The following is a 57,671-nucleotide window of genomic DNA, read 5'->3' on the forward strand; positions in this document are numbered from 1 at the left end:
TGTGAGCAATTCTTTGAACTGAGGCTGTTTGGAAATAACGTTGTCTAATATTTTATCTACATTCTGATATCTCCTAACGGTCTCCTGAACCTGTAATCTTTTAGGAACCAAACTTTTAACATCAGAACTATTGATCTGATCCATTTCAGGATCTATTTTTTCAAGGTTTGTTCCCAGTGAAAGACTCATCCAGGCCTTATATTCATTATCAAACCCTTTTTGAGAGACAAGTTTCTGAATAAAATCTTTATGTTCGTTTGGTGTTTCAAAAGAAACTTTATCCGCCTTTACGAATGTACTGTTATAAACAGCTTCTCTCACTTCATCAATCCCAATCTGTTCCTTTGCATTGGTTTGAATAATCTTAATTCCTAATGCCTCAGAAAATTTCTGAACATCTATGGTGATTCCTCTTCTTTCCGCCTGGTCGATCTGGTTAACGATCAGAATCATCGGGATTCCAAGATCCTGAATCTGCTGAAATAGAAGAAGACCTCTCTTTAAGCTTAATGCTTCAAGAATATAAACAACTCCTGCATAGTTCTTTTGTTCATCAATAAGGTATTTTGAAAAAATAGCCTCATCTTCTGAACTTGGATAAACGCTGTAAGAACCTGGAAGGTCAATGACTTCGACGTCCTCATTCTTATGCGTATAATTTCCTGAATGGCTTGCAACGGTAACCCCTGCATAATTTCCGGTTTTCTGCTTTTTGTTACAAAGCGCATTGAAAACCGTTGATTTTCCTACATTAGGATTTCCGACTAAAAGTATCTGTTTTTTCTTGTTTGCCTGCATTAATTCAATTCTTCAACAATGATATAATCTCCTTCTTCCTCACGAAGAGCAATCCGGCTTTTTTCGGCTCCAAATTCCACATACATCGGTCCATTAAACGGAGCCTGGTATAAAATTCTGAAAATGGTCTCCGGAAGAAGTCCCATTTCAATAATTTTATTGGGCATTTTCAGATGGTCATTATCATATCCCAATATCTTTCCCATTTTGTTTTTAGGAAATCCACTTAATTTATGTAATTCTTTCTCTTTCAAAGCCCTATTATTTTGTAGCGCAAATATACGCTATTTAAATTTAATCTAAATAACGTTTTGGCTATAAAAAGAATCAACCCAAATACATTACTGTACCTGGGTTGACTCGGAATATAATTTAGTTGATATGAATGCTTATTTTTTCTTTTTATCAGGAGAATCCTGCTCTTTTTCAATCGGATTATCATTTGAGTTAAAGTAATCCTTAGCCATCTTCTCTTGCTTTTTAAGTGCATCTCCAATGGTAACATCTGATCCCGGCATTTTCATGTTCATCATTTCGGGGCTCACTTTCTGGCGGATTTCAGCCATTGGATCCTGCTTAAAGCTGGCGTATGCTTTGTCAAATTTTTCTTTTGTAGTAGATGTCACTGTATTGGAAACACCATATTTCGCATTGATCTTATCCGAATAGGTTAGTTCCTCATAATTTTCAATCTTCTTATTTCCGCTCAGCATCCATGAATAGTTTTTCTCATCATCTTCAATCTTAACGATGAGCCCCGGAAGGCCATAGAATTTATACGGACCATCCTGAAAAGGAATATCTGAACTGAACCATGCAGTCCATTTTCGACCTCCATATTCTGTAGTTGCTTTCTGGGTATTGTATTCTCCTATTTTCTGTTTTTCCGGCTGGATATTCCAAACAAACTTAACTGGAGCATCATATCCAAATAAATTCATGCTTACTCTATCAAGATACTGTTGTTTCATTTCCGGATAAGTTTTTACAATCTTGTAAGCAAATTTAGGAGTCTTGATAAGTTTAGAAATATCTTTCCATACTTTTGCTTTCTCCATTTCCTCAACAGCAAGCCTGATAATAGAATCCTGAGCGGGCATGGTATAATCCTGATAAATGGACTTTTTGGGCGTAATATCCAAAATTGTAATGAGCTTGTCCAGTTTTGCAGAATCTTTCTTCGGCTTAAAGGTTAATTCATAAAAGAATCGGTTTGCCGTTTCTTTGCTGCCCTGAGCATTAGCAAAGGCAAAAAGTATGATAAGAAATACTGAAAATAGCTTTTTCATTCCTCAATTTTAATAATTAGTAATCACTGTTAAGAATTTGTTACAGTTTTTCTTCAATTTATTTTTTAAAAGATAAAATCAGGAAGGGGGAAATTAATCTGAGAAAACCGTAATTTCCACTATAAAATTAAGGAATGTATAAAAATTATGATTCTCTTAAAACATTTTAAGATATAAAATTTTTACCTTTAAACTTCTCAAAAACAAAATATTATGGATACTCTATCGCAATTTAAAAATGAGCTGGAAGCTGAATATCAGACGACCAGAAAATTCTTTGAAATTTATCCTGAAGAAAAAAATGATTATGCTCCTCATGAGAAAAGCATGAAAATGTTGCCCCTTGCCACTCACATCGCTGAAGTTTTTGAATGGCCCAACACTATGCTTACCACTTCAGAGCTTGATTTTGGCAAAGGAGATTATCAACCTAAACAGCTTTCTACGAAGGCAGACCTTCTTCAAACTCTTGATCAGAATTTTAAATCTGGAAAAGAGGCTCTGGAAAGTGCAAATGAGAATGACCTTACTGCAAGCTGGGCGCTGAAAAACAATGGAGAAGAGCTTGCAAAATGGTCTAAATATGAATCCATCCGTCATGCGCTTAATCAGATTACCCATCACAGGGCACAATTAGGCGTGTATTACAGGATCAATGATATTCCTTTACCGGGAAGCTATGGTCCTTCTGCTGATCACCAGGCTTTTTAAGTCCTTATATATCTCAATAAAAAACCAATCCGCTCGGATTGGTTTTTTTATTTTATTTAAAGTTGAATTTTACAGTAAACATGACCTGGCTAGGGCGGAGCTGCATGGAGGTGGAAGTAATCGCAGCATTGTCAAAATCAATTTTTTCAAATACTTTTCTATTGGCAATATTCATCCATTTCAATTCAAAATCTACTTTCTTCTTAGCCCAGGAAAACTGATAGGAAAGGTCAAAGAATCCGTTATTATACTTTGCATCGCCTGATTTTGAATTGATCTGATCCCAATAAAATCCAATGGTATGGTTTTCTATCGGATAAAAGAAGACATTCAGGTTATGGGTGTACCCTTCGCTTTTTCCTAAATTTCCTGTCATGAAGATGTTAGACTGCTTATTCCATGTTTGAGAGGCGTTAAAGTCTACACTCATCCATGAAAAATAGTTATTATTGAATTTAAAGCCTATTGTGTTTGCAATGGTCTTGTTATCAATAAAAGCAGTATTTCTTATTAACTGTGATTTAGACAGGGTATTGTTAAATGTAAAAGAAGCATTGGTTTTAAATTTTGGAAAATATTTTCCTATTTCTGCATAATAGCTGTTGCTGGTTCTCTTATTTTCTCTTTCCAGATATTCAGTCACTCTGAATCCAAATGGATTGACAAAAATGGAGGAGATAAGATTATTTTTGGTATCCCCTATTCTGCTTCCTACATTGAAGAAAAGGTTATTCAACGGGTTTCTGTATTCTAATCTTGCACCTAAACTTTTTGTAGTGGTCTGAGGAATCGGGTTGTTCGGGTTCATGACGCTGAAACTTCCCGGATTGGTCATAATATATCCGCCGTAAGCAGTCTTTATATCTCCAAAGTTATTACTGATATTTCCATTGACACTTGCTTTAAAGAAAGAAGCAAATGAATACTGCACAAAAATATTAGGAGTGAATGTCGTTTTATTCAATGTTTTTGAAACGTTTCTAATAACATCATCTGCCTTAATGTTATTAAAGTTTACCGGAAAACTGGCAAATAGGCTCCAGGCTTCTGATTTATAATTAACTCCTAAAGATGCTGAAGGGGTAATTTCAGTAAATTTCAGGCTGTTTTCATAAGTCGGGCTGTTAAAATCAGGTTGTCCGGAGGTTGTAATTCCGTCAAAATTAGTATCCAGTTTATCAGTAGAATAATCAAATCCTACCTGTGGAGTAAAGGTCCAGCCTTTCTTTGTAAAGCTTATATTCGCAGAATGTGAGGTATCTAATGTCCTGATTCTGAATCGTTGTAATGCAAAACTTCCCGGAACAAAATCGATCGTTTTCATTGAATCTTTGATTGAATTTCTGTATGGAATCTGCATATAATTAGCAGGAGAGATCTCCAGAGTCTGGTTATCATCCTGATAGCTGATATAGGATTTCAGGTTGATCATCTTTTCTTTCCAGGGAATAATTGTACTTAATGAGTTCTGGAAAGAGGACGTTGGAGATTGTACAGCTTCAAGCCCGTTTCTTTCAGAAACACTGTCTTTTCTGTATGCGTTGGTACGGTCTCCGTTCCAGTACTGTGAAAAGGTAGTTGTATTTTTGAAGAACCCTTTCTTTGCATTTTTAGTAAAAATAACCTCGCCTTTTAGTTTATCTGTATAAAAATTATTTAAAAACCGTGTTCCATATTGAGTCTTTTGCTGGAAATCATTCGTGTTGCTTGATGATTCTCTTTCTACTGCATTATTGGTATAATTGGCATTGACCTTAAGCTCCCATTCTTTTTTCTTATCAATATTGGTAAGGTAATTCGCTGAAAGATAATGTACACTATTGAATAAATATCTTTTCACAGGAAGATCAGGCGTTACCGCATTTTCCACACTCAGCCAGTTATTCTGGGAAATATTGGACCTTCTTCCTTCCCATCCACTTCCGAATGCCAAAATATTCCCCTCATTTTCTACCTGCTCACCCATATTATTGGTCTTATAGTTAACTACCCACTGGCTTTTCTGTCCGAAAAACATAGGAGTCAGTTTCACATTCCATAGCCATGGTTCTCCAAAGCCTGTTCCCACTTCGCCACGACCAGTCATGGTTACTGAGTTTTTAAGCTTAATATTGATCGCCGCCTGATCTGAAGGTACTTTATCCTGAAGAATCTTTACCGGCTGGTGGTTTTCAAGGACTTCCACTTTTTGTACAGCATCTTTGGGCAGCGAGTTGTTGATTGTTCCATAGCCGCCTTCCATAAGGTCTTTTCCGTTGACATAGAATTTATTGATTGCATTTCCCTGATAAAGAATAGTTCCGTCTGTATTCACTTCAATTCCCGGAATTTTCTTCATTACATCGGCAAGGGTTCTGTCGTTTTTACTGTTGAAAGCTTTAAGATCATAGGAAATGGTATCTCCTCTGGCAGTGATCATTTTGGTTTTCAGCTGTACTTCCTTAATTTCTGTAGCTTCAGACTGCATTTTAAAATTCAGGGTTTGCTCGCTATTGCTGATTTGCTTTGTAAGCGGCTTTTGATTGAAGGCCTTTACTTTAAGATCCACATTGGATTCTGAAGAGGTAAAAGTGACTTTGTATTCTCCCTTGGAATTGGTGATTCCATAAGCCAGAATAGCATCTTTACCCGGTTCCTCGATCGTTACACTGGCACTTGGTATGGCTGCTCCTTCATCATCTATAATTTTCCCGGAAATTGTTTTCTGCGCGAAGGTGAATACCATCATAAAAAGCATCAGAAATAAGGAAATATTTTTTTTCATATTCACTATTTGACTAATTAGTTAATCATTGTAGTTTTTCGTTACACTTTCTTTAAAGATATATTTTTGTTTTAAAAGTTAAATCCTTTCACTTTACCTCTTTATATTTTATCTTGTTTGTAAAGGAAAAGTATAGTTACAGAAAAATTCCAGATATTTTCTTATTTATATCAAGAGAAAATACAAATCAATAATATAAAAATTCACCAACAATTGAATAATGACAAATTATAACTACCTTACTTTCAGTAATTTGAAATTATTTATAAAAAAAATACTATTTTTTTATAAATAAAAAATATTCTAGGGGCATCCGTTTTTAAACTTTAAATTTAAAAATATTTCCCGTGCTGTTGAATTAAAATAATGTAACTGCCTTTTATTCTTTAATTTATCCAGTTTCAATAAAAACTGCCTGTGAAATAAAAATAATATCTTCGCATCAGAATGGATTTTTATTCATCTATTTTGTGTTTTTACCCTGTAATTCTGTTACAGGGTATTTTTTATACAAAATGATAAAAAAAATAAGATTTCTATAAACAATTGCTAATATGTTAATTTTTATTTAGACTAAATAATATAATTTAAATTGCATTATATATTAAAAAAAAATTAAACTCTGGTTCATAAATATTTATTTAATAATTTTGTAACATAAAATTTACAAAATGGGAATTATTTTAAAGCCTATAGATGTTGTAGATGATATTTCTAAAGAGGAATTCTACGAAAAATATCTAAAGCCAAGAAGGCCCGTTGTCATCAAAAATATGGCAAAAAAGTGGCCTGCTTACCAAAAATGGACGATGGAATATATGAAGGAGGTTGTAGGAGATGTGGAGGTCCCGTTATATGACAGTTCAAAGGCAGATCCTTCTGCTCCCATCAACTCTTCTGCAGCTAAAATGAAATTCGGAGATTATGTAGATCTCATTAAAAGAGAACCTACTGATCTTAGAATTTTCCTTTTTGACCCCATAAAATACGCCCCGAAACTTCTTGAAGATTATATTTCTCCTAAAGAACTGATGGGAGGCTTCCTTGATAAGTATCCAAACATGTTCTTCGGTGGAAAAGGTTCTGTAACGTTCCTTCATTTCGATATAGACATGGCGCACATTTTCCATACTCACTTCAATGGAAGAAAGCATATTCTTCTTTTTGACTATAAATGGAGAGAAAGGCTGTATCAGATTCCTTATGCTACATATGCTTTGGAGGATTATGATATTGAAAATCCTGATTTCACAAAATTCCCGGCACTGGATGGTGTAGAAGGTATTGAATGCTATCTGGAGCACGGTGATACTTTATTTATGCCTACCGGATGGTGGCATTGGATGAAATATCTTGATGGCTCCTTCTCTATCTCCCTAAGAGCCTGGGATAAATCATGGGCAGTAAAGGCACATTCTTTATGGAATCTTACAGTACAGCGTAAATTTGATGACATTATGAAGTCGAGTTTCAAAAAGAAATACATGGACTGGAAAGAGAAAATGGCTTTTAAAAGAGCTGAAATAGCTTTAAGAAGAGGCTCACCAAGATAAATAAAAAAGACGTTTCAATGAAACGTCTTTTTTATTTTAATAGCTCATTTTCAACAACTTACAAAACTCTATATACAGGATACTGCCTGAAGGTTTTTTCTTCAAAATAAGGAGAATGTCTGTACACCCAATCCAACTGAGCTTCCCCGTTTTCTGATAGTTTTTTGTCTGATTTTTTTGCTGCCTCAAAGTCTTCTTTCAGCTTTTGATCATTTTTCAGCAGCTCAGCGGCTGTATCTTCAAAAATATAGGCTGAATAATATTCTTTCTGGGCCAGAATACCATCGAAGAAATTCCAGTTAAAAAAGGAATCTAAGGATTCAGGCTCAAGGGTTTCTATCATATATTTAACCCCGGACTGATTGGTGGAAACAATATAATCTCCAGCTGTAAACTTCTGATCTTTTTTAGAAGAATCTACTGTAGTTTCAAAATGCAGATAGTGCCCTTCGTAAGGATTTTTTACGGTTTTAAAGTCTTTAATCTTGTAGGATTCTACAGCAATTATACTGTCTTTCAGAATCGCCTTCATCTGAATTCTGTTTCTTTTAAATTCTTCAATAACTCTGTACTGTGATTGTGGGATTATATAGTATTTAGGAATTGTGATATACCCTGTAGGAACGGCGGTGGTAAAAAGCTTTATATTCTTTGTAAAAGGTTTGTTTCTGTCATAATACAGCCTTGGTTTTCCTGAGATTTCACTTGGCTTATAATTCCCTTCATAGCCTTTAAAATCCATGGTTGTATACTTGGTCGAGTCTATTTTCCAGCGAATTCCGTATTGCTTGCCTGCCTGATATTGCTTAAGATTTTCTATACGAAGCTGCTTTATTTTCTGATAATCTTTATCAAGGTTCTGCAAATTCACCAACATATATTTGTAGGTCGCATCTACTCTTTTATCATAAGGCTTCAGCATATGGGTTTCGGGAACGGTTCCTAAAGAATTGAACAAAGTGGTGTATCCTGTAGAATATCTTGGGGAATCTTCGAACGAAGCGAAACCAACCTCCGGAATATCCCCATGAATGTTGACATAAGGGGTGCTTTCATATCCTAATTTCTTCATATCATCAAGGTTTTTAGCCTGATAATCATTGTAAAAATAAGCTCCTAATGTATTTCCCAGACGTTCTTTAAAAGTCGAGATATAAGTAAATGTATATTGATAATCTGCTCCGTTACTGACATGATTATCAATGAAAACATCGGGTTTCAGCCATTGATAGATTTCCTGGAAGCTTCTGGCGTTTTTAGAATCTGCTTTGATAAAATCCCTGTTCAGATCATAATTTCTTGCATTTCCCCTGAATCCATATTGTTCCGGGCCATTCTGGTTGGCTCTGGAATGGGAACCTCTATTCAGCATTCCGCTGATATTATAGGCTGAGATCGCAGCAATGATAAAGTTTTGTGGAGTTTTAATTTTTTGAGTTGCCAGATCTCTCATCAGCATCATCGTGGCATCAATTCCGTCCGGTTCTCCAGGGTGAATTCCGTTGTTGACAAAGAGAATGGCTTTATCTTTTCTCAGTTTTTCAGGATCTTTTTCAGGAAAAGGATTGTAAACGACCACATAAATGGGTTTTCCGTTATCATCTTCTCCTTTTTTAAGATACTGAATGGTATTAAAATTTTTGGCCAGATCCTGGTAATAGGTATTCATTTCATCGTAAGTAACGGTTTGATTTCCATTTCCTTTTTCAAAAGGGGGCTGAAATGTTTTTTGTCCAAAAGCCAGGGAAGAACATGCAACAAGCAGGAGGTATTTCAGTTTCATTGATATATTATTTTCCGGATTTAAAATTAGGTAATATCACTGGGGCTGAAAAGAAAAATGGTAAAAATACACTATCAGAATATGATTTAATAAAAATAAAAAAACCTTACAGGTTTTGGAAGCCTATAAGGTTAGATTGTAGGCATATATACTGCTCATTTCTTTTATTATTATTTAATCTATCCGTTCCGTCCTTTTTCATGAGGGTAAAGGGAAGGAAGCGGATCACTTTGCCAGAATTCGTTTGTATCAATATCCATGATGGATAGGGCTCCGGTAAAGGCAGCTCCGGTATCCATATTCCAGATATTGCCTTTATTTGTAGGAACTCTGCTTCCGATATATAAGGTTGGAGTATGTCCAATAAATATTTCTTTGTACAGGAGCAGCCTTTTAGGGTATAGTAATGAATTCTTTTCCAGTTTTTTATCCATTGCTACTGCGGTTTCCCACAGGGTTCTGTCCCATCGGTAATTGCTGGAATAGACTTCTTTTTCAGGGCCATGCATGGAAGAATATCCGGCATGAATGAATAATCTGTTCTGATCATCTACATAATAATGCTTCATACGCTGGAAAAATTCAAGGTGAAGAACCAACTCTTCTGAAGAATAATCGGTATAGCTGTCTACGGTACTTTTTCCTCCATTAGCAAGCCATATTCCCGGTCCCTGCTCAAAAGCCAGCCAGTCTTCACACCATACATCATGATTTCCTTTGATAAAAATACATTTCTGTTTTTCGGAAAGTTCTATTAAAAATTTTATGATCTGAGAAGATTCGCTCCAGCCATCTACATAATCTCCAAGAAAGATCAGTAGATCATCCGGAGTAACCTCAGCGCGTTCAAGCACCTGTTGTAATGCTCTGAATCCGCCGTGAATATCTCCTATTACTAATGTTCTGCTCATGGTTTAGTTTCGTTGGTGAAAAGATAAACCATTATCTTTAAATAATGGCTCTTTTGGTTCAACCCTGTTGATTTTTATTACTTTGAAATGTATTTTGGATCTATAAACTCTGTGAGCCACACTCCGTTGGCAGATTGGTAGAAAGAAACTCCTTCTTCATACATTTTTCCGGTTCTGATTGTCAGAATTACAGGTTTCCCGTGTCTTATTCCCACCTTTGTAGCCGTCTCTTTATCAGCGCTTAAGTGTACATGCTGACGGGTTCTTTTCTCAATTCCTTTTTCTAAAATGGATGAAATATTGGCTTCGGCGGTTCCGTGATATAAAAATTCAGGTGGCTGTATAGCTTCCAAGGCTAAATTGATGTCAATAGAATGTCCCTGACTGGCTCTGATTTTTGTTTTATCATCATTAAAAGCAAATCTCTTTTTATTATTGGTTTCTACCACCTCATCTAATTCTTCGAAAGAAAAATGCACTCTTTTTTTGGCTGATTTTGCTCTCAGCTCTTCTACATCTGCCCAGCCGTTTTCATCCAGCTTTAATCCGATAGTCTCGGGTTGATGCCTCAAAATGAGGCTTAAAAATTTACTTATTCTTTTTGTTTCTATTTCGTTCATTGTTTGTTTTTTAATTTTTTAATAAGTCTGCTAACCGTAAAATAATCCTGTTTCATTTGATTATAAACAGAAAGCTCATCTCCTGATAATCCTTCCAGTATTTTTTTCTGCTCATACATACAATGCTCAAAATCTTCATCACTTACACAGAGATCCATTTGATCTTCAAGTTCCAAATATTCACTGATGATGGCTTCATCAAGATTATACGAAAGCAGTTTCTCCTTTATATAATTAGACCATGCCAGATCTTCATTATATTTTTCTTTGCGCAATACTTCAATTTTCTTTTTGCTTTCATCCGTTATGTTATAATGATTAAGTCTTCTCCATAATAAATCTTCAATAAGCCCCTCTCCAAACTCTCCTCTGTCCAGAATATATCCCGGATCATAAGTGTTCAGATACTTCAGGAAATTTTCATTTTTATTGGGGTAAATAAATACATTTCGTAGATACATTCCCATTCCAAAAAAAACTGTCAAATCATTAAGCCTTGAAGCTAACGATTCATTCCTGATATTACAGATCGTATTTTCACTCAATCCTTCATGAATCAAAAAATCAACAGCTTCTTCTACTGTGTTTATTTTTAAGGTCTTTTCCTCAAGGTATTTTGCATGAGCTTTCTCTTCTTCAATCAATTTTTCAGCCTCTTCTCCTATAGGAACTGATGGTTTGTAAACCTTTCGAAAAGAATCATAAGATACAATCTCTCTACTGTTTGTTTCCAAATATTTCCTTAACCTCCATGCAAAAAATCTTTTTTCTTCGTCCAAAATCCCAAGGGCCTCTTTCTCAACTTCCTCAGTACGGCCAAAGAAATCAACAGTTTTTATTTTATCAACCATTAAAGTATTGAAGAGTGGTATTTGATTAGTTTCTATCATCAACTCTCCGTCCTTCAATATTTTAAAATTACTGATTGTATTTTCTTCGATCTCGCATTTGATAAGAAACATTCCGTGATCCGGGATATGATCAGGTATAGAACCGGTATAAAAATGTAAAGGAATATCGGAAACAAATTCTTTAAAAAAAGTTCTTTCTATTTCCAGTAATTCTTTTTCTGAAATAAATTTATATAGAGTCATCAAGGGTCTTAATTTTGTTAAAATTTATAATATTCGGGAATTAAATATACTGGTATTATATCACCTGTATTGTTCAACCTACATATTCTTTAAAACTAAATTTTGCTATTCCGTTCATTGGTTTTGGTTTAATTAAGCATTATAAAATTCCGGAGAAAAAGTGACTGCAAACCCTGTTTTTTTATTGATCTCCTCTGCATATTGATCATAATAATAAATCTCTGGTGATATTGAAAGCATTACAAATGATTTTTCGTACAAATAAACCCACAAACAAGCTTCCGCAGGTCCCCTTCCTTTAAGTACATTTTGAATTTCAATTCTACTGATCTTATTCAAAGGAATTAATAAAGTTCTCTTTTGATCCGTAAAACCCAACAGACTATTTTGATTATCCATCCAGAGTAAAGACTGATCCTTTAAAATATTCAATACCTCATCTGGTGTCTGAAATAAATAGTCCGGTGAATAATGAACACGGCAGTTTTCTAATTTTACCACTTTATTGATTTCTATTCTTCCTTTATATTGCTGCAAAGGGGTGTTCAGAAAGATATCCTCAGGGTCGTATTTGGAAAACATGTTGGCAAGGGCTTTTAGGAAAGATTTCATTCGCTTATAGGTATTTATGGTTTAGCTTTTCACATAACGTTTCAATATCATCCTTTCTTACCAGCTCGTTAACCCATTCCTGAGGAATATTTTCAAATCCATAATAGATTCCTGCCAACCCTCCTGTAATGGCTCCGGTTGTATCTGTATCTTCACCCAGATTAACGGCTTTCAATACTGCTTCAGAATAGCTTTCTGAGTTTAGAAAGCACCATAAAGATGCTTCCAGACTATGCAGCACATAGCCGCTTCCTCCTATTTCATCTTCGGGATACCCTGAAATATCATTTTTTAAAATCTTTTGAAAAAGTTCAATCTCATTTAAGCTAAACCATTGCTTTTCTGCATATTCCAGAACCAGATTTTGTATATGTGTATATGCTTCCGTTTTATTTTTTTCTTTAATTAATTGAATTGCAAAAATCACATAGATAAAACAGGCAAAAACAGATCGGAAATGCCCATGAGTGATTGTGGAGACTTCTTTTACCGTTTGATAAATCTTTTCAATATTTTCTTCATTCTCTAAATAAAAAGCTAAGGGAAGAATTCTCATTAAAGAACCATTCCCATTATCTTCTTCAAAAATATTCCCCGAAAACCGGGCACTTTCTCCTTTAATTAACCTTGTAATAGCTTCTCTTGTAGTTCCTCCAATATCGAAAAGTCTTCCGTGGGCGCTCCAGTGACCATATTTCACCCATTTTACAAAACTTTGCCCTATCTTTTCCAAGTTATAGCCCTTTGTAAGTTCTTCTGCCAGACATAATGTTAATGAACTATCATCACTCCAGGTTCCCTTGGGTTGATTATGCGAGCCAAATTCCTGCATTTCTGTAACAGGAAACTGTTTCAAATATTCTCTGTTTTTAAACTCAACCGGAACTCCTAAGGCATCACCGATGCATACACCCATAATTCCTGCCTTTACTTTATTTTCCATCAGGCAAGGTTTACCAGCTTATCAAATAACAGTTTCATTCCCTGTGTGGCGGTTTCTTTCATCACCACCGCTCTTTGCCCATAGCCAAAGTCTGTTTCATTAGGGTTGATAACAATTAAAAGACAGTCATCTTTGATATCATGGATCAGTCCAGCTGCAGGATATACCTGTAGAGAGGTTCCGATTACCAATAAAATATCTGAGTCTTTTACTATTTCTCTAGCATCCTGATATAAAGGAACATCTTCCCCAAACCAAACAATAAATGGTCTTAATTGCCCCCCATCTTCTGCTTTATCTCCTATCTTGATGTCTTCTTTCTGCTCATAGATCAGCTTTTTATTATTGCATGAGCAAGATTTAAACAATTCACCATGGATATGAAGAATTTTTGTGGAACCGGCTCTTTCATGCAGATCATCAATATTTTGGGTAATGATCTGAACATCAAAATATTTTTCCAGTTCTGCCACTAGTTTGTGGGCTTCATTAGCTTCCACTTCATGAAGTTGACGTCTTCTCTGGTTATAGAATTCCAATACCAAAGCTCTGTCTTTTTTCCATCCTTCCGGACTGGCCACATCGGTTACATTATGATTTTCCCAAAGGCCGTCTCCATCTCTGAAGGTTTGTATTCCGCTTTCTGCACTGATTCCTGCTCCGCTTAATATGGTTAGTTTTTTCATTGGTTTTTAATTTTGTTTCGTACACTGAGTTTTTCTGCCACGAATGCACTAATATAATTATTGATGCTTAAAAGGATGCTTTTAAATTTTTTTTATAAATCTCTTCATTCTCTTCATCAAAACAGACAAAAATAACTTTCTCTATGCTATCTGACTGAAATTTTCTTACTTCATTGACTGCAATTTCTCCTGCCAGCTCTTTAGGAAACTTATAAATTCCTGTGCTGATATTGGGAAAAGCAATTATTTTAATTTCAAGATCTTCTGCAAGCTTTAAAGCATTTTTATAGCAAGCTGATAAAAGCTTTGAACTCTTTTCTTTATCATCATTCCAGACTGGTCCTACAGTATGGATAACATATTTTGAAGGAAGATTTCCCGCTGTTGTCACTACTGCTTCTCCTGTGCTGCATTTTCCTTGTCTGTTTCTGATCGCTCTACATTCTTCCAGTATTTTTGGTCCTCCAGCGCGATGAATAGCACCATCTACACCTCCACCGCCCAACAAAGAGGAATTGGCAGCATTGACAATAGCATCTGCATGAATCTTTGTGATATCTCCTTTTATGACTTCAATTTTCATTGTATTTCTTCAAACGGCTTCAGCATCTCTTCTTTCTTTGTAAGGACAGCAAAAACCACTCTTTTAAATTTGTTCTTATATTTTCCCTGGAGATATTTTTTGAACAACCCAGCAATTTCTTTTGGATCATTTTTGAATACTCCGCAGCCCCATGCTCCTAAAATCAAGGTTTCATTTCCCTGGTGTAAGGCCAGTGCAAGCATCTTATCCATTCTGAGATCCATTGCTCCTAATATCTCATTTTCTCTTTGAGGTTCCTGTCTTTTTACCACTCCTGCATTCACAGCTGCTGAAGTAATGAAATTACACATAACAGGTTTGGATAACAATTCTCCTTTATCCTTTCTGAAAACAGGAACTTTTGGGCTGTAAATCATTGTATCTGTATAAAAACAAGAGGTCATACTACGGTGTAATGTGTAATAATCTTCTGCCATTAAAAGGGTTTCATACAATGCGGAAGTTCTTGCCAGGCTTTCTTCCTGCGCTTCTGCTCCATTAATAAATCCGCCGCCTGGATTTTTTGCGGATGCAAAGTTCAGACACATTACTTTATCCTGACCTTCTTCTTTAGTTAATTCCAAAATAGCTTTTAACGAACTGCAACGCAAGGTTTCAAATTGAGTTTCAAAATGAGTTTCCGGCATTGGAGCAACTGTAAGCTCAGAAAGTTGTTCAGGAGTGAAAAGAGCTGTTTCTTTTTTGCTGATTTCCAGCTCGTTTTCTATATCTATCCTTTCGTTTTCTGTATTTATATAATATTTCCTGGCCAGGATATCCAATGTATCTTTTGCCATTCCTTTATTTGTCATGATTCTTTTTTTTGAGCCACGAATGCACGAATGTTTTTACCATCCTATGGATTCGTGGTAGTTATTTTTAAAGTCTTTACCAGACTTTCTATTTCATTATTTGCGGATCCTTTAAAATCATTTCCTACAAATACTTTGATGACTTCTATGTTTCCAATTATGGCATTATTGAAAGTGTCCAGCTCTTCCGATGGAACCCACAATTCATTATGATTTCTGGCTCCTACATTCTGTGCCGGATATTGACTGGCAACATTTTCCAAGACTTCAAAACGGGTTACAAAACCAAGATAATTTCCAAACTCATCTCGGGTATTCCATTTCTCAGCAATTTCTGAAGCATAGTCTTCATCCAGAACCGGGTAAAAGATGGGTTGCCATTCTAGTCGTGGAGGAAATTTTTTATATCCGTTCTCCATAATAAGAACCATTTCCTTTTCTCCTACCGGTCTGTACAATCTTGTTGTTTTCATCTTCTTAATCTTAATTTGATCCTATCCTACGAGTAATTTCATTGGATAAAGGATATATTTTTTCTATGGGTAATAGTTTCTTTGCTTTATCATATTCTCCCTGTTTGGTAAGATTCAATATCTTTTTTACCAGTGGTGAATAATCTTCTATTTTTACGATCCAGTCTTCATTAAACTCTTCTATCAGATACCTACTGATTCCAATCTGTATGGAACGATACTCTAATTTATTTCCTTTAATATTTCTTTCAGGATCCCATTGTACATAGACTTTGGCATTTTGAAACGCTTCTTCCCAGGTTTTGGGATCTGGATATACCCTTTTTTCAGGAGAAGTTAAAACAGCCAGTTCTAATGCTTTCTCCCAGGCTTCTCTTTTAATATGAATAGCAAGAGTACATTCCTGATTGGATTTCTGTCCGTAATTACTTCGCTCCATCATCCAAAGAAAAGAAGGTTTAATCCAAGTCATTCTGCCAAATGAAAAAGGAGCACTAAACTTCTGATTTTCTACTGCAGATTGTGCAATGGCTTTATTATAAGCCTGATATACAACAATGGTATCACGGGTATAGTCTGCTCTTATTTCAAACTCTTTCATCTCATCTTAATCAAAATCATTTATACTTCACGTTTTCCCTCCTTAAATATAAAATTAAAACCCTTATTTTCATTATTAAATCAGCTTTTTAAAATCTTTTGAATAAGGAGAATAAGATCCGAAAATGCCGTCAAATTTTATTTCTAATTTATCAAATTTAAACTCCTCTTCAATCTGATCTATACAGGTTATTACTAAATTCTTTTTTGTTGAATTTACATTGGCCCCATCCAGTTTTAAGGCATAATTCAACAGGTTATAATCCAAATCTCCGAGCCTCAGCTCTTTCTGATATTCATTAAAGGTACAGGTTTCCTCTTCATTGTTTTTCAATATAACTTCCTTTTCATTGCTCATCCAGCCGCTCCCATGACGTGTTGCATAGCTTCTGGTCACATAATACATTTCAATATCTTCAATATGAAGCCTCTTACAGATCTCATAGGCATTTTTTGAAGTGGTATTAGCATAGGTTACGTTCGGAAAAATACCATGATCCATATCTAATAAAATGCCTTGACTGCCTTCAAAAATGAGATTTTCAAATGAATTCAGATAGTTATAATCATTAATCTTCCAATCGATCTGATCAATTGCCTCTAAAAAAGGTTTTATCTGTTCTTCAATTTCCTCCTCTCCCATAACACCGTAGTAATAAGCAATTCCTTTCAGCTTTTCTACCAACATTTCCTTTGGAGCAATAAGATCAATCGCAAATAGCTTATAAGGACTTTCATTTCTTTTCATGGTAGCTCCCACTCCTTTTCCGCAGGTTCCATGTTCCAGATTCTTGGAATTGGTTCTGTTTTGCCAGACGTCAAAAGGCGTAGTTACCTTGGCTAAAGGATGAATGTGAAGCTCTATATTTCCGTTTTTTGCTTTTAATTCCTCCCTTTCATTCAATAGAAACAGAGGATAAATGGTACAATGTTCGGTAAAGTAAGATGGCAATCCGCGAAGAGCTCCACTCGCAAAGCTTGAATGAACATGCTTCCTGTCATCTATCATTACCGTATGAGCAGCCTGCTGTCCTCCTGAAAATCTGATCACCACAGACTCAGGGTTTTGTTGAGCCAGGAAATCCGTAGTAATTCCTTTTCCTTCATCTCCGAAACCTAATCCTATAACTATTTGTGCCTTTTTCATGTCTGGTATTTTTAAAGTTATTGCCCTCCGGCAAGTTGTAATCTAAAGCATCTGTACGTTGTCTAATCCATCCATTGTTGGTGTTCCAGAGGTTCTATCTTTAAATGTATTGCAGATAATTTTTTTAATAACCTCCGGGATTTGTCTATGGTCTTCTATCGATATACAGTTTTGTCCTAACAGATCTTTCCAGCCTCTGTCTGCTCTTATTGCCTGATCAGAATGTAAGACATTGATATGATATACTTCGTATCGTTTTTTAGCTTCTTCCAACAGTTCATAGTGAGTATAAGTCTGCTGACCGGATCCCATAATTTCCCTGATGGCTGATGCCGGAAGTATTTTCAGGCAAGGCTCGTCACCCACTGTAAACAATAGTCCTTTTTGGTTTCTTTTTTCAAAAGCATCTGTTCTGGTATGGAAAGCGGCAAAATACCAGGATAAAAGATAACTTTCACCAGCATTTCCGCCTCCTCCGGATTCAATATAAGTACGGGTAAGCCACATATCCAGTTCTTGATCTCCTGACTCAAACTGACCTACCTGAAGAGGATAGCTATCGCATTCATGATCTCCTATTCCCAGGAAAAGCAATGCCGGATCCGGAACTCCGCCCTGAATAATACCTCCCATCAGTTTTGGTAATCCTTCTTTGATGAGTTCATGAGGAATATGTCCCATACTTCCGGTGACATCCAATCCCAGAATAATAGGAACTGAATTAGGATGTACCTCAGAATCCCTGGATTCTCTGAAGGAAATTCCGTGAGGAATCATTGATGGATGCGCCTGTCTTTTGGCATTCTGTGTGAAGATTTCACCTGCGGATTTTGTTCTGTAACCTGCTTTGCTTGCTCTGTCATAACGAGCGTCTATATCGTATCTTGTACTTCCCATGACTAAAATGTTTTTCCGAATAAATATTCAAATCTCTTTTGACTTACTTCTAGCTGAATATTCAGATTTCTGATTGTTAATGATATTTCCATGTCTTTCTGAACGAATGCTTCTGGATTAAAATCCGCAAAAGTCAGACTGTTTCTGTCCAAAGGGCTGATATCAATTAGTCCTTCCTGCTCACGCTCGAGTCTTTTTATTTTTAACTCGATGTCTTCTACCTTGCGCCTGTAAATCAATTCTGAATCTTCTCCGATCGTTCGCGCACGGTCTTCTCTGATCTGATCATTGTTTCTCTGTAATGACTCGATAAATCTTGGTTTTAATTCATCTTCCATATCTGATCTTTTTTTGTGTTATTATTACGCTAATTAAAAAGAGCATAGCTATGCACTATCCTGCATTCATTTTTAACAGGAATACATTATATCAGTTCTTAAAACATATTTTAATCCGCTAATCAGTGTTTTTCCCTCATGTCTTAAAGGATGATAAAAAACTAAGGCTGTACCCTTCTTGGGAGCTACTGTGAAAAGGTTTTCAAATTCTGTTTCTCCTCCTTCAAAGTCATCATTCAGATAGATTAAAAAGGTATAGAAACTCTTCTCTTTTTCATTTCTGATATAGCTTCCGTCCCGATGCATCTTAAACTGTTGCCCTGGAGAATACTTGTAAATTCTGAACATCTCATTAAAATTCAAAAGCCTGCAATTTTCATGTTCTTTTGGAAGAAATTCTGCTGCTTTTCTGAAAAGATCTTCAGCCAGATTGTTATCAAAAATCATCAGCCTGTCATTATTTCTGATTCCTTTGCTCATCATCTGACGTCCACCAACATTAATCTTTGCTTCTTCAAAATTTTTCTCCTGTGATAAGGCAATGTATTCGTCACATTCTGCTTCTGAAAGAAAGTCCTCAATCAGAAATATCTGCGGATGTAGGTCTGTTTTTTCCATGATTAATATTCTGTGATTGGTTATTGTGTTTTTACCCTCTTAATTCGTCTCTTACTTCCATCAAAGCAAATCCTAAAAGGTTTTCTCCGTTCCATAATAAAGGATTTTCTGCTCTTGAATCTGTTTCCAGCATCCCGATTCCCCAAATGGTATCGTAAGGACTGGCTTCTACCAGTATTTTATCTCCTGTTGACAAAAGAAAGTCTTTATATTTTTTGTTTTGAGAAAATTTTAAAAGATTTCCCTGTCTTACAATCTCATATTTGTGCTCATCCCAAAGCTTCGGATCAAAGTTTTTTACTTTTCTGCCCAGGCTTTTAACCTGATTAGGAGTAGATGCCTGCAATATTTTTTCTAAGTTTTCATGGTCATTGAATAATTTTGCTTTACCAGCCATCATATAATGTTCTGCTGTTTTATAAACAACCCCATTTTCTTCAAAATTCCCTGTAAACCACTGGCTAAAACATGATTTGGTGATTTCATTTTTAACCGTGTGTCCCCAGAAAAATAAAAACTTTATCCTTTGCTTCTTCTGAAATTTCTCTTTAATATTTTGTAAGGTGTATTTCATATTGTGTTATTTCTACGCAAATGTAATACAATATCATTTTACTTACCAAATTTATTTGTGTTATTTTTACACTAATATATATAACTATTTGATTTTCAGATTAAAAATATAATACACTGTAATAGTAAATAAATATATATTTGATTTTTTTAGCCACGAATGCACGAATAATTTATTATAACCATTTGAAAGGTTACATTTTCATTCGTGCATTCGTGGCATTATTTCATCTCAATTCTTTTATACCTTTATCTTGTAAATAATAAAGTGGCCGCCTCAGATTGAGCCGACCACTTCATTGAAATATATTTTGTGATTGAAAATTATTTGATTTCGAAATAAAATCCCTGTTCTTCCAATTCTTTATATTTTTCCTGATTAAAAGTAAAGAGTTTTCCGGGCCTTCCACTTCCCTCTTTTTTAACGTTATTGGTTTCATTAAGCAATCCGTAGCTCATGATTTTCTTGCGGAAGTTTCTGCGGTCAATTTCCTGTCCTACAATAGTTTTGTACAAATTTTCAAGGTCAGAAAAAGGGAATTCTTCATTGAGAAGATTAAAGCCTATGGGCTGATATTGAATTTTTGTACGAAGCCTTTTTAAGGCAATATCAATGATATTTTTGTGGTCAAAAGCCACTGTTGGAAGCCTATTGACACTAAACCATTGTGCATCATCGGCATCTGAGTCTGCAAATAGTTCATGGTAAGAGGGGTTTACCAACCCCAGATAAGCTACAGAAACCACTCTGTTTCTAGGATCTCGCCCTACGTTACCAAATGTATAGAGCTGCTCTAAAAAATCAGGTTTTATACCTGCTTCTTCATGCAGTTCTCTTTTAACAGCATCATCCAGATTTTCACCATCCAGAACAAGGCCTCCAGGAAGCGCCCAACCGCCTTTAAAAGGTTCAATATTTCTTTTGATAAGAAGGATTTGAAGATCTTTCTTATCAAAATATCCGAAAATAACTGCATCTACAGCAACTTTAATATCCTGTAATTTTTTTGGAGACTCCATAAATTAATTTGCGTTACTAATACGCAAATATACAATTTTAAAATTAAATCTAAATGATAATCTTTTATTTTATACGTCAACTTCTGTCGTTATCAGCATCTATTTTTACCATACAAAATTTAATTATTCTGCAGAATAATTAAATCAAATTAATCACCTAATATAAAAAAATGGCAGACTTATTAATTAATGATCCACATACCGGCGAACAATGCGGGTATTTAGAAACACAGGTATGGTATGACAACACAACTCCTATGAGTGATACTCTTTGTGACCATGTAGTATATATAAAACTTGATAATAAGTATTATAAAAGAGTATTAAACGATTACTTAACTGTTAAAATGTTCGGTGCCATTGGAGATGGATTAACCGATGATTCTGGAGCTATCCAAAAAGCAGTTGATTTTTGCGAAACAACCTCTCAAAAAACATTGTTTTTCCCTCCAGGAGATTATCTTTTGAATACTCCTATTCAGAGTTCAAGAGGCGGAGTAAAATTCCTGGGTTCGGGTGCCTTATTAAGAGAAGAAAGCTGGTATTCTAATACACCTGTTTATTCTTCTTTTCCAAAGCCTCCATTTTCAGGATGTTCATTGATAATTCCAAAGAATAGCAGTGCTCTTGTTTTTAAAAACAGTGTTGTTGATCCCATTAACATTGAAGCTATTCAATTTTTAGCAAAAGAAGGAAGAACAGTAGGAGAAACTTATGCTATCAATTTTAAATCAGAGTTTACAGGACCTACATGGCCTTTTGTTATCAAGGATTGTCACTTTAGAGGCTTTAACCGGGCCCTATCTTTTAAGAGCGAAACTGCTTATAATATTGCTTGGGTTCAAATTACGGGTTCCGCTTTTTCTCAAAATGATGAATGTGTATATTTTGATTTTGCAAGTGATAAACAACGTAATTTGTCATGGGGATTTTTATTTGAGAATAATAAATGTCATGATAATACCAGAGTTATTTATGGTTATTTTGCTAAAGATCTGGTAAAAATTGTGAATAATAATTTTGAAGGTTCCATCCCTTACTCCAATGATCCTTATGCTTTTTTGCCAGATCAGACTGAAGAGAAAAACCACTACCATGATTATTATAGTATTGATATAGAAATTGACAATGCTGTTGTCCAGTTTTTTGGAAACCATTTCGAAGCCATGAGTAGTCATGCAGTTTATATTTCTTCATTAAGAAAAGATATTCAGGGGAACTATATGCCTACTTTCGGTACAACATCTCTTTCCAATAAAAACAAAGTTGAAATTATTGGAAATAATATGGATGGGATGACTGATCATAAACAAATAAAATTCAACCTAACTGGTGTTCAAGTCATCAACAAAGATGATGTGCCTTTATCTGTTCACGCATGTGAAATTGTTGAAAATAATGCTACAAGTGCAAATATATTTTTAAATCCTGAAGCTAAGAAAAATGGTACAATCATTAAGTTCTCAGATACCGATGGCTCCTCCTATTTATTCAATGATACTTTAGACAATTATGGTGTTAGAAAAATTCCAGCAACTCCGAAATCTTTACTGATTGATGGTGAACAATATGAAAGTAAAGGGAATAACACTTTAGATAATAATAATCATTATTGGGGAGGCAATACTTTAGCATTTAAGTCGATTCCAAAATATCTTGGAGCTTCCTTTAAAATTAAAAGCAGATTAGATATTTTTGCAGCAAGTGTATTTTTCAATATTTTTCATCTTAATGGATCAAATCCAAGCGAGTCATACAACAAATATATTCCGGGAACATTATTTCAAAAAGGTGGAGATTCGTTAATTGTAGCGATCATTCCTAATGATAATTATTATCCTAATGTAACAAGTAATAATGTATTCTCTGCAGGGCTTTCAATGGGCAATTTGGAACAAAAAAATATATTGGTGGCTGCAGATATTACTTATTTTACTTTTTCTTCAGAAAATCCTAGTATTTTACCTTATTATGCAAAATCTAATCTTGTAGAAAAATTCGGTACTTTCACAGAAGGACAATATTTTGTAGATATAAATCATAAAGTAAATATTGTTACTGAAAGTGGAACCATAAATCAGGAAGGTTTCCTTCAGGAGATAAGGCAACCAGGAGAGCCAGAGAAGACTACTGTTTCAGGAACCATCGGGAAGAATTTTATTGTAGTAAACCATCCGAAAAAGTTGACAACCGGGCAATATATTAAAATACCTAACCCCCAAGCTCCTTTGAAATATAATGAATATAAGATTACAGGATGTGAAAACGGGCAAAAATTTTACTTAGATAAAATTCTCCCTATTACATTTACTAATTCCATTTTTTCTTTCAAGGAACCAACAATTACTATAATTACCTGATTATATCTTATAAAAAGAAACTATCTCCCTTTTTAATATGGGAGATAGCTTCTTCTTATTCATTTGTTCTTTGTTTATACACATATAATAAAAGTTCATACCTTTAAGTTATTATTATAACCAACTTAAAATTAAATATTTATGAAAAATTTACTGGCAATCATCACTATTGGTTTTTTACTTACATCATGTGAAAAGGGAAAAACCACAGCATCTGAGACCCCAGATAAGAAAGACTCTACTGCTAATTCTGAATGGAAGCCTGTAGATTCTGCCGCCGCAACAAAAGCATGGATGGAATTTGCCACCCCTGGCGATATGCATAAAATGCTGGCTAAATTTGACGGAAACTGGACAGGTGCTACCAGCATGTGGATGGATGACAGTGGAAAAGCTGCTACCAGTACTTCTGAGTGTACTAACAAAATGATCTTCGATAGTCGCTATCAGGTAAGCAATTACAAAGGAAATTTCATGGGAATGCCATTTGAAGGAATGAGCATTATGGGCTATGACAATGCCAAGAAGAAGTTTGTAAGTACCTGGATTGATAATATGGGAACAGGATTAATGCATGCCGAAGGAGACTGGAATCCTGGTAAGAGATCAATTGATTTTAAGGGTAAAATGACAGATCCAAGCCGACCTGGAAAAGAATGTGAAGTAAGGGAAGTTTATACCTTTACTGATGACAATAACCATACATTGGAAATGTATGGACCTAATCCGAAAACAGGAAAGGAAATGAAAACCATGGAAATAAAATTCACCCGTAAAAAATAAAATAAACCCCCATTTCAGCTTGAAACGGGGGTTGTTTTTATAATAATATTGAATTACTCATTAAGTTTCAATACAGCCATGAACGCAGACTGTGGAACTTCTACCCTTCCAATCTGTTTCATTTTCTTCTTACCTTCTTTCTGCTTTTCCAATAGTTTACGCTTTCTGGAAATATCTCCTCCGTAACATTTTGCGGTAACGTCTTTTCTTAGAGCTTTAATGGTTTCTCTTGCAATAACTTTTGCTCCCAATGCTGCCTGAACAGCAATATCAAACTGCTGTCTTGGGATCAGTTCACGAAGCTTTTCACACATTCTTTTTCCGATATAGTAAGCATTACTGTCGTGGATCAGAGATGAAAGGGCATCTACCATGTCACCATTGATCAGGATGTCCATTTTTACAAGCTTGGAAGCTCTGAATCCGATTGGGTGGTAATCGAATGATGCATATCCTTTAGAGATTGATTTTAATCTGTCATAGAAATCGAAAACAACTTCAGCCAAAGGCATATTGAAGATCAGTTCTACCCTTTCTGATGTTAAATAACTTTGATTAACGATCTCTCCTCTTTTTTCGATACATAAAGTCATTACTGCTCCAACAAAGTCAGATTTTGTAATGATAGATGCTTTAATGAAAGGTTCTTCTACTCTATCCATTGTAGAAGGATCCATCATTTCAGATGGGTTGTTGATCAGGATTGGAACTTCAGGTTCTTTTTTGGTATATCCAAAATAAGAAACGTTGGGTACCGTAGTAATTACGTTCATATTGAACTCTCTGTCAAGACGCTCCTGAACGATTTCCATGTGAAGCATTCCTAAGAATCCGCAACGGAACCCAAAACCAAGTGCTGCAGAACTTTCCGGTTCGAAAACCAAAGAAGCATCATTTAATCTCAGTTTTTCCAATGAGAATCTCAGTTCTTCAAAATCTTCAGACTCAATAGGATAAATACCCGCAAATACCATTGGTTTTACTTCCTCAAATCCATCGATTGGCCCGTCTGCAGGATTCTCAAATGAAGTAATAGTATCACCTACTTTTACTTCACGGGCATCTTTAATACCAGAAATCAAATATCCTACATCTCCACACTGAATTGTTTTCTTTGGAACCTGTTTTAGCTTTAAGGTACCTACCTCATCAGCTCCATATTCTTTTCCTGTAGCAAAGAATTTAATTTTTTCATTTTTAGAAATACTTCCGTTTACCACTTTAAAGTAAGCTTCAATCCCTCTGAATGGGTTATAAACAGAGTCAAAGACCAATGCCTGAAGTGGTCCGTCGGGATTTCCTACCGGTGCAGGAATTCTTTCAACGATCTGCTCTAATAAATGATGAACTCCTTCTCCTGTTTTTCCTGAAACTCTCAATACATCTTCGTATTCACATCCGATAAGATTCATAATCTCATCTGTTACTTCTTCAGGATTAGCAGACGGAAGGTCAATTTTGTTCAAAATCGGAATGATCGTTAAATCATTTTCCAATGCTAAGTATAAGTTACTAATTGTTTGTGCCTGAATACTCTGAGCAGCATCTACAATAAGAAGGGCTCCTTCACAGGCAGCAATAGAACGGGAAACTTCGTAAGAAAAGTCAACGTGTCCCGGTGTATCAATCAGGTTTAGAATATATTTTTCTCCTTTATACTCATAATCCATCTGGATCGCATGAGATTTAATAGTAATCCCACGTTCCTTTTCCAAATCCATATCATCAAGCGTCTGAGACTGTAATTCTCTTTGGGTAACGGTATTCGTATACTCCAAAAGACGGTCTGCCAAGGTACTTTTACCGTGGTCGATATGAGCGATTATGCAAAAATTTCGTATGTTTTTCATTTAAGAATCTTGTAATTTGCAAAGATAAAAAAAAGCGAGAGATTATTGTCTTTCATTATCTTATTGTATCAATTTATTTAAATTTTCATCAGAAATATCATATTCTCTGTTGTTGGGAATTTCTCTTCAATATAATAATCTTTTTATTTTACTACAAAATTAGATTTAAAGAGAAAATTAAACGGCTCTCACAAAAAAAGATCTGTAAGAGCCGTCCAACATTAAAAAAATAAACTATTATGGGGTCTGTTTAGGTCCCGAAGCATTATTATGTACATGAGGTTTTCTTTCGTTCATTTTATCTCTCATCATACCCTCAGACTGAAACAGCTTAAGGACTTTCTGGCAGGGAATTACCTGCTGCATTTTTTCTGCATATTTTTTTCTGTTATCCAGAAGCTTCTGTCCTATCTCAAAGCTTTGCTGTAATTTAGCTTTAGCTTCATCATCTGATAATGTTTCAGGATTAAAGCCTGGATCAAATTGACTTTTTATCTGCTTCTGACTATCCAGATACTCGTTATAAAGCTGGGTAAATTCTGCCTTATCTCCGGAATCTACATTCAGATTATCCATGATCATATTATTCCTGAATTTCTTAAGGAGTTCCTTCCTTTCCTCAGGAGAAAGATTGTTGATGACTTCCTTTCTTTGTTTAGGATCCATCTTCTTCCAATCATAGTCGGTTCTTTGAGCATTTAAGCCAAGACTAAAACCATAAATAATAAAAAACGTCAATAGTATCTTTTTCATCTTTCTTTATTAATTATATAAATCCAAATAAACATCCTGAGTTGAGTTACTTGCCAGTTCTGCAATCTCAGAATTGGAGAACGAGTCCAGATATTCATTCATCCGGGTTTCTTCTTTTTTAGTTACGGGTTTCACTATTTTTTGTGAAACAGCTTCTTTTTCACTTCCTCCTTGGCTTTTTACAGCTAAAGAAGTATTATTTTTTTGATTTCCAACTGTTTGATTATTATTTTCAACAGAGGTTAAATCTCCTTTCAATGTTTCATAGGCAAGCTCAGATTCCGTTTTAGGCTCTCCTTTATGCATTGCATACGCCTCTTTTGAACTCAATCCCTGATCTGCAGAATTATTACTGGAATTATAAATAAAAGTTACTCCAAAGATTAAAGCCAGTGACGCTGCTACTGCATACATCCAATTTAATTTAAAGACCGGTGCTGGTGCTTTTTGCTCCGGCTTTATATCATTCATAACCCTCTCCTGAATATTTTCAAACAAATTTTCAGGGACTGTGTAAATGTTTTTACGTTCTAGTTTTTCTATGTCGAACTCTTTCATCTTCGTTTTGTCAAAAATTATCTTTCGTAATTTTCCTTAATATAATCTTCTATTTTCTGTTTGGCATAATGATAATTAGTTTTCAATGTCCCTACCGACATATCTACAATTTTAGATATTTCTTCGTAAGGCAAATCATCATAATACCGCATCATAAATACCAGTTTCTGCTTTTCCGGCAGGCTTTGTATAGCGTTCTGTAATAAAGTCTGTATCTCTTCTGCATCACCTTCTACATTGTCTGCCACCAGATTTTGCATATGATACTCCGGGTCTTCATCTGTTTTCTGCATTTTCTTCAGTTTGTTGACCTGCTGCAATGCTTCATTGGTAGCAATTCTATACAGCCATGTATACAGCTGACTATCATTTTTAAACTGATGAAAATTCTGATAAGCTTTGATAAAAGTTTCCTGCAAAGTATCCTGGGCAAGATCTCCGTCCACAATAATTCTTCGTATGTGCCAGTACAATCTGCTTTGATAGGCATCCATCAAAGCACGAACACCTTTATCCTGTGTCCGTGGATTCTGCATCAACGAAATAATTTCCGCGTCCTTAATCTTCATAAGATGCCTTTCACTGTTTTGGATTACAAAAATAACTGAAAGTTAAATTAATTATTCAATTTTCAGTTTAAATATTAAAAATATTATGAGACAGTTACGCAATAAGTGTGCCTCTATTTAAGTTTGGGGTTTCTATGCGGATCTTCCTTTCCCGACTCATCTTAAAATCCTATATTTGTTAGATGCAAATTGTAATTATCGGTTCCGGAAATGTGGCTTATCATATTGCCAAAGCGTTTTCTTTGAAAGGTATTTCCCTTGCTCAGATCTTTGGGCGGAACGAAAAAGAATTGAGTAAAATTTCTGGAGAACTGCATATTCCTTATTCTACAGAAAAGTTGGAAGATGCAGATCTGTACATCATCTGTGTAAGCGATCATTCTGTGGAAGAGGTTTCTAAGATGATTACCAAGAAAAATTGTCTGGTTGCACACACTTCAGGTTCGCTTCCAAAGGAAACTTTAAGCGGTGAATACAGAAAATCCAGCTTTTATCCATTGCAGACCTTTTCAAAATCCAAGGAACTGGAATATGAAAAAATCCCGTTTTTCATTGAAACAGAAAATAAAGAGGATACAAAAATACTCTTTGACCTTGCTTCCAAAGTATCAGAAAATGTGATGGAAAGTAATCATGAAAAAAGAAAATATATTCATTTAACGGCTGTTTTTGCCTGCAACTTTGTGAATCATCTTTTTTCAAGAGCCAAAGAAATTTCAGATTCTCAGGAGATTCCTTTCGATTATTTTTTACCGCTGATTGATGAAACGATTCAGAAGATCCATGAGATAGAACCTAAAATGGCTCAAACGGGGCCGGCTGTAAGAAATGATCTTAGGATTTTAGAATTACATGAACAATTAATACAAGACGAAGAAAGTCTTAGCATTTATAAGACAATGAATCATTCTATTCAAAAAATGTATGAGTTATAAAGAGAAATTAAAGGATATTAAGGCCTTTGTATTTGATGTAGACGGAGTTTTCACAGATGGAAGCGTTTATCTGATGCCTGGAGGAAATATGAGCAGAGTAATGAATGTACTGGATGGCTACGCAGTGGTTAAAGCCTTAAAAAACAATTATTTAATAGGAGTTATTACTGGTGGAAATGATGAAATGGTAAAGCACAGAATCAATTACCTTGGAATCCAGGATTATTATCCGAAATCCCATAATAAAATGGAGGATTTTGAAGATTTTAAAAAGAAATATAATCTTAAGAATGAGGAGATCCTGACTATGGGAGATGATCTTCCTGATATCCATATTATGGAAAGCTCTGCTATTGCAGCATGTCCTGAAAATGCCGTTCCTGAAGTAAAAGGAGTAGCTGATTATATTTCTCCAATAAAAGGAGGAAGTGGTGCTGTGCGTGATGTCATTGAACAGGTCATGAAAGTTCAGGGGAACTGGCATGATGATAACACCCAATCTGTATAACTTTACTTATGAAATTACTTTTAGCATCACAGTCACCAAGAAGAAAAGAACTTCTTTCCAGCCTTGGTTTTGAATTTGAGGTTGTAAAAATCGACTGTGAGGAATTACTTCCTGAAAACATTAAAATAGAACAGGCTGCGGCTTATTTATCTGAATTAAAAGCAGATGCTTTCAGAAATCTGGCAGCAAACGAAGTTTTGCTGACGGCTGATACAGTGGTGGCCTTTGACCAGAAAATTCTGGGAAAACCTAAGGATGATTCAGATGCCCAACATATGCTTCGAAGCCTTTCGGGAAGAATCCATCAGGTGTATACTGGAATTACCATAAAAACTGCAGATAAAACATTTACGGAAACAGATGTTGCCGATGTGACCTTTGACGAGATCAGTGATGATGAAATACAGTATTATATTCAAAATTATAAACCATTTGATAAAGCCGGAAGTTATGGGATTCAGGAATGGCTTGGAATGGCGAAAATCAAAAGCCTGACAGGAAGTTTTTATACAATTATGGGGCTTCCTACCCATCTTGTTTATAAAATTTTGAAAGAGATTTCTGCGGTTTAAAAATCACAGCGGTTTCTGACTCTATAAAGATGAAATAAAATATTTCCCAGAGAAATATAAATATTATTCATTATAAAATTTTATTATTTTTACAAAATCATCAAACTGCTGATAATAAAAAGCAGATTAGCAAGTTATATTGAATAATGAAAAAGAATATATTGTTCCTTTTAGTGATTTGTCTTATTGCTTCCTGTGCTACCAAAACAAAAAAGCCGGAGCAACGTTCAAAATTATTGAAAGGCTTTTCCACATATTATAATACCCTGTTTAATGCCAAAGATGCATTGAATAGTGAATTCACGACCAGGGATAAGGCCCATAAGGATAATTTTTATGCTCCTTATATCCCAATACTTACTTTTGAAGATCAACCTTTGGGCAGTGATCTTGGCCAATCAGCAGCTTTTGCAGAAAATTCTATGAAAATGGCAGAAGTAGCCAACAGGCCCGGAAGAAATACCGGAATTCCTAATATGCCGGGAGGTCCCGGAAATGATTCTAACAATCAGGATGCAGCCCCAACAAAAGGAGCAACAACACTGGAAATTGCTGAAGCTAAAGCATTAAAAGCCATCAATAAATATTCTGTTACCAGAAATGGTGAAGAAAAAAATAAACAGATTTTTGATGCGTATATAATCCTTGCCCAATCAAGAATTTATCAGAACAAACCATTGGAAGCATTGGATGCTCTTAACTATGTCTTCACCTATATGAAGGATGATAAAAGGGTTCCACTGGCAAGAATCTATCAGGGAGTAGCATATGATAAGATCAAAGATTACCATAGAGCTCATGAAACTTTTGCTAAATTAAAGGGAGAAGATATTAATAAATCCTATGCTAAACTATTGAGCATTTATTATGCTGAGTCTCTTTTAGATGCAGGGAAAAAAGAAGATGCTTCCAAGGAACTTGATCTGGCTTTTGATTTAAATTCCAACAGAAAACTGAAGAGCAGAATTGCCTATTTAAGAGGTCAGGTTCTTGAAAATCTGGGACAAAATGATAAGGCAAGGGATAGCTATACTGCTGCTTACAAATACTCCAGTGATTTTGAGTTTGAGGTAAAATCTCAGATTGCCATTGCCAAAACCTTTAATGGTAAAGGAGATTATAACGGTGCCAAAAACTATCTGGAAGGGATCAGTAAAAAAGGGACTTATGGTTCCCGGAAAAATGAATTTTATTATGCTTTAGGCCTTATGGCTAATAAAGCCGGAAAAAAGGATGAAGCACAACAGTTTTTCAAAAAATCATTATTTGAAAAGGTTTCTGATCCTCAAATCCGTGGGCTTACTTATTATGAAATAGGAAAAAGCTATTTTGAAAAGAACGATTATATCGGTGCCGGAATTTACTATGATTCTGCGCTTGCCGTAATGACCTACGAGCCTTCTAAAATTCTGTTAAAAGACCAATCTGCCTATATTAAAAAGATTTCCAAGAACTATTATCTTATCAAAAAAAATGACAGTGTTCTTTCTTTAGCTAAGATGGATAATGCTCAAAGAACAGACTTTTTTTCAAAGTATATTGCGAAATTAAAGATCAAGGAAGAAAAAGAAGAACAGGAAAGAAAACGTGCAGAACGAAATAAAGGATTTGATACCGGAGATTATAGTGCAAATTCTATTTTTGCCAATAATAGTTCCAGTGCTTTTGAAGATTTTGGAGTGACAACGAAAGGCTTTTATTTCAACAATACCGGAACCGTAAGCAAAGGGACATCTACATTTAAGCAGGTATGGGGCGAAAGAGCGCTTTCTGATAACTGGCGTTTTTCTAAAAAAATGGCTTCTATTGAGGATATGAAAAATGAAGCTCTTGGAGTGACTTCAGCACCTAATCCAAGACGTTTTGAACCGGCTTATTATATTGAGCAGATTCCTACAGATCAGGGAAAATTAGCTCAACTGAAAAAGGACAGAGATACGGCATCATTAGGATTGGGTATTATGTATCAGAATTATTTTACCAATACTCCTCTGGCCACCAAAACTCTTTATGACCTCGTAGATGTGAAACCGGAAGAAAAGGTAATGCTTCAGGCATTGTATGAAATTTTTGCGATGAACTATGAGAAAACTCCTCAGGCAGCAGAAAAAGCAAAACAAATTCTATTGACTGATTATCCTTATACTTCATATGCAGAATTTGCAAGGAACCCTAAAAACAATTCATTTGTAAAATCAACGGTAGATGTAGAAAATGAGTATAAAAGAGCCTACGCTTTATATGAGTCTGAGAAATTCGTGGAAAGTAAGGAAGTCGTTGACCAAACTATCCAGAAATATCCGAAAGATGCACTGGTACCGAAATTATACCTATTGAATGCTTTCAATACAGGAAAATCCAGCGGAAAAGAAGTCATGATCCTCCAGCTTGAACAGATTGTCTTAAACTATTCTAAAACTCCTGAAGGAATAAGAGCTAAAGAGATGCTGAATTACCTGAAAAGTGACCTCAGCTTCCAGGCTACAGACAATAAAGGAAATTCGATCCAGCAACCACCGGGCTCTCCTACTCCATCTTCGAACAAAAGCAAAAATGTTCCGCAAATGGCAACCGGAGACTCCAACAGCCAAGGAAATCCGGATGCTAACCAGACTAAACAGCTACAACAGATGCCGACAGTGAATATGAACAATTCTCCACAGCAAAAAATTGATAAGCCTAAAGTAAAAAATAAAAATGTCCCTGATGGTGGGCCAGAAAGCCAATAAAATAAAAAAGCGAAGATTTACTCTTCGCTTTTTTATGTAGTTATTGTTTCTTCTGAGACATAAAATTTTATGACCCTTTTTTCTTTACTCCATGGAAATCTTTAAGATAAAAAGGTTCAAAATAAGCCATATCTTCGAATTCTTTATTCTCTATTTTTTCCAGCGTCTTTTTAATCAGGTATTGCGAAGAAGGATAAATATCTTCTCTGAAGTCTGCATCAGGCAGATTTAATATATCTTTTGCTTTCCTGGCACCGTCTCCCACAAAGACTACCTTTTTATCCCTGAACTCTTCAAAAGAAGTTTCGTCTAAAATCTTGGCTTCAGTTGCTGAAATTTCTTTCCCTGTAGAACCGTCATAAACAGCTGTATAAACCTCCAATCTCCTTGCGTCGATCAATGGCACTATAAATTCATAGTTCTGGTCTAAAAACGGCTCTATCATGCTTTCAAGAGAATTAATGGCAATAAACGGAACCTTCAGTCCATAGCAGAACCCTTTTGCAGAGGCAGCACCAATTCTTAATCCGGTATAAGATCCCGGTCCTTTACCTAGTGAAACTGCTTCAATGTCTTTCAGTGAAATTCCTGCACCTTCCAGAGCCCATTCTACATAGGTATGAAGGCTTTCAGACTGTTTATAGTTTTCAGAAACTTCTTCGCACACGCATAACAGCTTTTCGTTATCTGATACGGCTACTGAACAGTTTTTAGACGATGTTTCAAGATATAGAATTTTCATAAGATAATGTAACAATTTAGCAATATAACAATCCCTAATCACTGGGTGTTATATTATTTTTATGCAAATTTAATCCTTTATTTTGAGACTACTTTCTATAGATTGTTCGCGGTTCGGACTGAGCGCTTGGGTAAATGCACATATCTGCAATCGTAACGTGCTTCGGAGCATTGATACAATAAGCAATGGCATCTGCTATATCTTCTGCCTTTAATGCCTCATAACCGGAATATACCGTTGCAGCTTTTCCACTGTCTCCTTTGAATCTTACCAATGAAAAATCTGTTTCTACAGCTCCCGGTTGAATATTGGTTACTTTGATCCCGAATTCAGTAAGCTCCAGTCTCATTCCTTCGGAAATAACATCTACTGCTTTTTTGGTAGCACAGTACACTACTCCATTCGCATAGGTTTGTCTTGCTGCCACAGAACTAATGTTTACAACATGACCTAAGTTTTTAGTTTTCATTCCGGGAATGATCATTTTGGAAACATACAGAAGCCCTTTTACGTTCCCATCAATCATCGAGTCCCAGTCATCAGTCTTTCCGGATGATAGCGGCTCAAGCCCATGAGCATTCCCTGCATTATTAATCAGAACATCAATCTCTTTCCATTCTGAAGGAAGCGAATTGACCGCTGTTTCCACTTCTTCAAGATTCCTCACATCAAACCTTAAACTAAATATTTCGGTAAGAAGAGATAGCTCATCCTTTAAAGATTTCAGTGCTTCCTCTCTCCTTCCACAAATGATGATTCTGTTTCCCTGCTTTGCCAGCAGTTCAGCAGTGGATTTACCGATACCGGAAGTTGCTCCGGTGATTAATATTGTTTTCATACAACTGATTATTTATTTAATATAGCAATCTATGAGCCTAACAATTTGCCAATGTATGATATTTATTGTTACACTGATCTCTTACTAAAATGATACATTATTTATTATACTTTAGGATTACATCAATTCGCGTCAAATGCCTGAAAAGCATCAGCAATATGATCAATCGTTAAATTTCTATGTTCATCAGGAAGAACGGAAATGATATCAAACCTTACTTCATTTTCTTTATTCAATTCTTCCAGATAATGATTTGCTGCCAAGACAATGGATCTGATCTTTGTTTTGGTTACGGCTTCCTGAGGCAGTATAAAAGCATCTGTAGATCTTGCTTTTACTTCAACAATAATGATTAATTCATCCTTTTCAGCAATGATATCTATTTCAGCTTTTTGAAACCTGAAGTTTCTGGCCAGGATTTTATAACCGCTTTTCTGAAGATAACCGGCAGCCAGATCTTCTGCGATTTTTCCGAAGTCATTGTGGTCAGCCATTTTCTATATTTTAAGATATAAAAGTGGAGTAGTAGCTTAAAATTCGATCTTTACTTTAGCATCAATTTTTACCTTAACCGTTCCACCAATTAACAGTGGTCTGTTGTCCTTGATATGTCCGTTGGGAAAACCAAATACAGTAGGAAATTTATATTTTGAGATTCTTTCAGAGATCATTTTATAAGCAAATCCGTCAAAACTGGATTCATACTCTTTATTGTCTTTTTCATTGCCCATATTGGTCATTCCACCTACGATAAGACCTTTAATCTTATTGAAAACTCCTGCCAGTTCCAGACTCATCATCATACGATCAAGCGCGTAGAAATTTTCACCAATATCTTCTATGAATAATATTTTATCTTTAAAGTCAAAGGAATACTTCGTTCCCAGAAGGGCATAGATAAGGGCTAAATTACCTCCGATCAATTCTCCTTCAATATTACCTTTTTTATTTAATGGGTGGGATTTTAGGCTATATTTTGGTGTTTTCCCTTTTAAAATATCAAAAATCAGATTATAACTTTCATCGGTCACCCCAAAACTGGATGTTTTAATGGTCTGCCCATGAATGGAAGCAAAGCCTTTTTTCAACAGATAGCTTTGTATAACGGTATTATCTGAATATCCGATATACCATTTCGGATTTTCTGTGAAATTTTTCAGTTTCAGATGCTGGATCAGGTGCTGGCATCCGTAACCTCCTCTTGAAGCCCAGACTGCACCAATCTCTTTATCGTTTAAAGCCCAGTTGATATCTTTTATTCTTTCCTTTTCTGTTCCGGCATAATTGTATCCGTTTGAAAATTTGGTATAAAGATGTTCGCCTAAAACAGGTTCAAATCCTTTACTTTTTATTAATTCTATCCCCTTTTTAAGTTGAGAAGCATCTACAGCTCCTGCAGGAGAAATAACAGCTATTTTGGCTCCTTTTTTAAGAGCTTTTGGAAAGATAATTTTTTTCATTTTGTTTTTTGATATTTTACTTCTTTTTTCTCGGCTTCTTCCAGTTGTCTGTCAAACTGATTAAACTTTTTAAAGCTCTGCAGGAAGATAAAGAAACTGAAAACAATAAGAATCACTCCTACAACTCTTCTGATCCTGTTGGCCAGTTTTTGGGTGAGTTTATCGTGAAACTGCTTAGCCAGAAATATCTTGGCAAGGTCAATGCCCAGATAAGTTCCTATTACAATGCTTATATATAAAATAAAACTGCTGGTGTCCGGATATTGATTCCTTACGGAAATTACCGTTACCAGCCAGAAAAGGATGACTCCAACATTGAGAAGATTAAAGAAAAAACCATTGAAAAAGGTCTTAATATAATTTTGACTAATGATCTTCTCTTCACCAGGCATGTGCATTTTGGTCTTCGTTACCAGCATGACAATTCCATAAATAAAAATAAGAATGGAAGTGATCCTATAAAAACCAGGGTGTTTATCAATTAAAGTAACAATATCCGCACTGGCATAATAAGCTGCTACAATACACAATAAATCTGCAGTAATTACGCCCAGATCCAATGATAAGGCATGCTTTGGGCCTCTGGAGAAACTGGTTTCAATTAACAGGAAAAATATAGGCCCTATAAAAACCAGACTCAACATGAATCCTAAAATAATGGCAGATAATACAAGTTCAAGCATTTAATAAATTTTAAAATGAAAAATATTTCATTCCGTTTTATACAAAGTTATACTTTATGATTTAATTATTCAATAAAGATGTGATATATCAACTTTATTTTCGTCTCAGATTGGGATAGGATTTTCGTGGAAAGAAGCATGAAACTAGGAGAGGGAAGTACTTAAAGGAAAATGAAAAAAGAAGATATTTTCACTACTTAACAGCCATAAAAAATAAAGAGGTCATTCCAAAATGGAATGACCTCTTTTTCTTTTTATATTTCTAGGAATTTTACTAGATTCTACCTTAGTTTTCTTTATCTAAACATTTCTCATTGTATACAAATTCAAAGTCTTTTCTGATTTTAAATCCAAAAATACCTCTTTCAAAAGTATAGATAATCTGATTTCTAAATAACATCCTTTTATAATCAATTAAAAAACTTCTTGTCATATAAGAATATTCATATGCATTCCCACTCAGATAGATGTAAGTAGTCTTACCTTTCTGGTGGCTATTTTTTCCTCCAACTTCGGCAATCATATTTTTATAACAATATGTCTCTTTTGTTGGATTCATTCCTGTGATATAATTTATCAAAAAGAATCCATTGATTAGAAGCGGAAGTGTAACTCCAAAAAAAAACTTTTTTCCTAGTTTTTTAACAGCTAGAATATTTCTGTTGATTAAAACATTACACAGTACAACAAGAATAATCATCACCAACGCAAACAGATAAAAATTGATAACAGTATTAAAAATTATTGTTACCAACAATATTACATTCAGAAGACTAAAAATAATATACTTATCTATTGCGGTCATTATTAAACAATCTTAAAGTCCAATTGTTTTTGAATCAGGTTCGCTTTTACTACTTTGATCTGAACCTGATCTCCCAGCTGGTATTTATTTCCGTGTCTTACTCCATATACTGCATGGGTTTTTGCATCATAAGTATAAGAATCATCTACTAAATCTCTTAATTTGATAAGACCTTCAGCTCCGTTTTCAGGAATTTCTACCCAGAATCCGAATTCAGCCACTCCGGAAATAACTCCTGTGAATGTTTCACCAAGATGTTTTTCCATGAATTTCACCTGCATGTATTTGATAGAATCTCTTTCTGCATCAGCAGCTAATCTTTCCATTGAACTGCAGTGCTTGGATTTTTCTTCCAGCTCCTGTTTGCTTGGAGATTTTCCTCCATCCAGATAATGCTGAAGAAGACGGTGAGCAATCAAATCCGGATAACGGCGGATAGGAGAGGTGAAGTGGCTATAATATGAAAACCCAAGACCATAATGTCCGATAGGTTCTGTAGAATATACCGCCTTACTCATACTTCTCATGGCCAATGTTTCAATCATATTTTCTTCTCCCTTTCCTTTTACATCATGAAGAAGTTTATTCAAAGATTCTGCAACCTTTTTGGTATTGGCCAGATCCATCTTATATCCGAATGTGGAAACAAAATCTCTTAATGATTCCAGCTTAGCAGGATCCGGATCATCGTGAACCCTGTAGATAAATGTATTATTGGTGACTTCTCCTTTTCTTGTTAAAGAGATAAACTCAGATACTTTTTTGTTGGCTAAAAGCATGAATTCTTCGATCAGGTGATTGGAGTCTTTACTGATTTTAAAATAAACTCCAATTGGCTGATTATTTTCATCCAGATTGAATCTTACTTCACTTCTGTCAAATGTAATCGCACCATTTTTGATACGGTCATTACGCATGATCTTAGCCAGCCTGTCAAGAACATTGATCTCTTCAGCCAGATCTCCCTGACCGGATTCAATACGTTCCTGAGCCTCTTCATAGGTAAATCTTCTGTCCGAATGAATCACTGTTCTTCCAAACCACTGTTTTTGGATTTCTGCCTGATCGTTCAGTTCAAAAACTGCTGAAAAGGTATATTTATCTTCATTCGGGCGAAGCGAGCATACATCATTACTTAGCACTTCCGGAAGCATTGGTACAACTCTGTCTACCAAATAAACTGAAGTTGCTCTCTGATATGCTTCATCATCCAGAATGGTTCCCGGAACTACATAGTGAGATACATCAGCAATGTGAACTCCGATTTCCCAGTTTCCGTTTTCCAGTTTTCTGATAGATAACGCATCATCAAAGTCTTTTGCATCCTTAGGGTCTATGGTAAATGTGCAGATATTACGCATATCCCAACGTTTTGCCACTTCTTCATCAGTAATGCTTCTGTCTATTTTATCCGCATCCAGTTCCACTTCCTGTGGAAACTCATAAGGTAAACCATATTCCGCAAGAATAGAGTGGATCTCTGTTTCATGTTCCCCCGGAGCACCTAATACCTGTATAATTTCTCCTTCAGGATTTTTATCACCAGGTCTCCATTCTGTCATCTTTACGATTACCTTATCGCCATCCTCTGCATTATTGAATTTTGCTTTCGGAATAAAGATATCTGTATTGATTGATTTTTTATCACAAACCACAAATCCAAAATCCTTGTGGGTCACCTTCTGAAAAGTCCCCACAAACTCTGTTCTGTTTCTTTCTAAAACTTCCAAAACAGACCCCTCCAATTTCTTTCCTTTATAATGATAAGTTATAATAAGAACCTTATCTCCCTGCAAAGCATCCTTTACATTTTTAGCATGAACGAAGACATCATCTTCTAATCCTTCTACATTAACGTAAGCATTTCCGCTTTGGTTAAAATCGATAATTCCGGTTAATGTTCCTGCAATTTTCAGGTTCACAATATACTTTCCTTTTTCTACTTCTTTAATCTTTTCAGATCCCTGAAGTTTATGCAGTGCCTGAATCACAAGTTCCCTTTGTCTTGGGTTTTTATAATCTATTCCGTCAGCAATCTGCTTATAATTATAAATTTTTGATGCATTTGCATTCATGAAACGAAGGATTAATCTTCCGATCTCCATCAGTTTCAAATCATTTTTATGACTTATATATTTTCCTTTTTTTGGCATTTTAATTTTTTTTAATTGTTATATTCCGACTCTGTGATCTCTTCTATTTTTGAGCTTTTACATCTAAAATAAAAATCTTTTTTATTGAGAGAAATGGTAACCTTATTGTCTTCAACATATACAAAAAGATCCATTTTATCACTGTCCGGAATCATTTTTTCATTGGAATCCGGTATTTCTGCAAATTTTCCTTTTGCATTATACACCATTCCATATTTCGTTTCTAATTTAGGTACTCCTTTGAGACCTATTATATTTTCTATACTTTCATAATCAAAAATACGGGGTCTTCCTATTGGAAGAATCATTTTATCAGGAAAAAGGTTGGCAAACTTCTTAAAGTTTCTCTCATCCCAGAATGATTGAAATATCAATTGCTGTACCATATTCCCTGCAGAATGATCAGTTCTGTCCATCCCACAACCCGCTTCAAATTTTCTATACATAGAAACATAAAGCACTTTACTTTTTAGATTCTTTCCCTCTATTTTTTTGAAAATAAAATCTGCTAATGCATGATAATTAATATTCTTATTATGAGCTAAAAAATCACTTTCTATTTTTTGCAACTCTTCCTCGGTATACCTTTTCGGAGTAGGAATAATCTTACAGCCATTATTTTCTGGAGCCCCAGGTGTTGTAGGACAATTATCATCCTTATCTAAAATTCCGTCACCATCTGTATCTGGCCAGGGACATCCATTATTTTCTGTGGGACCGGCTACAGTAGGACAGGCATCATCTTTATCTAAAACTCCATCACCGTCTGTATCCGGCCAAGGACATCCATTATTATCTTCTGATCCTGATACCTCAGGACACTGATCCATATAGAATCGAACTCCATCTTTATCCTTATCAGAAAGGCAGATCTTTTTACTGAATTCTTTTTTGCATTTTTTAAATTCAGTATGATCCTTAATCTCTTGGGCATGGAAACAACTGACCATAAAAAATAATACTGCAGATCCTTTTATTTTCATCAAACCTTAATGTTTAATTTAATCTTATTTTTCTAAATCTACTTTATAACGGAAGCTTTAGTTTTGTATAAATTTAATACAAATCTGGAGAAGAAAAGAGAAAAACCTTCTATAAAATATCTTTTAAATATTACAAAGGTTCAGGAGAAGTATAGAATCTAGTTTCTATTGAACACTGCAAATGTACAAATAAAAAATAAATAAGGCCTGCAATCAAATTACAGGCCTCAGTATATTTAGCAAACAGCAATTTTATCAACTCTGTTCTGGTGTCTTCCCCCTTCGAAGTCTGTAGAAAGAAATTTGTCTACAATTTCAATCGCCAATTCTTTTGATATAAATCTTGCCGGCATAGAAATCATATTGGCATCATTGTGCAATCTCGCCAGTGTTGCAATCTCCGGCATCCAGCAAAGTGCACATCTAATTTTCTGATGTTTGTTCGCAGTGATCTGAACCCCATTTCCGCTTCCACAAATCAAAATTCCCAACTCATTTTCTCCGTTTTCCACAGAGGTTGCAGCAGGGTGTACAAAGTCCGGATAATCCACACTGTTTGTGGAAAACGTTCCAAAATCCTGAACCTCAAACTTTTCTGAAAGATAGTTCTTAACAATCTCCTTATATTCATAGCCTGCATGGTCCGCTGCGATAGCAATTTTTCTTTTCATAATACTCTTATTAAGCTTTTTTAGATTTTATTTCCTTACAAAGGTAAGAATAATAACAATTCGTGTTAGTAAAGCGTGAGTTAATTGTGAAAAGGTATGTTAATAACTGTGGAAAACTTTTTTCAACTTTCTATTTTCAAACAAGAATTTATTTCGTAATAGAAAATTCATCCAAAAGTTTTTCACACAACTTTCCAGATCTTTTCTCAAGCTATCCCCAGGTTTTTCCATAATAAAATAACTAATAATGCTTTGTTGGCAAAGTTATCAACAATTGTGAATAAGTGTGTGAATATGCAGGTTTACAGAGATTTATATTGTGAGTTATTTATGAATTGCGTACCAGTTGAGTATTATCAACTTTATGCCTAAAACTTATCCCCGTTACTAACAATACATAACAACAACAACTTTATTTTTTCTTTTAAAGAGAGAAGAAATGTTGATTAATGGGTGATTGTCTTCGGGGAAAGTTTTTGAAAACTTTTATTTCCATCAATCTGTTGAAAAAGTTTAAAACCTTACATTTGTGAAACGAAAAATCAATAAAAATTATGGAATTGTCCCTGCCGGAATTTGTCGAAATGTAACCAGGTCCAAAAAGGGGATTGCATGAAATTTGAAAAAAAATAAATCAAATATAAAAATGAAAACAATTAACGACTTCAATTTTAAAGATAAGAAAGCTCTTGTAAGAGTTGACTTCAATGTTCCACAGGATGACCAGTTGAATGTGACTGACAATACCAGAATTGTTGCGGTGAAACCTACCGTTGAAAAAATTCTTAAGGATGGCGGTTCTGTTATTTTAATGACACACCTTGGGAGACCAAAAGGGGAAGTGAAAGATGAGTTTTCTTTAAAAAATATTATTGGTGAAGTATCCGGTGTTCTTGGACAGGAAGTAAAGTTTGTTGATGAATGCATCGGTGAGAAAGCTGAACAGGCTGCTGCTGATCTGAAGCCGGGAGAAATTTTATTGCTAGAGAATGTTCGTTTTCACAATGAAGAAGAAAAAGGTGATGAAGGTTTTGCTGAGAAACTTTCGAAACTGGGGGATGCTTACGTAAACGATGCTTTCGGAACTGCACACAGAGCCCATGCTTCTACCGCAGTAATCGCAAAATTCTTTTCATCAACTAAATTTTTCGGTTTATTGATGGCTAAAGAACTTCAGGCCATCGATAAAGTTTTGAAAAGTGGCGAGAAACCAATTACTGCAATTTTGGGCGGATCTAAAGTTTCAACTAAGATTACCATTATAGAAAACATTCTTCCTGCAATAGATAATCTGATCATCGGAGGTGGAATGGCTTTCACATTTATAAAAGCATTGGGAGGAAAAATCGGAAACTCATTGGTTGAAGATGATAAGCTTCCTCTGGCTCTGGAAATTTTAGCAAAAGCTAAAGAACATAAGGTAAAAGTATATCTTCCGTCTGATGCTATCATCGCTGAAAGTTTCAGTAATGATGTTGAAAGAAAAGAAGTAGATATCTATGCTATTCCTGAAGGATGGATGGGATTGGATGCTGGTCACAAATCAAGAGATCAGTTCAATGATGTATTATTAAATTCTAGAACTATTCTTTGGAATGGTCCGATTGGAGTTTTTGAAATGTCAAACTTTGCTGGCGGAACTGTTGCTCTTGGAGAGAGCATTGCTGAAGCAACAAGATTGGGAGCTTTCTCTTTAGTAGGAGGTGGTGACAGTGTTGCATTCGTTAAGCAATTCGGATATGCTGATAAAGTAAGCTATGTTTCCACAGGTGGTGGAGCAATGCTTGAAAGTCTTGAAGGACTTGAGCTTCCTGGAGTAGCTGCTATCAACAATTAATAAAGATAAAAATTCAATATTTTGAAGCCTGCTAATATTATTAGCAGGCTTTTTTGTGCTTCAATTTTCATTTAGAAATCCTGAATTGACTAAGGGTTTTATAACTTTTAGATATAACTTAAGGTTATATTGTTTTTAGGTATTTTGATTTACTGTGAGTTACGTTTTTATACCGTTAAATAAAGGGAAAATTTAGGTTATCTATCTTAATAAAATAGATAATTCGGCTGTATTTAATCACATTATTTTGTCTACGGATTATAGATCATCTGGTTTGAATTTTATAATTTATTACGTCAAGTTTTGGCGTTAACGGAGAATACATTTGCAGTACTAAATTATAATATTATGATGTATACAAATGAATTTTTCGCTGTAGGAAATACTGCTCCCAATGATGATCTTGTACAGCTAATTGATAGCTTTACTAATGAAATTGTTGTTTTTAAAAAAATAGTAACTTGGGTTGATGGTGAGTTTCTAATGGCTAATGATGCTAGAGTTCTTGAAGACGAAATCATCTATCGCTCCAGAGGAAACGATTATTATGTTAATACGGTGATGTTTTCCTCAAGAAAAGTATATGTTACGAGTTTTGGTGTGAAATCTGATATGCTTGTCGATCAGAGAGCTTCAATTCAAAAAGCTTTTAATATTTGTTCTGTTCTTAGACTCAAACTAGTCTTTCCTAATGGAATTTTCTTAGTTAATTCCTATACTGATAACAATAAATTTAAGGAGGATTATAGTAATGTATTAGAGCTTAAATCCAATTTAGATATTGAATTTGAGGAATATAGTGTCATTAAACTTGGAGATTATTTTGATGATAAAAACTTTGTTTTATTTTCTGGGTTTAATCATGAAAGTGTTGATAATTTAAAGCCTATATTTAATATTACTCTTAAAGGTAAGGGGACAATTGATTTTAGTGGTGATGTATCGCAAATTAGAGGAAAGGATCGTGATAGGATGATTCGAAGACTAGGATTTGAAGGAGGTAATTGTACAAATGTTCTTATTGACGGATTACACTGGGTTAATGGAGATTTAAGTAACTGTATCGGAACTGGTTGGGCACAAAATGGAAATAAGTTTGCTATCCAAAACTGTATTTTTGAGGATTTAACTAAAAGTCATGAAGAATCCAACTATGATCACTCTACAATCTATGGTAATTCTAATTTTTTAATTGTACACAATAATACTTTTATTGGAAATGAACAGATGAGATTGGTTGGATGTGCTTGCGAAATCCATGGAAGTAATGCTTCATTTTCGAATAATAAAATTTATAATTATTTGAGAATGAATTTTATAGTCGGGAACGAAACTGAAAAAGGACCTATTTCTAATATTACAATTTCTGATAATATTGCTGAAGTAACAGCTGGTGCCGTATATGTTTGGGGAACAAAAAATTGTGTTACTTCTGATGTTTTTATTACTTCAAATAATGTTAAACATAGACATGTTGAAGGCAAAACATTATTGTATAATGGTTGGCAATCTTTACTAATCATTGAAAATAAACTTGGAAAATGTGAGAGAATTACTGTGAAAAATAATGTTTCACATATACTCTATAATATTGAACATAGTACAATTGCAACCCGATATGCTATAGGTATCTCTTGTGAAACAGAATCTTTAGTTATTTGTGATAATCATTTTATTGGACATTCTGTAGGGGTGATTTTAACTTTAGCTGATAAACCTTATAATCAATATGTAGATTTTTCATTTATTAATATTTCAAGGAATAGTTTTTCGGCTTCTTCAAAAATTCTTACTGTGAATGCAAAAAAACTTAATTATTGTTTAATCTCAGGTAATACTACTGCCTTGGCTTCAGACAATCTTGAAAATTTAATTGAAATTAATAGTGATATTATTCAATCCACGACTATAAAAGATAATATTTATATTTCCAATCAGCCAAAAGTTGAGTTTACACCTTCTTCTGTATTTTTAGCAGATCCATCCAATAAAGCTAAATACGTTTTATCACTTGTAAGTACTCCTGTACCTAGCATTAATGGAGAAGCTTCAGTTTTGGTAAGTCCGGTGGTTTCAAATAGCCATAAAAGGGTAGGAGGGATGTATACAATTCAACCTACATATCCTTTCCCTGAACTTTTCTTTAATGCCCATACTTTTGGAGCTGGGGGTACTGCAGACATTAAATTTAAAGTTGATAATATGACTTCAGATACTTTCTCTGGAAACCCAAATTTAGTTAGTACCCTGATTGTTAATTTATAATATAGAAGACCGGATCATATCCGGTTTTTTTATTCAATATTATTTTGTGTTTGATGTTATTAGTTTTAATTAATTGTTTATCAATTATTAAACTAATTTAATTATTAATTTACTATGTCTTTTTAACCCATTTTTTAATTGATTTTCATTTGAAACAATTTTTCAGTCATCTTATAATTATTTGTATAATTTAATTACCTGTAAATCAGAAATTAAACTTTTTACTGATTGATTTTTAATCATACTATATATTAAAAACAATGATATTAGGGCTGTATTGAGGTTTTACTTCTAGACGTTTTTTAAGGTTTTTTGTTTTTTTGAATTTCCCGTGTCATGATTTTGTTATAAAATCAAAATCTGTTTTGCTCGTGGTTATTTTTTCTTTACCGGGATTTTTGATTTCTTCTTTTTTATTAACGATAAATTTTTTAGAGAGGTAGGTTAGTATGTTTTAATTTTTCAATATTGAAAAATTATTTGTGGTTGCAGGAAAGCTCTAAATTTTATCTCTTAGTATTTTGAAAATATTTTTCTGATAATATGCTGAAAATTGACCTTCAGAAATGATTGAAAAATCGAAAAACTATTATTTCTTGAGTATTTGTGTGTAAATTTAAAACAAACGGTTAAATGATATGTTTTTGTGAGAATTTATAATTTTAAATCCAATTTTCCTCTTTTTGAATTTGATTTAGTGCTTTTTTCCAAGCTTTAGAGGTTTTAGGAATCTTATGGTATTTTGATGAGATTTATTTTTAAAAATAAATTTTATTAGAAATGGAGTAGGGGAGTTTAAAAAGATTGTTAGCTAGAATTTTTTTTAACACAACTGAAATTATATTCTAGGTTGTTTTAAAAAAATAAAAAACTCAGAGAAGAAGTTCCCTGAGTTTTTAGGTTTTTTAGCTCAGAATACTGAAAATTGGCTTTCGTAAACGGCTTAAAAATCGATTTTCTATCTTTTTTCGATAATATATATCAAACTTGAAAATTCGTTCGAAAAAAGGGCTTTTATGTTCGAAATTGTTCCGTAGAAGGTTGCTTTTAGCCAGAATAGAGGAGATTTTTTATATTTTTCGCTCAACATAGAGATGTAATAGGAATCAAGAACCAAAGGTTTGATCTTTCTCATTTTCCAATCCGTTTTTTTAGAAATCAGATTTTCCATTCCTGTTTTAGAAAAATGATAGATGTGTCTTGGTACATCATAGGCGGCCCAATATTCTTTATAATGTTTTGCATCGTAAGAAGTAGGGTTGGGCACGGCAATAATAAGGAGGCCTTTATCTTTTAATTTCGAATGAAAAATATTTAGCATTTCATCCTGGTTCTCTACATGCTCAAATACATGCCATAATGTAATTGCATCTAAGCTTTTGTCTTCAATTTTTTGAATATCATCCAGGATTGTTGCTTTTGTAATTTTAGCCTGAGCTGCTTTTCTTGCATCTGCATCGGGTTCAAAACCGAAAGTTTCAAAATCATTTTCTATATACTTTACAAATTCTCCGGCACCACATCCATAGTCTAATACTTTTGAACCTTTTTTAATTCTGTCAACAAGAATATTTTTCTTGTATTGCAGATTAAAAGACTGAAGAAACTTATACAATTTTTCTTTCAGGCTTCCGGAATCCTGGTGATGGGAAATGTAATCTTCGCTTTCGTAGTATCTGGAAATATTGGATGGAATAGGGGAGGTTTTATAAACTCCCTTGGTTTCTGTTTCTTTTATTTCAAATATTTCCTGTGAAAGAAAATGATCTTTTATTTTCATTGAAGTCGAAATCTGTTATATTTAAAAAATTAAGATACTCATAAGTGTCTAAGCTTATAAATACCTTAATTTTTGTTTTTATTGTAAGAAATGTTTCACGTGAAACATTTTATTTTTAACGTCCTAAATACACTAGTAAAACGTTAATGTCAGCCGGAGAAACACCACTTATCCTGCCTGCCTGTGCAATAGTCTTAGGTCTTACATTAGACATCTTCTGTTTTGCTTCTGCAGAAAGGCTAGAAAGGTTAGTGTAATCAAAGTCCTCGGGAATTTTAATGTTTTCCAGACGGTTTAGCTTCGCTACGTTTTCCTTTTCTTTTTCAATATATCCTTTGTATTTAATATTGATCTCAGCCTGTTCTCTTACTTCGTTATTATATTGAGAAGAAACTTCTTTAATGAAATCAATTTCATCAAGTTTTTCTAAAGTAATGTTAGGTCTTGTAAGAAACTGGGCAGCTCTGTAAGCCTGATCTACAGGATTACTTTCTATAGATTCAAGAATAGGGTTAATGATACCTGGTTTTAAAGAGGTTTCGCGTAAAAACTCTTCAAGTTGCTGACTATCAGTTATTTTGGATTCTACTTTTCTTAATCTGTCTTCTTTTGCTAATCCAAGGTTGTATGCTTTCTCAGTTAATCTGATATCTGCGTTATCCTGTCTTAATAAAAGTCTGTACTCAGCGCGTGAAGTAAACATTCTGTATGGCTCTTCAGTTCCTTTTGTAATCAGGTCATCAATCAGTACTCCGATATAGGCTTCATCTCTGTTCAGAATAAAGTCTCCTTTTTCGTGAACTTTATTATGAGCATTGATTCCTGCAATCAGACCTTGTCCTGCTGCTTCTTCATATCCGGTTGTTCCATTGATCTGTCCCGCGAAATATAAATTGTCAATCAATTTTGTTTCTAAGGTATGCTTCAATTGGGTAGGAGGGAAGTAGTCATATTCAATAGCATATCCCGGACGGAAAACTTTTACATTTTCAAATCCTGGAATATGTTTCATAGCTTTGATCTGTACATCTTCCGGAAGAGAAGAACTAAATCCGTTTACGTAGATCTCAACAGTTTTCCATCCTTCCGGTTCTACGAAAAGCTGATGTCTGTTTCTTTCTGCAAAACGATTAATTTTATCTTCAATGCTTGGACAGTATCTTGGGCCTAAACTTTGGATCGTACCATTGAACATTGGACTTCTGTCAAAACCTTCTCTTAGGATATCATGTACTATTTCGTTGGTGTATACAATATGACAACTTAATTGTTTTGTCAATTTCGGTGTATCAAGATAGCTGAACTTTTGAGGATTTTCGTCTCCCTTCTGTTCTTCCATTTTTGAATAATCCAAACTTCTTCCGTCAACTCTTGGTGGAGTTCCGGTTTTCATTCTTCCAGCTTCAAAACCTAAAGTGACTAATTGTTCTGTGATACCAAATGCTCTTGGCTCACCCATTCTTCCACCACCTAATTGTTTATCGCCAACATGAATTAATCCGTTAAGAAAAGTTCCGTTGGTAAGAACTACGGATTTTGCTTTAATCTCAATTCCTAAAGAAGTAACAACTCCGGTTACTTTATTATTTTCAACAATCAGTTGTTTCACCATATCCTGAAAGAAATCAAGATTGGGAGTATTCTCTAAAGCCAGTCGCCATTCTTCGGCAAAAAGCATTCTGTCATTTTGGGTTCTTGGGGACCACATGGCAGGACCTTTTGAAAGATTCAGCATTTTAAATTGGATGGCCGATTTGTCTGCTACGATTCCGGAGTATCCACCCATCGCGTCAATCTCTCTTACGATTTGTCCTTTTGCGATTCCACCCATTGCCGGGTTGCAACTCATCTGTCCGATGGTCTGCATATTCATTGTAACCAATAGTGTTTTTGAACCCAGGTTGGCTGCTGCTGCTGCTGCTTCACATCCTGCGTGTCCTGCACCTACTACGATTACATCATATATTTCTGAAATCATTTTTATCTTGCTTGTTTAAGCTTAAACCTTATCTTTAACTATCAATGTTTCACGTGAAACATTTTTGAAGAATGCACTCTAGGTAAATTTATATTACTGCTAGAATTGAGTACTTTAGATATCGGACTTAAAGTATTATTTAATTTAATTCTTTGAATTCCTATACTTGCTTAAGTACAAATCTTCCATTCTTCGCATCTCTTTTTCCTCTTCTTCTGTCTTGTCTTTATAGCCTATAAGATGTAAAATTCCATGGGCTAAAACTCTTCTTAATTCATCTTCATAATCTCGGGAAAGGGTAGAAGCGTTATCAGAAATGCGTTGCAAAGATACGAAAATCTCAGCGCTTATTGTCTTGCCTTTTACATAATCAAAAGTGATGATATCGGTATAATAATCATGCTGTAAATAATCCTGATTAATCTTCAGAAGATATTCATCATCGCAGAAAATATAGCTGATTTCTCCTAGTTTTTTTCCTTCTGAAAGAATCAAATCTTCCAGCCATTGTTTGTAATCTGTATCTACCGACTCCGGTAAATTTTCGTAAAAGAATTGTATCATTGTATTAAAACCAGTGTCCTAAAATAACACTGAATATGCCTTTTTGATTGTTTTTAAGTGAGTGGCTGAAGTTTACTTTTATCTGCCCGAAAGGAGATTTGTACCCAGCCGTAATTCCAAGTGAGCTATAATTTACTTTAACTGCATCTTCGAATTTAATGTCATTGGAAAGATTGGCAAAGCTAAAGTTTCCGCTGATAAAATAGTTTTTATTGAACCTGAATTGAAGGTCATTGGAAGCCAATATCACATTATTAGTGTGTAACTGGGCAAAATAAAACCCTCCAAAACGTTTGAAGTTAATAATATTCTGCTCAAAAATTCCTCCCAATCTGTATTGATAATAGGGTGGAAGATGTTCTCCAAGAGTGATTCCGCCAAATAAATTAAGACGATAAGTAAATTGTTTTCCTAAAGGAATATTGATCTTTAAATCTGCCTTTATCTGAACAATTCGTTTTTCTACTTCCGATTTTAAAAGGTCTATGACCTTTCCTTCGGCGGCAAAATATATTCCTTTGGTTGCAAACTCCTTGTCATCCTGCGTATCAGTCTTCAGAAATACATAAGGATTTAAAAAGCGGGCATAACGTCTGTTGTCGCCGTTAATTTCAGCCTTAAAGTAATCGTGGCTAATACCACCACCAATAGCGTATTTATCTTTCCATACAGACTGTATATAGGCTTCGTTTCTCATCCATTCCCATTTGTCGATAATATTATTATCAGCATTTTTAAGGTCAAAACTCATTCCGGAAGAGTAAATACCAAAGCCGGGAATATATCCGTTATCAATAAAATAATTCAGATAGTATCTTAATTTATCACCTACCACTACATCCACAGAAAGATTAGAGTTTTTAAATAAAAGTCTCTTTGCTGAATAGTTCAGAAGAAGACCTGTTTTAAAAACTTCATCATAATGTAATCCAAATTTTAAGAAATGGCGGGCTTCATCTTCGGTAACATAAAGCTTTAAATAATTGGCATCATTCTCCTGAACGATATCGTAATTGATGAATTTATAGTTGTTGGTAGCAACCAGTTTATCAACCATTTTATTAATGTTTCCATAGGTTTGCAAAGAGGGGAGACGCAGTCCCATTTTCCCCAGAGTATAGTTTTTACCATATATTTTGCTTCCTTCTATAGAAATGCTGTCTATCTTATATACATTAGAATATATCGGATTTACGCTTTGTCTGAGACGGTCGAACTGACGTTTAGGCAGCTGATCCAGAATCTGAGAGTATTTTAAACCTTCCACATAACCGCTGTCAAGGATTTTTTTCTTGTCATCATAGCTTGTTGCAGACATTCCTTTGAGGTCAGGTTTAATATTAATATCGGTATATTTATATTGTTTTCTTGTATCTTTTTTGATTCCGAAATCAATGACCTGGTTTAGAATGGATATAATATTGTTTAAATCCTCTCTTTTGGATAGATCCTGGTTAAGGTCCACACCGATAACGATATCAATTCCTCTGTCCTTTAATGGCTTTGAAGGGTAATTTACCGTCATTGCTCCGTCAATATAGATACTGTCACCTATTTTAACAGGATCCATTAAAGATGGAAAGGCTGAACTGGCCATAATAGACTGTACCAGATCTCCTTTTTCAAAGATCTGCATATTCCCGCTTTCAAGGTTGGTGGCAACGCATAAGAAAGGAATGGGCATTTTAGAAAAGTCTTCAATATTGGAAACATTTTTAAAAAGTTCCTTTAGAAGATAAACATTTCTTTGTCCTGTACTGATGGAAGAGGGAAGTGTAATTTTCCCGTTTTTTAATGGAATAGATAAAAGATATTTGTCAACAGATTTATTGAAAAAGCTGGTTTCTTTTCTGGATTTCGGATCCATAATTAAAGAATAGAAATCCGTATCCATTACGATTTTTTCTATTTCTTTACCGGAATATCCGGAAGCGTAGAGTCCGCCAACAATAGCGCCCATACTGGTTCCGGCAATATAATCCACTTTTACTCCTAATGAATCTAATACTTTTAGTACTCCTACATGTGAGAAACCCTTGGCACCACCACCGGCAAGCGACAGTCCTATTTTGGGGTTCTTCGGAATCACCAGGTCTTTTTTTACCTGAGATTGGATCCATAGCAATGGGAATATGAAAAGAAGAATCAGGAGTTTTCTCATAGTTAATCTTTTATATAGATCCGTTTCACCCGGGGCGAAATGGATGTTAATACTTCATAGGTTATCGTTTTGCAGTATCCTGCGAATTCTTTTAAACTTGGTTTTGCATTAAAGACGGTTACCATATCGCCTTCCTTTACATTTGGAATGTTTTCCACGTTAATCATCATCATATCCATGCAGATATTTCCAACAATTGGAGCTAGTATTTTATTCACTCCAAGGCTTCCTACCTGATTTCCGATCAATCTTGGAATACCATCTGCATATCCAACTGGGATGGTAGCAATCTTTGTCAGATGATCTGGCTTAAATTTTCTGCTGTATCCTACAGACTCTCCGTTTTCAACCATTGATATCTGTGAAATTACGGTTTTAAAACTTACCACAGACTGTAATTGTTTCTGTATTTCAGTATCCGGTGATTCTCCCAGCATGCCAATACCGATCCTTACCATATCATGTTGGTGATCTGTATAGCTGGTTATTCCGGAAGAATTTAAAATATGTCTGAGAGGAGAATAGCCTAGTTTTTCCGTTAAGAAACTTGAGTTTTTTTCAAAAATATCCAGTTGTTTGAAAGTAAATTCTTTCTCTTCCGGCATGTCGGAAGAAGATAGATGGCTGAACATACTTTGAACTTTAAGATTTTTCTCACTTAAAGTTTCGCTCAGCTGATCCAGTTCAAAATCTTTAAAACCAAGACGGTGCATTCCTGTTTCCAGTTTAATATGAATAGGATATTTCTTATCATATCCCGATTTTTGAACCGCTTCATAGAATAATTCCAAAACTCTGAAACTATAAATTTCAGGTTCCAGGTTATACTCTATGATGGTTTGGTAACTGTGTTGTTCAGGATTCATCACGATGATAGGAGTGGTAATTCCTTTTTTACGAAGTTCAACGCCTTCATCAACATACGCTACTCCTAAATAATCAATGTGGTGATGTTGTAGGAATTCTGAAATTTCATAACTCCCCAAGCCATAAGCATTGGCTTTTACCATAGCCATCATTTTTGTGCCTGGCTTTAACAGTGATTTGTGGTAATTGATATTATGAAGAATAGCATTCAGATTAACTTCTAAAACCGTATCATGTTTTCTGAGCTCAAGAATATCTTTTAATTTTTCGATTTCAAATTTTCTGGCTCCTTTGAGAAGAATAATCTGGTTTTCGATTTCAGAAAGATGTTTGCTTTCGATCAGTTCTTTGGTATCGATGAAAGTAAATGTTTTAGATTTAAATAATTCACTGAACTTTGATATTTCATCACCAATCAGGAATACAGAATCAAAATACTGTTCATTCACCAATTCGGAAACTTCTTCATACAACTCCTTAGAATTGGCATTTACCCCTACGATATCTGTTAGGACTAAAGATTTTTTCGGCTTATTGTATTCTTTCAAAAATTGAAGAGCAGTTTTCAAAGAATCGAGGTCAAGGTTAAAAGAATCGTTGATGACAATATTGCCCTTATTTCCTTCAATCGCTTCAAGCCTCATTTCGATGGCCTTTAAAAGGTTGATTTTTTCAATGATCTTTTTATTTTCGACCTGTAACACCTTAAGGACAGCGATAAGCGCTGTAGCATTGGTTAACGTAGCTTCGTCTCTCTGATGAGCCGGAAAACTGATTTCTTCCCCAAAATATTCAACAAGGATGTTTTCATCTTTGGAAATATTGTTTTTGATGAAGACATCATTAGTTTCTTTCAATCCGTAAGAGATTAATTTTTTATCTGAATATAATTTTTTGATTTTCTGATCTACCAAAGAATGGTCACCATTATAAATGATGATTTCAGAATCTTTGAAAAGTTTAATCTTTTCATCAATCAGTTCTTCTTCGGAAGAAAAGTTGGCTGCATGAGCATTTCCGATATGCGTTAATAATCCGATCTGAGGATGGAAAATATTTTCGAGCTTTTCCATTTCATTCGGGTGGGAAATCCCTACTTCAAAAATTCCCAGCTGATGAGAATCGTTAATCTGAAGAAGAGAAAGGGGAAGTCCTATTTGAGAATTAAAACTCTTTGGACTTTTTACAGTAGGGAATTCATTCCATAAACATTGATATAGCCATTCCTTTAAAATGGTTTTTCCATTACTTCCGGTAATTCCGATAGATCGTAAATGAGAATTTTCGAAGTGATACTTTGCTAATTGTTGAAGAAAATCTACAGAATTTTTAACAATAATCCACGTTATATTTTCAAACTGTGGATATTGATGTTCAGAAATAATAATATTAATACCTCTGTCTATAGCAGCTTCAATGAACTTTTCACCAGAATTTTTATGCGTGTTGATCGCAATGAACGCAGTATTCTTAATTGAGTAAATAATCCTGCTGTCATATGCTATATTTTTAACCACTAAATTCTTGTCTCCAATAACCTCTGCATTGGTGATCTTTGCAATTTGTTGTACTGTATAGTTCATTGGTACCCTTTCTGCTTTATTTTATGGCGAAATTGCAAAAAAGGTAAAATTGCAAAAAGGCTGGAATAGCTCATTATTGTATGGCTGATTCTTCTTTTGAAATTTTACAGTATTGCTTTTTCGTTTATCATTTATATTAAGTGAATATATTTTATTTTTTTATGCTTTTACCTCTATCACTTACCTCCTTTTTGAAAGCACTTCATCAATAAAAACACGGCGGCTTACAGCTTCATAGCTTTCAGTTTCACCCAGCTCTACCAGATTGTCTCCCTGGGAGGTTCTCATAGAATAATTGGCAAGGTTACCTGTTCTCTTGCAAATAGCATGCACTTTTGTAACATATTCTGCAGTAGCCATCAAATTGGGCATTGGTCCGAAAGGACGTCCCAGAAAGTCCATATCTAATCCTGCAATCACTACTCTGATGCCGCTGTTGGCCAGTTGATTGGCTATCTCAACAATGCTTTCATCGAAAAACTGAGCCTCATCTATTCCTACCACATCGCAATTGGATGCCAATAGAAGAATCTCATTCGGATTATCTACTGCGGTGCTGCGGATTTTATTCTGATTATGAGAAACAACGTCCTCTTCAGAATACCGGATATCCAGTTTCGGTTTAAAAATTTCCACATTTTGTCCTGCCATTTCTGCTCTACGTAATCTTCGGATCAACTCCTCGGTTTTACCCGAAAACATAGAGCCACAAATCACTTCCATCCAACCACTTTGTTTGGAATGATTAATTGTATTTTCTAAAAACATTTGTTAAATTAGCCGTATATTTTCAACATCAAAAGTAAGCAATTTTAATAAGAATCTTATCATGCAGAATATCCAAGATTTAAAGGAAAAGATTTTATTTGAGTCTAAGAATATCATCGATAATCTTGACAAAATAAATAACGTAGACGAATTACTTTCCAAGCAAGATCTTGTAGATGAGCTTGCTAACAGGATTTCTTTTTTGAAATTACTGGAAAAAAATATTGAATACTTTATTGCAGAAGAACCTGTTTTACATGCAGACAGTTCTGGGGCTTCTTTTGTTTCGGGTGAATCGGATCATCATGATTCTGGAAATGAGGTAACAGAAGAAGAAGCTATTTTCAATAATGAACTGAATGAGATTGATGAGCATGAAAATGACCATTTTATCATCGGATCAGATGAAGAGGAAGCTGCTTTTAACAACCAGCTGAATGAGATCGTTGAAAATGAGTTCCATGAAAACATTATAAGTTCCGTAGCAGAAAATAATGAAGAAAGGACTATTGAAAATGTTCAGACTCCTGTTGCTTCTGAAGATATAACGGAAGAAGAAGCAGTTTTCAATAACCAATTGAATGAAATTGATGAAAATGAACATTTTATTACCCATGAAGCTGTTTTAAGCTTTGTGGATGAAGAGAAAATTTTAGCTGATGCTCGCCCTGATTCAGATGAAGATATCAACGAAGATATGTTTAATGAAGAAGTAACAGAGGAGGAAGCCATTTTTAATAATCAGCTGAATGAAATAGATACCGATGAGGAAGGTGAAAAAGAAAATGAAGTAGATTATGCAGCAGTAAGTGATACTTCCGAAAATAAAGTCAGAGAAACCATTCCAAGTATTTTCGATACTGAAATGCTTGATGACGAAATACTGATCGAAGAGAACGAGGAGCAATTTGTAGCTTCCAATGTAGCTTTAGAGCAGGGAGAACTGGTTTCGGAAACTTCGAATGTTGAAAATATCCTGAATGAGATCAAAAATGACCATTCTGGGGAAGAAAAACAGGATGAACGTGTTCTCGCTGAAGTATATGACAGAAGAACAATTGTTGAAATAGATAAACCTGTTCCCGAAGAAACAGAAAGACATCCTTCTGATGAGAGTTTTGAAAATTTAGACGAATATCAGCAGGAGAAAAAAATAAAACTAGCCAATATCAAAGGGTTGAAAGCTGTTCAATCCCTGTTTGACGATGATCCTCTGGAAAGAGATTTTCCAAAGGAAAACCAGTCGGAAACTGTAAAAGAAGATGCCGGAAGTATTCTGAAATCCAATATTCCTACCAACTTTATGGAAGCTGAAAAGCTAAAACCGGAATTTAAACTGGATTTGAATGACAGAATTGCTTTTTCAAAAATGTTATTTGAAGGAAGCCAGACAGATCTTAATGATACAGTAGCACAGCTTAACCATTTCAGAACACTGGAGGAAGCGAAAGAATACCTGAGCGACCTTTATTACGAAAGAAAATGGAGTAAAGTGGACGAATATGCACAGAGACTTTGGATATTGGTGGAAAATAAATTCTTATAATTTTGAGCGGAATCCTATATTTTGTTCCCACACCCGTTGGGAACCTGGAAGATATGACCTTCAGAGCAGTGAATGTTCTGAAAGAAGTTGATTATATTTTATGTGAAGACACGAGAACTTCCGGAATACTTTTAAAACATTTTGAAATCTCCAAGCCTTTAAAATCTTATCATTTACACAATGAACATCAGGCAACAGAGAAAGTAATTACAGACCTTAAAAACGGTCAGAATATTGCCATCATTACCGATGCGGGAACTCCCGGAATTTCAGATCCGGGGTATTTACTGGCAAAAGCAGGAGCAGATAACGATATCGAAATGATCTGTCTTCCCGGAGCAACAGCTTTGATTCCCGCTTTAGTGGTTTCAGGGCTTCCGAATAACGAATTTTTATTTGCAGGATTTTTACCACAAAAGAAAGGAAGACAAACCAAATTAAAGCAGCTTGCTGAGGAAAAGAAAACCATTGTATTGTACGAAAGTCCGCATAAAATCAATACAACATTAGAACAGATCAAAGAATTCTTTGGTGAAAACACCAAGGCAAGTTTAAGCCGTGAGATCTCTAAGAAATTTGAAGAAACTAAACGGGGAACAATCAATGAATTAATTGAATTTTCCAAGAGTAAAACTTTAAAAGGAGAGATTGTTCTTATTGTCAATAATTCTATTTAATTTTTAATTGAAAAAACTAGTTTTTGTATTGTGTTCTACAGTTTGTATGGCGCAAACTAACCAATACACTAAGGTCCTTCTTTCCAAAAAGACAGGGAAGGAGGTAAGCTCATATTCTGAAGGCTTTGGAATTGTCTACGACCCTGTTTCCAAAAAGCAGGGCATTGTAGATGCTAAAGGAAATATAACCTTTGAATCCTCTTATAAAGGTGGAATTTCCCATATTTTTAAAAACAGATTTATTCTTTATTCTGAGGAAGGAAACAGAAGAAAATCAGCGATTATTGACGAAAAAGGAAATGAACTGCTTCCTCTTGAAGATCAGGATTTCAATACATCCTGGTGGAGTAAAGAACGTATTATTGCTTCCAGACAAGGAAAAGAAGCTGTTTATGATTACAATGGAAAATTAATCATTCCGGATTCAGACAAGATTCGCTTTGCAGAAAAGGATGCGTTCTTTGTTTTAAAGGATAAAAAATGGTTCCTGTATGACTTTAATGGGAAGCAGATAAGTGACAGGGAATTTAAAGATGATTACAGTTTTGAAAATGGAAAAGCTCTTATTATCAATGAAGATCATCAAAGTGAAATCATTGGGAAAAGCGGTCAGACTTTACATAAACTTTCGAAGAATGTAGTAGATATCAATGCTTACCCCTATCTGATTACCCAAAATAAAGCAACCGGAAAATATGGATTGATTGATGCTGAGAACAACACATTAGTGGATGAGATCTACAGTGATATCACCCCGGAATACTTTGGAAAGAAAGAATATATTTATCTCAGAAAAAGTAATAAAACGACAGTCTTTTACAAGAAAGATCAAAAGCTTTATCCTAATAATTTTAAATATTTATATCCA

The 57,671-nt window shown here is 34.8% G+C and carries 52 protein-coding genes and 1 pseudogene (2 of these 53 cut by a window edge); 13 read left to right on the top strand and 40 right to left on the bottom strand.

Annotation, left to right across the window (positions count from 1 at the left end; all coding sequences use genetic code 11):
• From feoB to M2372_RS18535, 3 genes are all read right to left on the bottom strand, one after another.
• Window positions 1-798 carry the beginning of a ferrous iron transport protein B gene (gene feoB / locus M2372_RS18525; protein ID WP_123320208.1) on the bottom strand. It extends 1,236 nt beyond the left edge of the window, so the window shows 798 of its 2,034 coding nt (coding positions 1-798); it begins with the start codon at window positions 796-798; its stop codon lies off the left edge, out of view.
• On the bottom strand, window positions 798-1,052 hold the full coding sequence (locus M2372_RS18530; RefSeq protein ID WP_123320209.1) for a FeoA family protein: 255 nt from the start codon (window positions 1,050-1,052) through the stop codon (window positions 798-800). The genes feoB and M2372_RS18530 overlap by 1 nt, the downstream gene beginning before the upstream one ends.
• A 135-nt stretch (window positions 1,053-1,187) precedes the next feature.
• Window positions 1,188-2,087: a GLPGLI family protein gene (locus tag M2372_RS18535; RefSeq protein ID WP_123320210.1), complete on the bottom strand. Its 900-nt coding sequence runs from the start codon at window positions 2,085-2,087 to the stop codon at window positions 1,188-1,190.
• Between the two features lie 213 nt (window positions 2,088-2,300).
• On the opposite strand from M2372_RS18535, the gene M2372_RS18540 reads away from it, so the two are divergent.
• Window positions 2,301-2,798 carry a DinB family protein gene (locus M2372_RS18540; protein ID WP_115972097.1) on the top strand — a complete coding sequence of 166 codons (498 nt, stop codon included), beginning with the start codon at window positions 2,301-2,303 and terminating at the stop codon, window positions 2,796-2,798.
• Window positions 2,799-2,850: 52 nt separating this feature from the next.
• Here the strand turns inward: M2372_RS18540 and M2372_RS18545 are convergent, their stop codons facing one another.
• Window positions 2,851-5,562, bottom strand: coding sequence for a TonB-dependent receptor (locus M2372_RS18545; protein WP_123320211.1), 2,712 nt, complete (start codon window positions 5,560-5,562; stop codon window positions 2,851-2,853).
• Window positions 5,563-6,233: 671 nt separating this feature from the next.
• Here M2372_RS18545 and M2372_RS18550 point away from each other — a divergent pair.
• Window positions 6,234-7,115 carry a cupin-like domain-containing protein gene (locus M2372_RS18550; protein WP_123320212.1) on the top strand — a complete coding sequence of 294 codons (882 nt, stop codon included), beginning with the start codon at window positions 6,234-6,236 and terminating at the stop codon, window positions 7,113-7,115.
• A gap of 58 nt (window positions 7,116-7,173) precedes the next feature.
• Here the strand turns inward: M2372_RS18550 and M2372_RS18555 are convergent, their stop codons facing one another.
• The 17 genes from M2372_RS18555 to M2372_RS18635 all read right to left on the bottom strand — a co-directional run bounded on the left by M2372_RS18555 (window position 7,174) and on the right by M2372_RS18635 (window position 20,825).
• Window positions 7,174-8,898, bottom strand: coding sequence for a hypothetical protein (locus M2372_RS18555; protein WP_123320213.1), 1,725 nt, complete (start codon window positions 8,896-8,898; stop codon window positions 7,174-7,176).
• A gap of 179 nt (window positions 8,899-9,077) precedes the next feature.
• Entirely contained in the window at window positions 9,078-9,809 is a 732-nt protein-coding gene (locus M2372_RS18560; RefSeq protein WP_123320214.1) for a metallophosphoesterase family protein, read from the bottom strand.
• 77 nt (window positions 9,810-9,886) lie between these two features.
• Window positions 9,887-10,429: an RNA 2'-phosphotransferase gene (locus M2372_RS18565; RefSeq protein ID WP_123320215.1), complete on the bottom strand. Its 543-nt coding sequence runs from the start codon at window positions 10,427-10,429 to the stop codon at window positions 9,887-9,889.
• The gene (locus M2372_RS18570) at window positions 10,426-11,523 is read right to left on the bottom strand and encodes a hypothetical protein (RefSeq protein ID WP_123320216.1); all 1,098 of its coding nucleotides are present in this window, start codon (window positions 11,521-11,523) and stop codon (window positions 10,426-10,428) included. The genes M2372_RS18565 and M2372_RS18570 overlap by 4 nt, the downstream gene beginning before the upstream one ends.
• A 132-nt stretch (window positions 11,524-11,655) precedes the next feature.
• Window positions 11,656-12,135, bottom strand: coding sequence for a hypothetical protein (locus tag M2372_RS18575; RefSeq protein WP_123320217.1), 480 nt, complete (start codon window positions 12,133-12,135; stop codon window positions 11,656-11,658).
• 4 nt (window positions 12,136-12,139) lie between these two features.
• Window positions 12,140-13,078, bottom strand: coding sequence for an ADP-ribosylglycohydrolase family protein (locus tag M2372_RS18580; RefSeq protein WP_123320218.1), 939 nt, complete (start codon window positions 13,076-13,078; stop codon window positions 12,140-12,142).
• Window positions 13,078-13,764 carry a Sir2 family NAD-dependent protein deacetylase gene (locus M2372_RS18585; protein WP_123320219.1) on the bottom strand — a complete coding sequence of 229 codons (687 nt, stop codon included), beginning with the start codon at window positions 13,762-13,764 and terminating at the stop codon, window positions 13,078-13,080. Before M2372_RS18585 ends, M2372_RS18580 begins: the two co-directional genes overlap by 1 nt.
• A gap of 67 nt (window positions 13,765-13,831) precedes the next feature.
• Window positions 13,832-14,347: an O-acetyl-ADP-ribose deacetylase gene (locus tag M2372_RS18590; RefSeq protein ID WP_123320220.1), complete on the bottom strand. Its 516-nt coding sequence runs from the start codon at window positions 14,345-14,347 to the stop codon at window positions 13,832-13,834.
• Window positions 14,344-15,159: a TIGR02452 family protein gene (locus M2372_RS18595; RefSeq protein WP_123320221.1), complete on the bottom strand. Its 816-nt coding sequence runs from the start codon at window positions 15,157-15,159 to the stop codon at window positions 14,344-14,346. The genes M2372_RS18590 and M2372_RS18595 overlap by 4 nt, the downstream gene beginning before the upstream one ends.
• 44 nt (window positions 15,160-15,203) lie before the next feature.
• Window positions 15,204-15,632: an ADP-ribosylation/crystallin J1 gene (locus M2372_RS18600; protein ID WP_123320222.1), complete on the bottom strand. Its 429-nt coding sequence runs from the start codon at window positions 15,630-15,632 to the stop codon at window positions 15,204-15,206.
• Window positions 15,633-15,642: 10 nt separating this feature from the next.
• On the bottom strand, window positions 15,643-16,233 hold the full coding sequence (locus M2372_RS18605) for a DUF4291 domain-containing protein (RefSeq protein ID WP_123320223.1): 591 nt from the start codon (window positions 16,231-16,233) through the stop codon (window positions 15,643-15,645).
• 75 nt (window positions 16,234-16,308) lie between these two features.
• Window positions 16,309-17,379 (bottom strand): adenylosuccinate synthetase, encoded by a 1,071-nt coding sequence (locus M2372_RS18610; RefSeq protein ID WP_123320224.1) that lies wholly within the window; start codon window positions 17,377-17,379, stop codon window positions 16,309-16,311.
• A 42-nt stretch (window positions 17,380-17,421) separates the two neighbouring features.
• Entirely contained in the window at window positions 17,422-18,276 is an 855-nt protein-coding gene (locus M2372_RS18615) for a hypothetical protein (protein WP_123320225.1), read from the bottom strand.
• Window positions 18,277-18,278: 2 nt separating this feature from the next.
• Window positions 18,279-18,614 (bottom strand): hypothetical protein, encoded by a 336-nt coding sequence (locus M2372_RS18620; RefSeq protein ID WP_115973986.1) that lies wholly within the window; start codon window positions 18,612-18,614, stop codon window positions 18,279-18,281.
• 72 nt (window positions 18,615-18,686) lie between these two features.
• Window positions 18,687-19,232 carry a 2OG-Fe(II) oxygenase gene (locus tag M2372_RS18625; protein ID WP_123320226.1) on the bottom strand — a complete coding sequence of 182 codons (546 nt, stop codon included), beginning with the start codon at window positions 19,230-19,232 and terminating at the stop codon, window positions 18,687-18,689.
• A 31-nt stretch (window positions 19,233-19,263) separates the two neighbouring features.
• Entirely contained in the window at window positions 19,264-19,806 is a 543-nt protein-coding gene (locus M2372_RS18630) for an NADAR family protein (RefSeq protein ID WP_123320227.1), read from the bottom strand.
• Window positions 19,807-20,129: 323 nt separating this feature from the next.
• Complete coding sequence (locus M2372_RS18635) at window positions 20,130-20,825, bottom strand: NrtR DNA-binding winged helix domain-containing protein (protein ID WP_123320228.1); 696 nt, start codon at window positions 20,823-20,825, stop codon at window positions 20,130-20,132.
• Between the two features lie 170 nt (window positions 20,826-20,995).
• Here M2372_RS18635 and M2372_RS18640 point away from each other — a divergent pair, with 170 nt between their 5' ends.
• Entirely contained in the window at window positions 20,996-23,185 is a 2,190-nt protein-coding gene (locus M2372_RS18640; protein ID WP_123320229.1) for a glycosyl hydrolase family 28-related protein, read from the top strand.
• A gap of 141 nt (window positions 23,186-23,326) precedes the next feature.
• The gene (locus M2372_RS18645; protein WP_123320230.1) at window positions 23,327-23,968 is read left to right on the top strand and encodes a DUF1579 domain-containing protein; all 642 of its coding nucleotides are present in this window, start codon (window positions 23,327-23,329) and stop codon (window positions 23,966-23,968) included.
• A 53-nt stretch (window positions 23,969-24,021) separates the two neighbouring features.
• On the opposite strand, the gene lepA is transcribed toward M2372_RS18645, so the two are convergent.
• From lepA to M2372_RS18665, 4 genes are all read right to left on the bottom strand, one after another.
• Window positions 24,022-25,818, bottom strand: a complete 1,797-nt coding sequence (gene lepA / locus M2372_RS18650; protein WP_115973144.1) for a translation elongation factor 4 — start codon at window positions 25,816-25,818, stop codon at window positions 24,022-24,024.
• A gap of 237 nt (window positions 25,819-26,055) precedes the next feature.
• Window positions 26,056-26,571 carry a hypothetical protein gene (locus tag M2372_RS18655; protein WP_115973143.1) on the bottom strand — a complete coding sequence of 172 codons (516 nt, stop codon included), beginning with the start codon at window positions 26,569-26,571 and terminating at the stop codon, window positions 26,056-26,058.
• Window positions 26,572-26,580: 9 nt separating this feature from the next.
• A complete protein-coding gene (locus M2372_RS18660; protein WP_123320231.1) occupies window positions 26,581-27,129 on the bottom strand; it encodes a hypothetical protein in 549 nt (182 codons plus the stop codon).
• Window positions 27,130-27,146: 17 nt separating this feature from the next.
• Entirely contained in the window at window positions 27,147-27,698 is a 552-nt protein-coding gene (locus M2372_RS18665; protein ID WP_115973141.1) for an RNA polymerase sigma factor, read from the bottom strand.
• A gap of 182 nt (window positions 27,699-27,880) precedes the next feature.
• Between M2372_RS18665 and M2372_RS18670 the strand changes: the two genes are divergently transcribed.
• From M2372_RS18670 to M2372_RS18685, 4 genes are all read left to right on the top strand, one after another.
• Window positions 27,881-28,633 (top strand): Rossmann-like and DUF2520 domain-containing protein, encoded by a 753-nt coding sequence (locus M2372_RS18670; RefSeq protein ID WP_123320232.1) that lies wholly within the window; start codon window positions 27,881-27,883, stop codon window positions 28,631-28,633.
• Window positions 28,623-29,141 carry an HAD family hydrolase gene (locus M2372_RS18675; protein WP_115973139.1) on the top strand — a complete coding sequence of 173 codons (519 nt, stop codon included), beginning with the start codon at window positions 28,623-28,625 and terminating at the stop codon, window positions 29,139-29,141. Before M2372_RS18670 ends, M2372_RS18675 begins: the two co-directional genes overlap by 11 nt.
• Before the next feature lie 8 nt (window positions 29,142-29,149).
• The gene (locus M2372_RS18680; RefSeq protein ID WP_115973138.1) at window positions 29,150-29,713 is read left to right on the top strand and encodes a nucleoside triphosphate pyrophosphatase; all 564 of its coding nucleotides are present in this window, start codon (window positions 29,150-29,152) and stop codon (window positions 29,711-29,713) included.
• Between the two features lie 146 nt (window positions 29,714-29,859).
• Complete coding sequence (locus tag M2372_RS18685; protein ID WP_123320233.1) at window positions 29,860-32,442, top strand: lipopolysaccharide assembly protein LapB; 2,583 nt, start codon at window positions 29,860-29,862, stop codon at window positions 32,440-32,442.
• Between the two features lie 67 nt (window positions 32,443-32,509).
• Here M2372_RS18685 and tsaB read toward each other — a convergent pair whose 3' ends face one another.
• The 9 genes and pseudogenes from tsaB to rpiB all read right to left on the bottom strand — a co-directional run bounded on the left by tsaB (window position 32,510) and on the right by rpiB (window position 40,777).
• Window positions 32,510-33,184 (bottom strand): tRNA (adenosine(37)-N6)-threonylcarbamoyltransferase complex dimerization subunit type 1 TsaB, encoded by a 675-nt coding sequence (tsaB, locus tag M2372_RS18690; protein ID WP_123320234.1) that lies wholly within the window; start codon window positions 33,182-33,184, stop codon window positions 32,510-32,512.
• A gap of 88 nt (window positions 33,185-33,272) precedes the next feature.
• Window positions 33,273-34,022, bottom strand: coding sequence for an SDR family NAD(P)-dependent oxidoreductase (locus M2372_RS18695; RefSeq protein ID WP_123320235.1), 750 nt, complete (start codon window positions 34,020-34,022; stop codon window positions 33,273-33,275).
• A gap of 122 nt (window positions 34,023-34,144) precedes the next feature.
• A complete protein-coding gene (locus M2372_RS18700; protein ID WP_123320236.1) occupies window positions 34,145-34,516 on the bottom strand; it encodes a YraN family protein in 372 nt (123 codons plus the stop codon).
• 36 nt (window positions 34,517-34,552) lie between these two features.
• Window positions 34,553-35,482, bottom strand: a complete 930-nt coding sequence (locus M2372_RS18705) for an LD-carboxypeptidase (protein WP_123320237.1) — start codon at window positions 35,480-35,482, stop codon at window positions 34,553-34,555.
• Window positions 35,479-36,165: a LysE family translocator gene (locus tag M2372_RS18710; protein ID WP_115973132.1), complete on the bottom strand. Its 687-nt coding sequence runs from the start codon at window positions 36,163-36,165 to the stop codon at window positions 35,479-35,481. Before M2372_RS18710 ends, M2372_RS18705 begins: the two co-directional genes overlap by 4 nt.
• 286 nt (window positions 36,166-36,451) lie before the next feature.
• Window positions 36,452-36,970 carry a hypothetical protein gene (locus tag M2372_RS18715; RefSeq protein WP_123320238.1) on the bottom strand — a complete coding sequence of 173 codons (519 nt, stop codon included), beginning with the start codon at window positions 36,968-36,970 and terminating at the stop codon, window positions 36,452-36,454.
• A gap of 2 nt (window positions 36,971-36,972) precedes the next feature.
• Complete coding sequence (gene rnr, locus M2372_RS18720; RefSeq protein WP_123320239.1) at window positions 36,973-39,123, bottom strand: ribonuclease R; 2,151 nt, start codon at window positions 39,121-39,123, stop codon at window positions 36,973-36,975.
• A 530-nt stretch (window positions 39,124-39,653) separates the two neighbouring features.
• Window positions 39,654-39,983, bottom strand: a pseudogene (locus M2372_RS18725) (thrombospondin type 3 repeat-containing protein); the annotation flags it as partial.
• Between the two features lie 359 nt (window positions 39,984-40,342).
• Window positions 40,343-40,777: a ribose 5-phosphate isomerase B gene (rpiB, locus tag M2372_RS18730; RefSeq protein ID WP_106917797.1), complete on the bottom strand. Its 435-nt coding sequence runs from the start codon at window positions 40,775-40,777 to the stop codon at window positions 40,343-40,345.
• A 646-nt stretch (window positions 40,778-41,423) separates the two neighbouring features.
• Between rpiB and M2372_RS18735 the strand changes: the two genes are divergently transcribed.
• Together M2372_RS18735 and M2372_RS18740 are read left to right on the top strand one after the other, a co-directional pair.
• Window positions 41,424-42,614 carry a phosphoglycerate kinase gene (locus tag M2372_RS18735; protein ID WP_115973129.1) on the top strand — a complete coding sequence of 397 codons (1,191 nt, stop codon included), beginning with the start codon at window positions 41,424-41,426 and terminating at the stop codon, window positions 42,612-42,614.
• 348 nt (window positions 42,615-42,962) lie between these two features.
• Window positions 42,963-44,879 carry a hypothetical protein gene (locus tag M2372_RS18740; RefSeq protein ID WP_148060787.1) on the top strand — a complete coding sequence of 639 codons (1,917 nt, stop codon included), beginning with the start codon at window positions 42,963-42,965 and terminating at the stop codon, window positions 44,877-44,879.
• A 958-nt stretch (window positions 44,880-45,837) separates the two neighbouring features.
• Here the strand turns inward: M2372_RS18740 and M2372_RS18745 are convergent.
• From M2372_RS18745 to M2372_RS18770, 6 genes are all read right to left on the bottom strand, one after another.
• The gene (locus M2372_RS18745) at window positions 45,838-46,659 is read right to left on the bottom strand and encodes a bifunctional 2-polyprenyl-6-hydroxyphenol methylase/3-demethylubiquinol 3-O-methyltransferase UbiG (RefSeq protein WP_123320241.1); all 822 of its coding nucleotides are present in this window, start codon (window positions 46,657-46,659) and stop codon (window positions 45,838-45,840) included.
• Window positions 46,660-46,774: 115 nt separating this feature from the next.
• Window positions 46,775-48,637, bottom strand: coding sequence for a tRNA uridine-5-carboxymethylaminomethyl(34) synthesis enzyme MnmG (mnmG, locus tag M2372_RS18750; protein ID WP_123320242.1), 1,863 nt, complete (start codon window positions 48,635-48,637; stop codon window positions 46,775-46,777).
• Window positions 48,638-48,781: 144 nt separating this feature from the next.
• A complete protein-coding gene (gene ybeY, locus M2372_RS18755) occupies window positions 48,782-49,201 on the bottom strand; it encodes an rRNA maturation RNase YbeY (RefSeq protein ID WP_115973125.1) in 420 nt (139 codons plus the stop codon).
• Between the two features lie 4 nt (window positions 49,202-49,205).
• Entirely contained in the window at window positions 49,206-51,362 is a 2,157-nt protein-coding gene (locus M2372_RS18760) for a patatin-like phospholipase family protein (protein WP_115973124.1), read from the bottom strand.
• Between the two features lie 2 nt (window positions 51,363-51,364).
• A complete protein-coding gene (locus tag M2372_RS18765; RefSeq protein WP_123320243.1) occupies window positions 51,365-53,812 on the bottom strand; it encodes a bifunctional UDP-N-acetylmuramoyl-tripeptide:D-alanyl-D-alanine ligase/alanine racemase in 2,448 nt (815 codons plus the stop codon).
• Between the two features lie 180 nt (window positions 53,813-53,992).
• Window positions 53,993-54,580, bottom strand: coding sequence for a thymidine kinase (locus M2372_RS18770; protein ID WP_115973122.1), 588 nt, complete (start codon window positions 54,578-54,580; stop codon window positions 53,993-53,995).
• Window positions 54,581-54,641: 61 nt separating this feature from the next.
• On the opposite strand from M2372_RS18770, the gene M2372_RS18775 reads away from it, so the two are divergent.
• The 3 genes in view from M2372_RS18775 to M2372_RS18785 are tightly spaced (at most 7 nt apart) and all read left to right on the top strand, a layout consistent with a single transcriptional unit that may run on beyond the window.
• A complete protein-coding gene (locus M2372_RS18775; protein ID WP_123320244.1) occupies window positions 54,642-56,126 on the top strand; it encodes a hypothetical protein in 1,485 nt (494 codons plus the stop codon).
• A 2-nt stretch (window positions 56,127-56,128) separates the two neighbouring features.
• Entirely contained in the window at window positions 56,129-56,803 is a 675-nt protein-coding gene (rsmI, locus tag M2372_RS18780) for a 16S rRNA (cytidine(1402)-2'-O)-methyltransferase (protein WP_115973120.1), read from the top strand.
• A 7-nt stretch (window positions 56,804-56,810) separates the two neighbouring features.
• Window positions 56,811-57,671 carry the 5' portion of a WG repeat-containing protein gene (locus M2372_RS18785; protein WP_148060788.1) on the top strand. It continues 651 nt past the right edge of the window, so the window shows 861 of its 1,512 coding nt (coding positions 1-861); it begins with the start codon at window positions 56,811-56,813; its stop codon lies beyond the right edge, outside the window.

It is taken from the genome of Chryseobacterium sp. BIGb0232 (genome assembly GCF_024810195.1).
In the GTDB taxonomy this organism is placed as follows: domain Bacteria; phylum Bacteroidota; class Bacteroidia; order Flavobacteriales; family Weeksellaceae; genus Chryseobacterium; species Chryseobacterium pennae.

Bases quoted from the DNA above. Each gene is read 5' to 3' on its own strand.
- M2372_RS18740 (WP_148060787.1), top strand. From the start codon at position 42,963: ATGATGTATACAAATGAATTTTTCGCTGTAGGAAATACTGCTCCCAAT.
- M2372_RS18625 (WP_123320226.1), bottom strand. From the start codon at position 19,232: ATGGAAAAAACAGACCTACATCCGCAGATATTTCTGATTGAGGACTTT.
- M2372_RS18565 (WP_123320215.1), bottom strand. From the start codon at position 10,429: ATGAACGAAATAGAAACAAAAAGAATAAGTAAATTTTTAAGCCTCATT.
- M2372_RS18715 (WP_123320238.1), bottom strand. From the start codon at position 36,970: ATGACCGCAATAGATAAGTATATTATTTTTAGTCTTCTGAATGTAATA.
- M2372_RS18615 (WP_123320225.1), bottom strand. From the start codon at position 18,276: ATGGGAAGTACAAGATACGATATAGACGCTCGTTATGACAGAGCAAGC.
- M2372_RS18550 (WP_123320212.1), top strand. From the start codon at position 6,234: ATGGGAATTATTTTAAAGCCTATAGATGTTGTAGATGATATTTCTAAA.
- M2372_RS18680 (WP_115973138.1), top strand. From the start codon at position 29,150: ATGAAATTACTTTTAGCATCACAGTCACCAAGAAGAAAAGAACTTCTT.
- M2372_RS18610 (WP_123320224.1), bottom strand. From the start codon at position 17,379: ATGAAAAAGGCACAAATAGTTATAGGATTAGGTTTCGGAGATGAAGGA.
- M2372_RS18560 (WP_123320214.1), bottom strand. From the start codon at position 9,809: ATGAGCAGAACATTAGTAATAGGAGATATTCACGGCGGATTCAGAGCA.
- M2372_RS18775 (WP_123320244.1), top strand. From the start codon at position 54,642: ATGCAGAATATCCAAGATTTAAAGGAAAAGATTTTATTTGAGTCTAAG.
- M2372_RS18585 (WP_123320219.1), bottom strand. From the start codon at position 13,764: ATGAAAAAACTAACCATATTAAGCGGAGCAGGAATCAGTGCAGAAAGC.
- M2372_RS18700 (WP_123320236.1), bottom strand. From the start codon at position 34,516: ATGGCTGACCACAATGACTTCGGAAAAATCGCAGAAGATCTGGCTGCC.
- M2372_RS18745 (WP_123320241.1), bottom strand. From the start codon at position 46,659: ATGAAAATAAAAGATCATTTTCTTTCACAGGAAATATTTGAAATAAAA.
- ybeY (WP_115973125.1), bottom strand. From the start codon at position 49,201: ATGATACAATTCTTTTACGAAAATTTACCGGAGTCGGTAGATACAGAT.
- M2372_RS18540 (WP_115972097.1), top strand. From the start codon at position 2,301: ATGGATACTCTATCGCAATTTAAAAATGAGCTGGAAGCTGAATATCAG.
- M2372_RS18635 (WP_123320228.1), bottom strand. From the start codon at position 20,825: ATGGAGTCTCCAAAAAAATTACAGGATATTAAAGTTGCTGTAGATGCA.
- M2372_RS18645 (WP_123320230.1), top strand. From the start codon at position 23,327: ATGAAAAATTTACTGGCAATCATCACTATTGGTTTTTTACTTACATCA.
- M2372_RS18655 (WP_115973143.1), bottom strand. From the start codon at position 26,571: ATGAAAAAGATACTATTGACGTTTTTTATTATTTATGGTTTTAGTCTT.
- M2372_RS18705 (WP_123320237.1), bottom strand. From the start codon at position 35,482: ATGAAAAAAATTATCTTTCCAAAAGCTCTTAAAAAAGGAGCCAAAATA.
- M2372_RS18675 (WP_115973139.1), top strand. From the start codon at position 28,623: ATGAGTTATAAAGAGAAATTAAAGGATATTAAGGCCTTTGTATTTGAT.
- M2372_RS18535 (WP_123320210.1), bottom strand. From the start codon at position 2,087: ATGAAAAAGCTATTTTCAGTATTTCTTATCATACTTTTTGCCTTTGCT.
- lepA (WP_115973144.1), bottom strand. From the start codon at position 25,818: ATGAAAAACATACGAAATTTTTGCATAATCGCTCATATCGACCACGGT.
- M2372_RS18685 (WP_123320233.1), top strand. From the start codon at position 29,860: ATGAAAAAGAATATATTGTTCCTTTTAGTGATTTGTCTTATTGCTTCC.
- M2372_RS18590 (WP_123320220.1), bottom strand. From the start codon at position 14,347: ATGAAAATTGAAGTCATAAAAGGAGATATCACAAAGATTCATGCAGAT.
- M2372_RS18670 (WP_123320232.1), top strand. From the start codon at position 27,881: ATGCAAATTGTAATTATCGGTTCCGGAAATGTGGCTTATCATATTGCC.
- M2372_RS18630 (WP_123320227.1), bottom strand. From the start codon at position 19,806: ATGAAATACACCTTACAAAATATTAAAGAGAAATTTCAGAAGAAGCAA.
- M2372_RS18660 (WP_123320231.1), bottom strand. From the start codon at position 27,129: ATGAAAGAGTTCGACATAGAAAAACTAGAACGTAAAAACATTTACACA.
- M2372_RS18600 (WP_123320222.1), bottom strand. From the start codon at position 15,632: ATGAAAACAACAAGATTGTACAGACCGGTAGGAGAAAAGGAAATGGTT.
- M2372_RS18545 (WP_123320211.1), bottom strand. From the start codon at position 5,562: ATGAAAAAAAATATTTCCTTATTTCTGATGCTTTTTATGATGGTATTC.
- mnmG (WP_123320242.1), bottom strand. From the start codon at position 48,637: ATGATTTCAGAAATATATGATGTAATCGTAGTAGGTGCAGGACACGCA.
- rnr (WP_123320239.1), bottom strand. From the start codon at position 39,123: ATGCCAAAAAAAGGAAAATATATAAGTCATAAAAATGATTTGAAACTG.
- M2372_RS18605 (WP_123320223.1), bottom strand. From the start codon at position 16,233: ATGAAAGAGTTTGAAATAAGAGCAGACTATACCCGTGATACCATTGTT.
- rpiB (WP_106917797.1), bottom strand. From the start codon at position 40,777: ATGAAAAGAAAAATTGCTATCGCAGCGGACCATGCAGGCTATGAATAT.
- M2372_RS18555 (WP_123320213.1), bottom strand. From the start codon at position 8,898: ATGAAACTGAAATACCTCCTGCTTGTTGCATGTTCTTCCCTGGCTTTT.
- M2372_RS18710 (WP_115973132.1), bottom strand. From the start codon at position 36,165: ATGCTTGAACTTGTATTATCTGCCATTATTTTAGGATTCATGTTGAGT.
- tsaB (WP_123320234.1), bottom strand. From the start codon at position 33,184: ATGAAAATTCTATATCTTGAAACATCGTCTAAAAACTGTTCAGTAGCC.
- M2372_RS18695 (WP_123320235.1), bottom strand. From the start codon at position 34,022: ATGAAAACAATATTAATCACCGGAGCAACTTCCGGTATCGGTAAATCC.
- M2372_RS18665 (WP_115973141.1), bottom strand. From the start codon at position 27,698: ATGAAGATTAAGGACGCGGAAATTATTTCGTTGATGCAGAATCCACGG.
- M2372_RS18770 (WP_115973122.1), bottom strand. From the start codon at position 54,580: ATGTTTTTAGAAAATACAATTAATCATTCCAAACAAAGTGGTTGGATG.
- M2372_RS18570 (WP_123320216.1), bottom strand. From the start codon at position 11,523: ATGACTCTATATAAATTTATTTCAGAAAAAGAATTACTGGAAATAGAA.
- M2372_RS18575 (WP_123320217.1), bottom strand. From the start codon at position 12,135: ATGAAATCTTTCCTAAAAGCCCTTGCCAACATGTTTTCCAAATACGAC.
- M2372_RS18765 (WP_123320243.1), bottom strand. From the start codon at position 53,812: ATGAACTATACAGTACAACAAATTGCAAAGATCACCAATGCAGAGGTT.
- M2372_RS18595 (WP_123320221.1), bottom strand. From the start codon at position 15,159: ATGACAAATAAAGGAATGGCAAAAGATACATTGGATATCCTGGCCAGG.
- M2372_RS18580 (WP_123320218.1), bottom strand. From the start codon at position 13,078: ATGGAAAATAAAGTAAAGGCAGGAATTATGGGTGTATGCATCGGTGAT.
- M2372_RS18760 (WP_115973124.1), bottom strand. From the start codon at position 51,362: ATGAGAAAACTCCTGATTCTTCTTTTCATATTCCCATTGCTATGGATC.
- M2372_RS18640 (WP_123320229.1), top strand. From the start codon at position 20,996: ATGGCAGACTTATTAATTAATGATCCACATACCGGCGAACAATGCGGG.
- M2372_RS18620 (WP_115973986.1), bottom strand. From the start codon at position 18,614: ATGGAAGATGAATTAAAACCAAGATTTATCGAGTCATTACAGAGAAAC.
- M2372_RS18735 (WP_115973129.1), top strand. From the start codon at position 41,424: ATGAAAACAATTAACGACTTCAATTTTAAAGATAAGAAAGCTCTTGTA.